The sequence below is a fragment of the Massilia sp. FBCC-B171 genome (genome assembly GCF_059134155.1).
The window spans coordinates 1,595,140-1,652,096 of record NZ_CP101443.1; the positions used below are offsets into that span (position 1 = coordinate 1,595,140).

At 64.0% G+C, this 56,957-nt stretch carries 48 protein-coding genes (2 of these 48 only partly in view); 33 read left to right on the forward strand and 15 right to left on the reverse strand.

All coding sequences use genetic code 11. The annotated features are described in order from the left end of the window. Positions 1-619 carry the 5' portion of an Hsp33 family molecular chaperone HslO gene (hslO, locus tag NMB41_RS07210; protein WP_494381792.1) on the reverse strand. The gene continues 338 nt to the left of window position 1, outside the view, so the window shows 619 of its 957 coding nt (coding positions 1-619); it begins with the start codon at positions 617-619; its stop codon lies off the left edge, out of view. A 3-nt stretch (positions 620-622) separates the two neighbouring features. Continuing rightward, a complete protein-coding gene (locus tag NMB41_RS07215; RefSeq protein ID WP_494381793.1) occupies positions 623-1,147 on the reverse strand; it encodes a gamma carbonic anhydrase family protein in 525 nt (174 codons plus the stop codon). Positions 1,148-1,310: 163 nt separating this feature from the next. Between NMB41_RS07215 and NMB41_RS07220 the strand changes: the two genes are divergently transcribed. The 8 genes from NMB41_RS07220 to bamC all read left to right on the forward strand — a co-directional run bounded on the left by NMB41_RS07220 (position 1,311) and on the right by bamC (position 8,442). After that, the gene (locus tag NMB41_RS07220) at positions 1,311-2,189 is read left to right on the forward strand and encodes an alpha/beta fold hydrolase (RefSeq protein WP_494381794.1); all 879 of its coding nucleotides are present in this window, start codon (positions 1,311-1,313) and stop codon (positions 2,187-2,189) included. 171 nt (positions 2,190-2,360) lie between these two features. Then, entirely contained in the window at positions 2,361-3,194 is an 834-nt protein-coding gene (locus tag NMB41_RS07225) for a 3',5'-nucleoside bisphosphate phosphatase (protein WP_494381795.1), read from the forward strand. A gap of 167 nt (positions 3,195-3,361) precedes the next feature. Further along, positions 3,362-4,249 carry a protease HtpX gene (gene htpX / locus NMB41_RS07230; protein ID WP_494381796.1) on the forward strand — a complete coding sequence of 296 codons (888 nt, stop codon included), beginning with the start codon at positions 3,362-3,364 and terminating at the stop codon, positions 4,247-4,249. Further along, positions 4,246-4,869 carry an L-threonylcarbamoyladenylate synthase gene (locus NMB41_RS07235; RefSeq protein ID WP_494381797.1) on the forward strand — a complete coding sequence of 208 codons (624 nt, stop codon included), beginning with the start codon at positions 4,246-4,248 and terminating at the stop codon, positions 4,867-4,869. Before htpX ends, NMB41_RS07235 begins: the two co-directional genes overlap by 4 nt. A gap of 206 nt (positions 4,870-5,075) precedes the next feature. Then, positions 5,076-5,729, forward strand: coding sequence for a site-2 protease family protein (locus NMB41_RS07240; RefSeq protein WP_494381798.1), 654 nt, complete (start codon positions 5,076-5,078; stop codon positions 5,727-5,729). Next, the gene (locus NMB41_RS07245) at positions 5,729-6,298 is read left to right on the forward strand and encodes a class I SAM-dependent methyltransferase (RefSeq protein WP_494381799.1); all 570 of its coding nucleotides are present in this window, start codon (positions 5,729-5,731) and stop codon (positions 6,296-6,298) included. Before NMB41_RS07240 ends, NMB41_RS07245 begins: the two co-directional genes overlap by 1 nt. A gap of 61 nt (positions 6,299-6,359) precedes the next feature. Further along, positions 6,360-7,244 (forward strand): 4-hydroxy-tetrahydrodipicolinate synthase, encoded by an 885-nt coding sequence (dapA, locus tag NMB41_RS07250; protein WP_494381800.1) that lies wholly within the window; start codon positions 6,360-6,362, stop codon positions 7,242-7,244. Positions 7,245-7,287: 43 nt separating this feature from the next. After that, entirely contained in the window at positions 7,288-8,442 is a 1,155-nt protein-coding gene (gene bamC, locus NMB41_RS07255) for an NlpB/DapX family lipoprotein (RefSeq protein WP_494381801.1), read from the forward strand. A 49-nt stretch (positions 8,443-8,491) separates the two neighbouring features. Here the strand turns inward: bamC and NMB41_RS07260 are convergent, their stop codons facing one another. From NMB41_RS07260 to NMB41_RS07270, 3 genes are all read right to left on the reverse strand, one after another. Next, positions 8,492-9,817: an IS4 family transposase gene (locus NMB41_RS07260; RefSeq protein ID WP_494378265.1), complete on the reverse strand. Its 1,326-nt coding sequence runs from the start codon at positions 9,815-9,817 to the stop codon at positions 8,492-8,494. 763 nt (positions 9,818-10,580) lie between these two features. Continuing rightward, a complete protein-coding gene (locus NMB41_RS07265) occupies positions 10,581-11,060 on the reverse strand; it encodes a DUF7931 domain-containing protein (RefSeq protein WP_494381802.1) in 480 nt (159 codons plus the stop codon). Positions 11,061-11,063: 3 nt separating this feature from the next. Further along, positions 11,064-12,185, reverse strand: coding sequence for a ribosomal protein uL16 3-hydroxylase (locus tag NMB41_RS07270; RefSeq protein ID WP_494381803.1), 1,122 nt, complete (start codon positions 12,183-12,185; stop codon positions 11,064-11,066). Positions 12,186-12,262: 77 nt separating this feature from the next. Here NMB41_RS07270 and NMB41_RS07275 point away from each other — a divergent pair, with 77 nt between their 5' ends. Continuing rightward, positions 12,263-12,805, forward strand: a complete 543-nt coding sequence (locus NMB41_RS07275; RefSeq protein ID WP_494381804.1) for an FKBP-type peptidyl-prolyl cis-trans isomerase — start codon at positions 12,263-12,265, stop codon at positions 12,803-12,805. 214 nt (positions 12,806-13,019) lie between these two features. Here NMB41_RS07275 and NMB41_RS07280 read toward each other — a convergent pair whose 3' ends face one another. From NMB41_RS07280 to NMB41_RS07290, 3 genes are all read right to left on the reverse strand, one after another. Next, on the reverse strand, positions 13,020-13,973 hold the full coding sequence (locus NMB41_RS07280; RefSeq protein WP_494381805.1) for a hypothetical protein: 954 nt from the start codon (positions 13,971-13,973) through the stop codon (positions 13,020-13,022). Then, positions 13,973-16,633, reverse strand: a complete 2,661-nt coding sequence (gene mutS, locus NMB41_RS07285) for a DNA mismatch repair protein MutS (RefSeq protein WP_494381806.1) — start codon at positions 16,631-16,633, stop codon at positions 13,973-13,975. The genes NMB41_RS07280 and mutS overlap by 1 nt, the downstream gene beginning before the upstream one ends. Before the next feature lie 82 nt (positions 16,634-16,715). Then, the gene (locus NMB41_RS07290) at positions 16,716-17,165 is read right to left on the reverse strand and encodes a response regulator (protein ID WP_494381807.1); all 450 of its coding nucleotides are present in this window, start codon (positions 17,163-17,165) and stop codon (positions 16,716-16,718) included. 204 nt (positions 17,166-17,369) lie between these two features. Between NMB41_RS07290 and NMB41_RS07295 the strand changes: the two genes are divergently transcribed. The 3 genes from NMB41_RS07295 (at position 17,370) to NMB41_RS07305 (ending at position 20,693) form a co-directional block, all read left to right on the forward strand. Further along, positions 17,370-17,747, forward strand: a complete 378-nt coding sequence (locus NMB41_RS07295) for a hypothetical protein (protein ID WP_494381808.1) — start codon at positions 17,370-17,372, stop codon at positions 17,745-17,747. Positions 17,748-17,873: 126 nt separating this feature from the next. Then, the gene (locus NMB41_RS07300; RefSeq protein WP_494381809.1) at positions 17,874-19,892 is read left to right on the forward strand and encodes a hybrid sensor histidine kinase/response regulator; all 2,019 of its coding nucleotides are present in this window, start codon (positions 17,874-17,876) and stop codon (positions 19,890-19,892) included. Between the two features lie 168 nt (positions 19,893-20,060). Beyond that, positions 20,061-20,693: a PEP-CTERM sorting domain-containing protein gene (locus NMB41_RS07305; RefSeq protein WP_494381810.1), complete on the forward strand. Its 633-nt coding sequence runs from the start codon at positions 20,061-20,063 to the stop codon at positions 20,691-20,693. 5 nt (positions 20,694-20,698) lie between these two features. On the opposite strand, the gene NMB41_RS07310 is transcribed toward NMB41_RS07305, so the two are convergent. From NMB41_RS07310 to NMB41_RS07320, 3 genes are all read right to left on the reverse strand, one after another. Beyond that, on the reverse strand, positions 20,699-21,325 hold the full coding sequence (locus NMB41_RS07310) for a LysE family translocator (protein WP_494381811.1): 627 nt from the start codon (positions 21,323-21,325) through the stop codon (positions 20,699-20,701). A gap of 58 nt (positions 21,326-21,383) precedes the next feature. Next, positions 21,384-23,969, reverse strand: coding sequence for a cyanophycin synthetase (cphA, locus tag NMB41_RS07315; protein WP_494381812.1), 2,586 nt, complete (start codon positions 23,967-23,969; stop codon positions 21,384-21,386). A 94-nt stretch (positions 23,970-24,063) separates the two neighbouring features. Then, entirely contained in the window at positions 24,064-26,235 is a 2,172-nt protein-coding gene (locus NMB41_RS07320; protein ID WP_494381813.1) for a cyanophycin synthetase, read from the reverse strand. Positions 26,236-26,530: 295 nt separating this feature from the next. Between NMB41_RS07320 and NMB41_RS07325 the strand changes: the two genes are divergently transcribed. The 9 genes from NMB41_RS07325 to NMB41_RS07365 all read left to right on the forward strand — a co-directional run bounded on the left by NMB41_RS07325 (position 26,531) and on the right by NMB41_RS07365 (position 34,803). After that, positions 26,531-28,816 (forward strand): cyanophycin metabolism-associated ABC transporter, encoded by a 2,286-nt coding sequence (locus NMB41_RS07325; RefSeq protein WP_494381814.1) that lies wholly within the window; start codon positions 26,531-26,533, stop codon positions 28,814-28,816. 1 nt (position 28,817) lies between these two features. Beyond that, positions 28,818-29,285, forward strand: coding sequence for a cyanophycin metabolism-associated DUF1854 family protein (locus NMB41_RS07330; protein ID WP_494381815.1), 468 nt, complete (start codon positions 28,818-28,820; stop codon positions 29,283-29,285). A gap of 225 nt (positions 29,286-29,510) precedes the next feature. Beyond that, positions 29,511-30,392 carry an alpha/beta hydrolase family protein gene (locus tag NMB41_RS07335; RefSeq protein WP_494381816.1) on the forward strand — a complete coding sequence of 294 codons (882 nt, stop codon included), beginning with the start codon at positions 29,511-29,513 and terminating at the stop codon, positions 30,390-30,392. Further along, on the forward strand, positions 30,389-30,835 hold the full coding sequence (locus NMB41_RS07340; RefSeq protein WP_494381817.1) for a MarR family winged helix-turn-helix transcriptional regulator: 447 nt from the start codon (positions 30,389-30,391) through the stop codon (positions 30,833-30,835). The genes NMB41_RS07335 and NMB41_RS07340 overlap by 4 nt, the downstream gene beginning before the upstream one ends. Before the next feature lie 70 nt (positions 30,836-30,905). Next, on the forward strand, positions 30,906-31,310 hold the full coding sequence (locus NMB41_RS07345) for a GFA family protein (RefSeq protein ID WP_494381818.1): 405 nt from the start codon (positions 30,906-30,908) through the stop codon (positions 31,308-31,310). 105 nt (positions 31,311-31,415) lie between these two features. Further along, positions 31,416-31,952, forward strand: a complete 537-nt coding sequence (locus NMB41_RS07350) for a pyridoxamine 5'-phosphate oxidase family protein (RefSeq protein WP_494381819.1) — start codon at positions 31,416-31,418, stop codon at positions 31,950-31,952. Positions 31,953-31,971: 19 nt separating this feature from the next. After that, positions 31,972-32,373 (forward strand): VOC family protein, encoded by a 402-nt coding sequence (locus NMB41_RS07355; RefSeq protein WP_494381820.1) that lies wholly within the window; start codon positions 31,972-31,974, stop codon positions 32,371-32,373. Positions 32,374-32,449: 76 nt separating this feature from the next. Then, the gene (locus tag NMB41_RS07360; RefSeq protein ID WP_494381821.1) at positions 32,450-33,517 is read left to right on the forward strand and encodes an SDR family oxidoreductase; all 1,068 of its coding nucleotides are present in this window, start codon (positions 32,450-32,452) and stop codon (positions 33,515-33,517) included. A gap of 17 nt (positions 33,518-33,534) precedes the next feature. Continuing rightward, on the forward strand, positions 33,535-34,803 hold the full coding sequence (locus NMB41_RS07365; protein ID WP_494381822.1) for a glycosyltransferase: 1,269 nt from the start codon (positions 33,535-33,537) through the stop codon (positions 34,801-34,803). Here the strand turns inward: NMB41_RS07365 and NMB41_RS07370 are convergent. Next, the gene (locus tag NMB41_RS07370; RefSeq protein WP_494381823.1) at positions 34,800-35,648 is read right to left on the reverse strand and encodes a CPBP family intramembrane glutamic endopeptidase; all 849 of its coding nucleotides are present in this window, start codon (positions 35,646-35,648) and stop codon (positions 34,800-34,802) included. The two genes, NMB41_RS07365 and NMB41_RS07370, sit on opposite strands and share 4 nt — an antisense overlap. Then, complete coding sequence (locus NMB41_RS07375) at positions 35,645-36,130, reverse strand: MarR family winged helix-turn-helix transcriptional regulator (protein WP_494381824.1); 486 nt, start codon at positions 36,128-36,130, stop codon at positions 35,645-35,647. The genes NMB41_RS07370 and NMB41_RS07375 overlap by 4 nt, the downstream gene beginning before the upstream one ends. 143 nt (positions 36,131-36,273) lie before the next feature. Here NMB41_RS07375 and uvrA point away from each other — a divergent pair, with 143 nt between their 5' ends. The 9 genes from uvrA (at position 36,274) to ahpF (ending at position 51,342) form a co-directional block, all read left to right on the forward strand. After that, positions 36,274-38,850: an excinuclease ABC subunit UvrA gene (gene uvrA, locus NMB41_RS07380; protein WP_494381825.1), complete on the forward strand. Its 2,577-nt coding sequence runs from the start codon at positions 36,274-36,276 to the stop codon at positions 38,848-38,850. Between the two features lie 89 nt (positions 38,851-38,939). Continuing rightward, positions 38,940-42,416 carry a response regulator gene (locus NMB41_RS07385; RefSeq protein ID WP_494381826.1) on the forward strand — a complete coding sequence of 1,159 codons (3,477 nt, stop codon included), beginning with the start codon at positions 38,940-38,942 and terminating at the stop codon, positions 42,414-42,416. Between the two features lie 35 nt (positions 42,417-42,451). Further along, a complete protein-coding gene (locus NMB41_RS07390; RefSeq protein WP_494382805.1) occupies positions 42,452-43,243 on the forward strand; it encodes a CheR family methyltransferase in 792 nt (263 codons plus the stop codon). Beyond that, positions 43,243-43,863, forward strand: coding sequence for a chemotaxis protein CheB (locus tag NMB41_RS07395; protein WP_494382806.1), 621 nt, complete (start codon positions 43,243-43,245; stop codon positions 43,861-43,863). Before NMB41_RS07390 ends, NMB41_RS07395 begins: the two co-directional genes overlap by 1 nt. Further along, positions 43,860-45,074 (forward strand): hybrid sensor histidine kinase/response regulator, encoded by a 1,215-nt coding sequence (locus NMB41_RS07400; RefSeq protein WP_494381827.1) that lies wholly within the window; start codon positions 43,860-43,862, stop codon positions 45,072-45,074. Before NMB41_RS07395 ends, NMB41_RS07400 begins: the two co-directional genes overlap by 4 nt. A 177-nt stretch (positions 45,075-45,251) precedes the next feature. Further along, complete coding sequence (locus NMB41_RS07405; protein WP_494381828.1) at positions 45,252-46,316, forward strand: PIN domain-containing protein; 1,065 nt, start codon at positions 45,252-45,254, stop codon at positions 46,314-46,316. 3 nt (positions 46,317-46,319) lie between these two features. Continuing rightward, positions 46,320-48,743: a hypothetical protein gene (locus NMB41_RS07410; RefSeq protein WP_494381829.1), complete on the forward strand. Its 2,424-nt coding sequence runs from the start codon at positions 46,320-46,322 to the stop codon at positions 48,741-48,743. A gap of 348 nt (positions 48,744-49,091) precedes the next feature. Continuing rightward, positions 49,092-49,655 carry an alkyl hydroperoxide reductase subunit C gene (gene ahpC, locus NMB41_RS07415; RefSeq protein WP_494381830.1) on the forward strand — a complete coding sequence of 188 codons (564 nt, stop codon included), beginning with the start codon at positions 49,092-49,094 and terminating at the stop codon, positions 49,653-49,655. A gap of 94 nt (positions 49,656-49,749) precedes the next feature. Then, entirely contained in the window at positions 49,750-51,342 is a 1,593-nt protein-coding gene (gene ahpF, locus NMB41_RS07420) for an alkyl hydroperoxide reductase subunit F (RefSeq protein WP_494381831.1), read from the forward strand. A gap of 256 nt (positions 51,343-51,598) precedes the next feature. On the opposite strand, the gene NMB41_RS07425 is transcribed toward ahpF, so the two are convergent. Continuing rightward, positions 51,599-51,796, reverse strand: a complete 198-nt coding sequence (locus tag NMB41_RS07425) for a hypothetical protein (RefSeq protein WP_494381832.1) — start codon at positions 51,794-51,796, stop codon at positions 51,599-51,601. A gap of 140 nt (positions 51,797-51,936) precedes the next feature. On the opposite strand from NMB41_RS07425, the gene NMB41_RS07430 reads away from it, so the two are divergent. Genes NMB41_RS07430 through NMB41_RS07440 form a run of 3 tightly spaced genes read left to right on the forward strand, consistent with a single transcriptional unit; the run spans position 51,937 to position 56,346 of the window. Beyond that, positions 51,937-53,643: a RecQ family ATP-dependent DNA helicase gene (locus NMB41_RS07430; protein WP_494381833.1), complete on the forward strand. Its 1,707-nt coding sequence runs from the start codon at positions 51,937-51,939 to the stop codon at positions 53,641-53,643. 11 nt (positions 53,644-53,654) lie between these two features. Next, the gene (locus NMB41_RS07435; RefSeq protein ID WP_494381834.1) at positions 53,655-54,713 is read left to right on the forward strand and encodes a ligase-associated DNA damage response exonuclease; all 1,059 of its coding nucleotides are present in this window, start codon (positions 53,655-53,657) and stop codon (positions 54,711-54,713) included. Further along, positions 54,706-56,346, forward strand: a complete 1,641-nt coding sequence (locus NMB41_RS07440; RefSeq protein ID WP_494381835.1) for an ATP-dependent DNA ligase — start codon at positions 54,706-54,708, stop codon at positions 56,344-56,346. Before NMB41_RS07435 ends, NMB41_RS07440 begins: the two co-directional genes overlap by 8 nt. 7 nt (positions 56,347-56,353) lie before the next feature. On the opposite strand, the gene NMB41_RS07445 is transcribed toward NMB41_RS07440, so the two are convergent. Then, positions 56,354-56,957: the 3' portion of a GGDEF domain-containing protein gene (locus NMB41_RS07445; RefSeq protein WP_494381836.1), read on the reverse strand. It continues 452 nt past the right edge of the window; only the last 604 of its 1,056 coding nucleotides appear in the window; the start codon falls outside the window, past its right edge — the gene reads right to left on this strand; the stop codon is at positions 56,354-56,356.

A 56,957-nucleotide genomic window follows, 5' to 3' on the forward strand; every position in this document is an offset into this window, starting at 1 on the left:
GGTTCCAGGTCTCGAGGTCTTCCTCTTCGCTGGCCTGCACGGTCTGGTCGTCCTTGCCGCTGTGGCGCGGCAGCTTTTGCAGCAGCATGCCGCGCGAGACCTTGTCGTCGGCCGCCAGCCACAGGCGCGTATCCAACTGCTCGGAACGCATCATGTAGTTTTCGATGACGGTCGCCACGTTCTCGCCGTCGAGCGGAACGATGCCCTGGTAGGGCTGCTGGCCCGGCATCTTTTCCAGCGGGTCGAGCGTGATCACGAAACGGCCCTTGCGGTTGACGTTGAGCAGGTCGGTGAGGGTGGCGTCGTCCGCCACTTCAGCGTCCGGCGCCAGTTTTGCCGTGGCGCGGATGCGCAGCTCGGCGTCGCACTCGACCACCAGCAGGCGCACCGGGCCGTCGCCGTGGATCTGCATCACGATCGAGCCGTTGAATTTCAGGTTGGCCGACAGCAGGGCGGAGGCCGCCACCATTTCGCCCAGCATGGCGCGCACGGCCTTCGGGTAGCCGTGGCGGGCCTGGATCTCGCGCCAGGTGTCGGATATCTCGACCAGCTCGCCGCGCACGGCGGCGTTGTCGAAGATGAATTTCTGCAGGGTGTCCTTGGTTTCTACTGTCGTCATTGTCTATCCGATGTGCTTGAGCTGCGCCTTGAACAACTGGCCACGCGCCACATAACTGGCGGCGTTGCCTTGCAGGCGCAGCAGGTCTTCTTCCGTGAGTGTCCGCACTACTTTCGCAGGCGAACCCAATATCAGCGAGTTATCCGGGAACTCCTTGCCTTCGGTTACCAGGGCGCCGGCGCCGACCAGGCAGCCCTTGCCGATCTTGGCGCCATTCAGGATCACGGCCTGGATACCGATGAGCGAACCGTCGCCCACCGTGCAGCCGTGCAGCATGGCCTGGTGGCCGATGGTGACGCCCTTGCCGATCACGAGCGGGTAGCCCATGTCGGTGTGCATCACCGTGCCTTCCTGGACATTGCTGTTTTCGCCGATCGTGATGCGCTCGTTGTCGCCGCGAATCGTGACCCCGAACCACACCGAGGCGTTGGCCTCAAGGGTGACCTTGCCGATCAGGCTGGCGGAATCGGCGACAAAGGCCGACGCATCGATCTCGGGCGCATGCTCGCCCAGCTGGTAAATCGCCATGGATGTGCTCGCAAAAGGTTGAAGTACTGCTATTTTACGCCCTCGCGTCCGCTCTGGTTGCACATCGCCGATTGCGGGCAAGTGGGGGTGATGGGCAGGAATTCAACTGCATGCGTATAATCGGCAGCTTCGATCCGAACGATCGTACTTTTTTTAGCCTGCCATGACTCCTTCCCGTTCCGAATTCCTCACCATCCGCGGCCTGCGCACCCATGTGCGCCACTGGGGCCGCGAGGGCGCCCCGATCCTGTTCATGTCGCATGGCTGGATGGACATGTCGGCCTCCTTTCAGTTCGTGGTCGACCACCTGCAAGGCGACTGGCACGTGATTGCGAACGACTGGCGCGGCTTCGGCCTGTCCGAACGTTCGCATTCGGATACCTACTGGTTCCCCGATTACGTGGCCGACCTCGACGCCTTGCTCGCGCACTATTCGCCCGACGCGCCGGTGAACCTGCTGGGTCACAGCATGGGCGGCAATGTGGTGAGCATGTATGCGGGCGTGCGGCCCGAGCGCGTGAAAAAGCTGATCAACCTCGAAGGCATCGGCCTGGTGGGGGCCAAGCCCGAGCAGGCGCCGAAACGCATGGCCAAGTGGCTCGACGAATTGCGCACGCCGCCTGTCATGCGCGCCTATGCCAGCCTGGACGAGGTGGCGGCGCGCCTGCAGAAGACCAATCCGCGCCTGCCCGGCGAACGTGCCACCTTCCTGGCCGAGCACTGGTCGGCGCGTAACGATGCGGGCGAATACGAGATCCTGGGCGACCCGGCGCACAAGATGCCGGGGCCGCTGTTGTATCACCTCGACGAGGTGATCGCGATGTGGAAACGCATCAGCGCGCCGGTGCTGTGGATCGAGGCGGCGCAGACGGAGATGTGGCGCTGGATGGGGCTGCAGGAAGAGATGCGCGCGGAAGTCGACCGGCGCCTGGCGCACATGGCCAGCGTCGAGCCGCATATCGTGGCGGATGCAGGGCACATGGTGCACCACGACCAGCCGCAAGTGCTGGCGCGCCTGATCGAGGCCTTCCTCGCCAAGTAAGACGCGTTCGGCCGGTAGCCGCAGGATGCAAAGAATATTTGCATCCGCGGCTCAAACTGCAAAGAATATTTGCACCAGCCACTGGCCCGTTGGCAGGCAATCGGACGGCTACACGCCGCCCCGCGCAATGCGGCGTACAATGTTTGCTCGTCCAGAAAAGCGGTCCGCACCATGCTGAAAGTCGATCTCCACTGCCATTCCAATGTCTCCGACGGGGTGCTTGCACCCGCGCCGCTGGCGGCCTATGCGCGCAAGTGCGGGGTCGACGTCTGGGCCCTGACCGACCATGACGAAGTGGGCGGCATCAAGCTGGCCCGTGCGGCGGCGCTGGAGCAGGGCATGCGCTTCGTGCCGGGCGTCGAAATTTCGGTGACCTGGGCCAACCAGACCGTCCACGTTGTGGGCCTGCAGATCGACGAAGACAACCCCGCGCTGCTGGCCGGCCTGGCCAAGACCCGCCAGGGGCGCGACGCACGCGGGCGCGAGATCGCCGCGCAACTGGAAGAAGCCGGCATCCCGGACGCCTATGAAGGCGCATTGAAATTCGTCGGCAACCCGGACCTGCTCTCGCGCACCCATTTCGCGCGCTACCTGGTCGAATGCGGCAAGTGCGATACGACGACCGAGGTCTTCCGGCGCTTTCTCACCGAAGGCAAACCCGGCTACGTGCCGCACCGCTGGGCTTCGCTGACGGAAGCGATGGGCTGGATCCGCAGCGCGGGCGGGACGGCGGTGATTGCGCACCCGGGCCGCTACAAATTTTCGCAGACGGCCGAAGATGCACTGTTCGACGAATTCCGCCAGCTGGGTGGGACTGCGATCGAGGTCGTGACCGGCAGCCATACGTCGGACCAGTACGCCACTTACGCCGAAGTGGCGCGGCGCTATGGCTTTCTTGCCTCGCGCGGGACGGATTTCCATGCGCCCGGCGAGTCGCGGGTCGAATTTGATGCCTTGCCGCCGCTGCCGGCGGGCGTGACGCCGGTCTGGCGCGACTGGTTCTGAGGCCGATGCATGCGTCAACGCGACGCATGCTTTCGCGTGGGCACGGAGTGCCCACCCTACCGACCCCGGCCCAGTTTAAGCCGGTCATAAGCCTCCGCCCTTGAATTTTCCCTCCGGCACCCTTATCTTGGCATCCTGTTAATGTCATTCTGCCCCGGAGGCACGCCATGAAGCGCATTGTGTTATTCCTCGCCACCAACCTTGCGGTTGTGCTGGTGCTGACTGTCGTCCTGAACCTGCTCGGGGTCGGGCGGGCGGTGAGCGCACAGGGGATCGATGTCGGCGCGCTGGCGGTCTTCTCGCTGGTGGTGGGCTTCACCGGCTCGATCATTTCTCTTCTGTTGAGCAAACCGATGGCCAAGTGGTCGACCGGTGCGCGCGTCATCGAACAGCCGCAAAATTCGACCGAGCTGTGGCTGGTGAACACCGTGCGCCAGCTCGCCGAGCGCGCAGGCATCGGCGTGCCGGAAGTGGCGGTCTACGACGGCGAACCGAACGCCTTCGCCACCGGCGCGTTCAAAAATTCGGCGCTGGTGGCTGTTTCCACGGGCCTGCTGCAAGGGATGAACCGCGACGAAGTCGAAGCGGTGCTCGGCCACGAAGTGGCGCACATCGCCAACGGCGACATGATCACGCTCACGCTCATCCAGGGCGTGGTCAACACCTTCGTCGTCTTCTTCGCGCGCGTGGTCGGCTTCTTTGTCGACAAGGTCCTGCTGCGCAACGAAGGCGGGCGCGGCATCGGCTACATGGCGGCCGTCTTCGTCTGCGAAATCCTGTTCGGCCTGCTGGCTTCGATCATCGTCGCCTGGTTCTCGCGCCAACGCGAATTCCGCGCCGACGCAGGCTCGGCCCAGCTGCTGGGCAGCACGGTGCCGATGCAGAATGCGCTGGCCCGTCTCGCCGGCTTCCAGCCCGGCATGCTGCCTTCGTCGATGAGCGCGTCGGGCATTTCCGGCAGTGGCGGCGGCTGGGGTGCGCTGTTCTCGACCCACCCGCCGATGGAAGAGCGGATCGCCGCACTCCAGGCCCTGCGCCAGGGCGGTGCCCGATGAGCCAATTCTTCCAGATCCATCCCGAGAATCCCCAGAAACGCCTGATCGCGCAGGCGGCGCAAATCATCCGCTCCGGCGGCGTGGTGGCGCTGCCGACCGACTCGGCCTATGCGCTGGTCTGCCAGCTCGACGACAAGGCGGCCGTCGAGAAACTGCGCCGCGTGCGCGGCATCGACGACAAGCACCACCTGACGATGCTGTGCCGCGACCTGTCGGAAATCTCGAAGTACGCGCGTGTCGACAATGCCCAGTACCGCATGCTGAAAGCGACCATGCCCGGCCCCTACACCGTGATCCTGGAAGCCACGCGCGACGTGCCGCGCCGCCTGTCGCACCCTTCGCGCAAGACGATCGGCCTGCGCGTGCCGGAAAACCTGATTACGCTGGCGCTGCTCGAGGAACTGGGCGAGCCGCTGATCGGCACGACCTTGCAGCTGCCTGGCGACGAGCACATGCTGTCCGACCCGGACGAGGTGCGCGAGCGCCTGGAAAAGCAGATCGAGCTGGTGATCGACGGCGGGGCCGGCATGCTGGAAGCGACGACGATCATCGACCTCACGGGCTCCGAGCCCGTCCTCGTGCGCGAAGGCCGGGGCAACCCCGCCGCCTTCGGCCTGTAGTGGGACCTCGATGAACCTACTGCGCGTCGAACTTTTGGCCTGCGATGCTCGCTGTACGCTTGTACAGCTGCGCTTCTCGGCCAAAATTTCTTCCGCTCGCTACGGTTCCTCGAGGCCCTGTTAGGCCGCTGGTTTTTATTACTCATTTCTAACCCATTTACGGGCTGCCTGGCTCTGAGGCCCGGCTCTGCTAGAATCGCTCCCCTATGGATGAAATCATTCGCAATATCGCAGTCTATGCGCTGCCCGTTCTGTTCGCGATTACCCTGCACGAAGCCGCCCACGCCTACGCCGCCCGTTATTTTGGCGACAATACGGCCTATGCGCAGGGTCGCATGACCTTGAATCCTATTTCGCATATCGACCTGTTCGGCACCATCATCATTCCGATCGCGCTCTACCTGACCTCGGGTTTCGTGTTCGGCTATGCCAAGCCGGTGCCGGTCCAGTTCGGCAACCTGCGCAATCCCAAGCGCGACATGGCCTGGGTGGCGCTGGCCGGGCCCCTGGCCAATCTCTTCATGGCCGTGATGTGGCTGATCTTCGCCGTGGTACTGACGGCGACCGGCGTCAGCGAGGATTTCCCGCACAAGGTCGCGCAGGCCGGCATCGTGACCAACCTGCTGATCTTCGCGTTCAACCTGTTCCCGCTGCCGCCGCTGGACGGTGGGCGCGTCCTGACCAGCATGCTGCCGCATGGCCTGGCCTTTAAATTTGCCAAGATCGAGCCCTACGGCTTCTTCATCCTGCTCGCGCTCCTGTACTTCAACGTGCTGGCCTTCTGGGTGCAGCCTGTGATGTGGCTGGGCGCGCAAGCGGTGAAATTCATCGCTTCGCCCTTCACCTTCTTCCTGACCTGATGCATACGCCAACGCTCGAGGCTTCCCCGTGGGTGAGCCGCTTCGCAGCAAGCGTGCCGGCCGGCGAAGTGCTGGACCTGGCCTGCGGCAGCGGGCGCCACGCGCGCCTGTTCGCCGCGCTCGGTCACCCGGTTGTGGCTGTCGACCGCGATCCCCAGGCCCTGGCGCTGGCCGCCGGCCCCGGCATCACGACGCTGGCCATCGACCTGGAAGAAGAGGGCGCGCGCTGGCCCTTCGAAGCTGGCCGCTTCAAGGGCATCGTGGTCACGAATTACCTGCACCGCCCCCTGCTGGCCGACCTGGTGAAGAGCCTGGCGCCGGACGGCATGCTGATCTATGAAACGTTTGCTCTCGGCAACGAAGCCTTTGGCAAGCCCTCGAATCCGGCTTTCCTGCTGCGTCCCGGCGAGCTGCTCGAGCTTGCCATGCAGGGCGGCTTGACCGTGCTGGCCTACGAGGACGGCGTGCTCACGCAGCCAAAGCCGGCGCGCGTGCAGCGCTTGTGCGCAGCTGGGCCGGGCCTGGTGCAAACCGAGGTAAAGCTCGACCATTTAGTTGGTCGGGAATGAACCATATTGGCGGACGATCCGCTACAATCAGATTTTTATTTTTCGGCACGTTCCACTGATTATGATTAAGGGCAGCATTGTAGCAATCGTCACGCCGATGTTCGAAGACGGCAGCCTCGACAAAGACGGCCTGCGCACATTGATCGACTGGCACGTGGACGAAGGTACCGACGGCATCGTCATCGTCGGCACCACCGGCGAATCGGCCACCGTGACGCCGGAAGAGCACGTCGAGCTGATCAAGCTGACGGTCGACCACGTGGCGGGTCGCATTCCCGTGATCGCCGGCAGCGGCGGCAATTCCACCGCGGAAGCCATTTCGCTCACGCGCGCCGCGAAGGAAGTCGGCGCCGACGCCTCGCTGCAGGTGGTGCCGTACTACAACCGTCCGACCCAGGAAGGCATGTACCGCCACTTCAAGGCCATCGCCGAAGCGGTCGACCTGCCGGTCATCCTGTACAACGTGCCGGGACGCACCGTTGCCGACATGAGCAACGAAACCATTGCGCGCCTGGCGCCGATCGACAATATCGTCGGCGTGAAAGATGCCACAGGCAATATCGGCCGCGGCATCGAACTGCTGCGCATGGTGGATAAATCGTTTGCCGTCTATTCGGGCGATGACCCGACCGCAATGGCCCTGATGTTCTGCGGCGGCGCCGGCAATATTTCCGTCACCGCCAACGTGGCCCCGCGCGCCATGCACGAGCTGTGCATGGCCGCCATGTCGGGCGACATCGCCCGCGCCATCGATATCAACAACCGCGTGCTCGAGCTGCATGCCAAGCTCTTCGTCGAGCCGAACCCGGTGCCGGTCAAGTGGGCACTGGCCGAGATGGGCAAGATGCCGTCCGGCCTGCGCCTGCCGCTCGCGCCCCTGTCGAGCCCATTCCACGATACCGTCCGCGCTGCCCTGCGTGCCGCGGGCCTCGTTCCGCAATCCTGACTCCCGCAAGGGTCTCCGTTTACAGAGTTGACACCGTAACGATATGACTAAAAGCAACAAGACTTCCGCGCCCGTGCGCGTGCTGGCCATTGGCGCCGTGGCGCTGTCCCTGGCGGCATGCACCACCGTTTTCGAATCCGACAAGGTGGACTACAAGTCGTCCAAGAAAGCCGCCGCGCTGGACGTGCCGCCGGACCTGACCCAGCTCCAGAAGGACAACCGCTACGCCGTGCCGGAAGGCCGCGGCGTCGCCACCGCGTCCGGCATGCAGCAGGGCCCTGCCGCCCAGCCGGGCATGGTGGCCATGCCTGCCGCGGGCGGTGCAACCGTCGGCCCGGTCGCCACCGAAGCCGTGCGCGTCGAGCGCGCCGGCGACCAGCGCTGGCTGGTGGTCAAGCAGTCGCCTGAACAGCTCTGGCCGCAGGTACGCCAGTTCTGGACCGACGCGGGCTTCACGATGGCCACCGAATCGGCCACGACCGGCATCATGGAAACCGAGTGGAACGAAAACCGCTCGAAGATCCCGCAGGACATCCTGCGCCGCACGCTCGGCCGCGTGTTCGACAGCGCCTATTCGACCGGCGAGCGCGACAAGTTCCGCACCCGCCTCGAGCGCCTGCCGGACGGCTCGACCGAGATCTACATCAGCCACCGCGGCGCCGAAGAAGTGCTGACCGGCCCGGCGAAGGAATCCACCGCCTGGACCGTGCGCCCGAACGATCCGGCCCTCGAAGCCCAGTTCCTGGCCCGCCTGGTCGCGCGCCTGACCGGCGCCACCGAGCCGGAGGCAGTCAAGACTGCCGAGACGACCGTCGCCAACGCGATCGTGGCGCCGCAGCACGCCAAGCTGCTGGGCGACCGCGTCGAAGTCGACGAAGGTTTCGACCGCGCCTGGCGCCGTGTCGGCCTGGCGCTCGACCGCGTCGGCTTCACCGTCGAAGACCGCGACCGCGTGCAGGGCGTGTATTTCGTGCGCTACGTCGATCCTGACGGCGCGCAGAAGGATGGCTTCGTCAAGCGCCTGTTCAGCTTTGGCGACTCCGACAAGGCCAAGGAAGCCCAGCGCTACCGCGTGCTGGTCAAGGCCGAGCCGAACGCCAGCGTCAGCAACGTGACCGTGCAGGACGGCACCGGCGCGCCGGATACCTCGCCGACCGGCAAGAAGATCCTGTCGCTGCTGAATGACGAGCTGAAATAATCGTCAGCGCTGCAATAAAAAACCGGCCCTTGTGGCTAATGCCGTTCAGTTAAGGTAGTTTTTTCACCTTACGTACAGCATAGCGCTTCGGCGTTGCCTTGATGGCCCGGTCGCATTTGCGACCGGGCCGTTCGTCTTTTAGAAGGCTAACCAGCCTTTCACGCAAGTGCTTCATCAATGCAGGTAACTTCCCATAGGACCTCGTCACGCCAGCCCAATGCAGTTCAAACTGGATTAGGTGGAAGGCGCGGATGAAACTGACCTCGGTTGGCTCGCACTTGACCGCCAGCGCAGCCTTGGCGATTTCAAGGCGGATGAGGTTGTAGGCGATCAGCGTGCCCCAGATTTCCTGGTAGACACCGTCCACGGTTTTCGACCGCAAGGTCAGCGCCATGCCCAGCATTGTCTGCTTAAGTTCTCGATAGCTGGTCTCGATTCCCCAGCGCTTGTCGTACAAGGCGGCGATGTCGGCCGGCTTGTAACGCTGACGGTCGCGCAGTGAAGTGAGCAAGACGCGTTTGCGCGCCTGGGCGTCGACAACAGTGATGGCGCGCGCTTCCCAGAATTCCGGCAGCTCCGGAGATTTCTTCCTTGCTTGCGGCGATACGCGCATGCGCACTACTTCATCGTTGTCGCTGCCATCGACCACTTCCCATTTGGTATTGGACTTGGCCGGGATAAGGAAATGCCGCTCAGCGCCACTGCCAGTCAGGCTGCACAAAATCTCGGCCGACAGGAAGCCCCGGTCGAAGACGGTAAGCGATTGTTCCGGAATCGCTTCGATCAGCTGCTTCGCGTAAAGCATTTCGTTGGTCGAATAAGGACCGAACGCGGCGCTGTACACCAAGTGTGTCGTCAGCGCAGTGAGCGTGACCCCGCGAACTTGCGGATAGCTCGCGACCGTGCCGCCGACATAGCCCTGTGCACCGAAATGCTCCCGGTTCTTCTCTGTATCGTGGGTACGCAAGGTTGTGCCGTCCATCGCGAACAGCTGCAGCCCCTTGAATAGATAGGCGCGCTTGTCTTGCGCCACCCAATTTCTGGCTGAATGATCGAACAGCCACTTCAACGGCTCGGCCCCGACACGCTGGCGCGCCTGCGCCGCTGCACTCTTGCTCACGAACGGCGTCTGCTCGCTCGGTATCGCCAGGCCGAGATCGTCGAGCACCTCGCCGATCGACTTGTGACGGTAGAGCGCCAGCGCCACCATTAGCCAAACCACCTGCTCGGCAGGCAGCCGTCGATGGCGGATACTGAGTGCATCCGTGCTCGCAAGGGCCTGCTCGATCCATTCAAAAGGAAGATGATCTCCCAGCCTTGCCCAATCGGGAGCTTCTAGGTGATTTGCGAGAAAATGTAGGGTATCGTCGAACATGGCGACGAAGGTTAACAGCGATTCGTCGCGTTTACAACGACGAAAAAAAATGCCGCTCAGTCTTAACTGAACGGCATTAGGCCCTTGTGGCCGGTTTTTTTTATGCCCATCGTTGGCAGCCGCGCGCTCTACCAACCCCGAACGTACAGACGAAAAAAAACCGGCCCGCAGGCCGGTTTTTCCATCAGCGAGTAGCTGATTACTTCTTTGCAGCGTCAGCAGCGACGTCAGCAGCGGTCGAAGCGGCCGAAGCAGCGTCAGCAGCAGCAGCCGAAGCGGTTGCAGCAGCAGCAGCAGCGTCAGCAGCTGGGGTAGCAGCAGCGTCGGTGGTGGTGGTGGTGGTCGTCGTTGCTGGAGCAGCAGCGTCGGTGGTGGTCGTTGCAGCAGGTGCTTCAACAGCAGCTGGGGTGGTGGTGGTGGTGGTGGTCTCTTCTTTTTTCGAGCAAGCAGCCAGAGCAACAGCCATCAGGGAAACGATCAGCAGGGATTTTTTCATGGTTTTTCCTTAATTAAGTTAGAACTTTTGTTGCGATTAATAATTACCGGTAATTATCGCTCTTTTGGAATTCTCGTGGCTTTCATACTGGTAACAGTGCCTGATAGACAACGGAACCTTCCTAACCCGATATTATAGCCAAATTTACTGCTTCGCAATAGAAAACACATGCCAAAATGGAAGTATTTTGTGTCTTGATAAGCTTCATTTTGTTACAAGATGCTACAAAGGTCAAGATTCGTCTTTACATGTTGATTTACAGACAATTTACAGTCCCGTGACAGTCGGTGGGAGAGTTGGACCGGACTCTTCCCAAAGCGCCTCGAAACGGTATGCCGGCAACTCGACAGCCGCCGGGTTATCGAAGGCCGCTTCGCCCCGCATGTGGTCACAGTGAAAACGCCGCACCACATGCAGGCCATCGGCCAGTGTAAACGAGTCGGACAGGTGCCGCAACGAACGCGGACTGCGGCGGCATTCGACCCGTTCACTGTAATAACGCACGATACCCAGAAACCGTGGACAAGCGCGCTCGATATAAATTGTGTCGTGCAGCGCCAGGCGCAATATGCCGCCATTGCGCAGGAAAGCGCGCAGCGTTGCTTCGACATCCGGCGCGTCCAGCGGATAGACGGAAAAGTCGGGATCGAACAGCTCCAGCCGGTGCGTGGCCCTGCCGAGCAGCGCCCGCCACTGCGCCTGCAGGGCCAGGCGGGTGTCGAAGGGGATGGGCGCCGGCGCGGTCATCGTTTAGCCCAGCTCGACCCAGCCGTCGCAATACCAGGTGTAGAGCGCTTCCAGCACGTCGTCCGAGGCCTGGGCCAGCGCTTCGCCCGACAGCCTGCGTTCGTTGGCCAGCACGTCGAGGACAATTTTGTCCGTACGGCTCACGGCAAACGATTCGCCGTTGATGAAGACGTGCTTGCCGCGGTAGAGCATCAGCGACTTCGGCGACAGTTTCAGGCCGCGTTTTGCCGCCGTCTCCATGAAGCGCCCGACAACGAGGGGCTTGGCGGGCGGCGTGAAGAACACGTTGTGCTTCGGCTCGGACATGTACTCGCCGAAGAAGACCGTGACGTCTTCCTCGTCGAAACGCACCTTGTTCAGTTCTTCGGTCACGCTGGCGAGCATCTCGCGCGGGATCTCGGCCGGGTTCCTGGCCGGCTGCAGGCCAGGGTCGGCATAGCGGCCCGGCAGGTCGATCGAATCGGCCATGAACTGCAGGAAGGCTTCGCCCAGTTCCTGGAACGAGGGCGCACGGAAACCGATCGAATAGGTCATGCATTCGCCCTCGGCCACGCCGTCGTGCGCGTAGTGCGGGGGCAGGTAGAGCATGTCGCCCGGCTCCAGCACGAATTCCTCATCAGGCGTAAAGTTCGACAGGATCTTGAGCGGCATGCCTTCGACCAGCGACAGGTCCTGCTGGGCGCTGATCTTCCAGCGGCGCTTGCCGTGCGCCTGCAGCAGGAACACGTCGTAGGAATCGAAATGCGGGCCGACGCCGCCGCCATCGGTGGCGAAGCTCACCATCAGGTCGTCCAGGCGCGCGTCGGGCAGGAAGCGGAACTCGCGCAGGAGCGCGTCGGCGCGTTCGTCGATCAGGTTCACGCCCTGCACGAGCAGCGTCCATTCACGCTGGGTACGCGGCGGCAGTTTGGGCAGGGGACCATACTGCATGTCCCACTGGCCGTCGACATTCGTCACCAGGCGCGACTCGACGTGGTTTTGGCTAGCTGCCTCGGCGAGCTTGTCGAACTTGAGCAGCGGCTTGAAACCGGGGATGGCATTGCGGATCAACAGCGGCTTCTTGTGCCAGTAATCGCGCAGGAACTGGGCGGGGGTAATGTTCCCCAGGAGCTGTAATTTTTTCATGCGCCATTATAACCAGCGCCGCTACAGGAGGCGGCGAGGGAAGTTATAATCCGCTCCTTACAACGAAAGGAAACGCGATGAAGATTGCCAAGAATACGGTCGTGACGGTCAACTACAAGCTGTCGGACGCACAGAACAACCTGATCGAAGAAGGCTCGCAGCCGATGGTCTATCTGCATGGTGGTTACGAAAACACCCTGCCGAAGATCGAAGAAGAACTCGACGGCAAGGAAGTCGGCTATGCGTCGACCCTGCAGGTCGAGCCGGACGACGCCTTCGGCGACTACGATGCCGAGCTGGTCAAGGTCGAAGACCGCAAGCTGCTGCCTGAGCCGCTGGAAGTCGGCATGCAGTTCGAAGGCATGGCCGATGGCGGCGACGACGAGCCGATGATCTTCACCGTCACCGAAATCGCCGACGACAAGGTCGTCCTCGACGGTAACCACCCGCTGGCCGGCATGGCCCTGCGCTTCGAGCTGTCGGTCGTCGACGTGCGCGCCGCGACCGATGAAGAGATCGCCCACGGCCACGTGCACGGCGCCCACGGTCACCACCACGGTGAAGACGGCGACGACGACGGCGAAGAGGGTGACCACTTCCGTAGCCAGCCGCTGCACTGATTGAATTGTTCGATGACCGGGGGCGAAAGTCCCCGGTTGTACGTTGTGGGGGGCTGCCGTTGCCGGCACTGGCCTTGCCAACAGGATGCATGCATCCGCGTGGGCACGGAGTGCCCACCCTACAACGGCGGTGCATCGTAGGGTGGGCACTCCGTGCCCACGCGGAACGTCGCACAACGTTAGCCGGCTTTCACCCCGCGTTCGCGCGCACCCGTCACTCCCCCGCATCCTTCAGGCTGAACAAGGCCTTCGCGCCCGGCGTCACCTTCACTTCAATCGCTTCGCCTCCCACCGACACATGCCCGACGTTGCCGCGCCACTCGATCGCCGGCTTCGCCTTCTTTGGCAGCGCGGCACTGTCGACCAGCAGCACCTTGCCCTCGAATTTCTGCGCCAGCAGCTGCACCTGGTTGCGGGTCGCCGCGAAACCGTCGCGCGTGACCGGCGCGCGGCGCAGCAGGCTGCGCAGGCCAGTCTGCTCGGCCAGCGGTTTCAGGTCGCCTTCGGAGAACAGAACGATCGCATCGACCTTGTCGCGCCGCGCCAGCGTGAACAGGCGGTTGAGCCAGAAGCGCGTCGCCACCGCGCGGTCCTCGTATTCGCTGTTGCGCCCGGCCGCGGCAAGGTAGTGGTTGTTGTTTGCGGGGAGATTGACGGTGGCGTACAGCACCGAGTCGACGCTCCAGTGCGCGTTCTCGGCATAGCTGCGAAAGCGCGGGCTCATCGACAGGCGCGTCAAGGGCAGCTTCTTTGCGCCCAGCGACTGCTGCTCGCCATGAAACAGTTCGCGCATCCGGTTCAGGCGCTCGACCGCGTTGGTGCGGCCGGCCGAGTTGCGGCAATCGGTCCAGTCGCTGCCGGCCGGCAGCACGATGACGGGGCGCCTGGCCTTGTCGATCAGGTCGTGCCGCTCCTGGTACAGCTTGTCCCCGCAAGGCTCGCCGGCGGCCTTGATGCCGGTGACGACAACGAAGGCCAGCGACTTCTCGCTCGTCTCCGCCAGCGCCTTCTTGAAGTGCTCGTCGCCCGGCCTGGTGAAGCTGTGGCCGATGACGCCGAAGCGGTGCGCTTCCGGCACGCCAGTCCCGCCATCGCGCGCGCCGGCGTGCGGCCCCGGCAGGGCCGTCAACAGCGCGGCGGCGAGCAGGGCGGGGCGTAAAAACGGCATCAGGCGGCCAGGCGCTTGAGTTCGTACAGCCGCTCGAGGGCTTCGCGCGGGGTGAGCGCATCCGGATCGAGTTCGTCCAGGGCGGCCAGCAGGGCCGGCGCCACGGCGGGCACCGCGGCCTGCGGTGCTTCATCCTCCAGCGCGTCGTCGCAAGGCAGGGCGAACAGGTCGAGCTGCGGCGTGGTGCCGACGGCCTGCGATTCGAGCCGCGCCAGGTGCTTGCGCGCGGCCTTGATGACCGCCGGCGGCACGCCGGCCAGCTGCGCCACCTGCAAGCCATAGCTCTGCGAAGCCGGGCCGTCCTGCACCGCGTGCAGGAACACGATCGTGTCCTTGTGCTCGACCGCCGACAGGTGCACGTTGGCCGCGCTCGGGTGGCTCTCGGGCAGCTGGGTCAGTTCGAAATAGTGGGTCGCGAACAGGGTGAAGCTGCGGCTGATGTCGATCAGGTGGCGCGCGATCGCCCAGGCCAGCGCCAGGCCGTCGAAGGTGGAGGTGCCGCGCCCGACTTCGTCCATCAGCACCAGCGAATGTTCGGTAGCGCCGTTCAGGATCGCGGCCGATTCGGTCATCTCGACCATGAAGGTCGAGCGGCCGCCGGCCAGGTCGTCGTTGGCGCCGATGCGGGTGAAGATGCGGTCGATCGGTCCGATCGTGGCGCTCGTCGCCGGCACATAGCTGCCCACATAGGCCAGCAGCACGATCAGTGCTGTCTGGCGCATGAAGGTCGATTTACCGCCCATGTTGGGGCCGGTAATCAATAACAGGCGCCGCTCGTTGGAGAGCTTGCAGTCGTTGGCGATGAAGCGCTCGATCTGTTTTTCCACCACCGGATGGCGGCCCTCGACGATGTTCAAGCAGGGCGCGTCGACCAGTTGCGGGGCGCACCAGTTGTGGCGCAGCGCATGGCTGGTGAGGGCAACCAGGGTGTCGATCTGGGCCAGGCCCCGGGCGACGCGCTGCAGGTCGCCGATGTGTGGGGCGAGACAGCTCAAGAGCTCGTCGTACAGCGCCTTTTCGCGCACCAGGGCCTTGTCCTGGGCCGACAGCGCCTTGTCCTCGAAGGCCTTCAGTTCCGGCGTGATGTAGCGCTCGCAGTTCTTCAGCGTCTGGCGGCGGCGGTAGTCGTCCGGCACCTTGTCGGCCTGGCCGTTGGTGACCTCGATATAAAAGCCGTGCACCCGGTTGTATTCGACGCGCAGGTTGGCGATGCCCGTGCGGGCGCGCTCGCGCGTCTCGAGGTCGACCAGGAACTGGCCGGCGTTCTGCGACAGTGCGCGCAGTTCGTCCAGTTCGGCGTCGAAGCCGGCCGCAAACACCCCGCCGTCGCGCACCATCGCCGCCGGCTCTTCGGCCACGGCGCGTGCCAGCAGGTCGAGGCAGGGCAAAGGGGTATCGATGGCTTCGTGCAGTGCGCGCAAGAGGCAGGAGTCGCCCGGGATGAAGCAGCGCGCGACCTGCTCGCGCAAGGCCGGCAGCTGCTTCAGGCCGTCGCGCAGGCTGGCCAGGTCGCGCGGGCGCACCGACAGCAGCGCGATGCGCGTCGTGATGCGCTCGATGTCGGGCACTTCGTTGAGGGTGCTCGACAGGGCGCCGGTGGCATCGCCCTGGGCCAGCGCCTCGATCGCTTCATGGCGCGAACGCGCGACCGCCTGGTCGCGTTTGGCGTGGTGCAGCCAATGGCGCAGCATGCGCGAACCCATCGCGGTGCGGCAGCCGTCGAGCAGGGAAAACAGCGTCGGCGACTCCTGGCCGCGGATGGTCTCGGTCAGTTCCAGGTTGCGCCGGGTGGCCGCGTCCAGGCCGATGAATTCGTTTTCGCTTTCGACCGCCAGGCTCTTAACGTGCTGCAGGCCGCGGCCCTGGGTCGCCTGCGCATAGCGCAAGAGCGCGCCGGCCGCGCCGAACGCGGCGCCCAGCCCATCGGCGCCGAAGCCGGTGAGGGTGGCCACGCCGAGCTGCTCGGTCAGCGCCTTGTGGCCCTTGACCACATCGAAATGCCACTCCGGCACGCGCTGGGTGTGGGCGAACGGGTTTTCCTCGAACATGTCGCCGTCGTCGGCGCGCAGGATTTCGGCCGGCGCGATGCGTTCGAGCTCCTGCGCCAGGCGCGCCGCTACCGTACGCTCGTCGCCGGAGAACTCCGTCAGGCGCAGGCCGCCGCTGGCCAGCGACAGCCAGGCCAGGCCCACCGTGGCCGACTTGCGCTGCGAGAGCGTGCAGATGGCCAGCAGCGAACGCTCGGCCTTTTCGGGTAGCAGGTCGGAATCGGTCAGGGTGCCCGGCGTGACCACGCGCACCACCTTGCGTTCGACCGGACCTTTGCTCGTCGCCGGGTCGCCGATCTGCTCGCAGATCGCGCAGGATTCGCCCAGTTTCACCAGCTTGGCCAGATAGCCGTCGAGCGAGTGGAAGGGCACGCCGCACATCTTGATCGGATTGCCGTTGGAGGCGCCGCGCGCGGTCAGGGTGATGCCGAGGATGCGTGCGGCTTTCTCCGCGTCTTCGTGGAACAGCTCGTAGAAGTCGCCCATGCGGTAGAAGACCAGCATGGTCGGATAATCGGCCTTGATGCCCAGGTACTGCTGCATCATCGGTGTGACTTTTTCCGACGTTGCGCGGGCGGCAGCGGCGTTGATTTCGGTAGGGACGGTGGTCATGTCGGTCGTGTTCGGTAAGGCGGGGCAATTGCCCGGCCAGGGACCGTCATTTTACAGGCATTGGCTGGGCAGCAGGATGGGCTCAGCTGCGCAGCAGCGCCAGGATCGTATCGATCCGGTAGGGCTTGGTGGTGAACAGATAGCTGCGCTCGCGGCCGGCCAGCATGGACGGCTGGGTGTAGCCGGAGGTCAGGACGATCTTGATGCGGGGGAAGAATTCGTTGACGGCGTCCGCCAGTTGCAAGCCGTTCATGCCAGGCATCATGACATCGGAAAAGACGGCGTCGATGCCGCTGTCCTGTTCGAGAATGCGCAGCGCCTGCATGGCCGAATTGGCGACGACGACCTCGAAGCCGCGGCTGGTCAGCAAGGCTGCGGCCATGTCGGCCAGGTCCGCTTCGTCGTCGACGACCAGGACCTTGCGCACCAGGCCGGCCGCGTTGCCGGTTTCCTGCTCGTCAGGCTGGGGCGCACCGGCGAAACCGGGCGGAACAGCTTTCGAACACCAGCGGACATTTGTCGTACCGTACACAGCCACTCCCAGGACAGATCGCGGGCCGCCCGGGCGGGGCAGCAGATAAGCAAAAGACAAGTATGAATCAATTCCGGCTGAGGGTGCAAACTATTGCTGTTTGTATATAACAGTGCGAGGGATAAAGCGTGCCCAGAGGAATGCTATAAAAATAAACTATCGATATAGGCTTGATTTTGCCGGAATCGGCATAACCCCTTAAGCATGGCATCTCAACGCAAAACAATACTCGTGATACATCCCTCGACCCGCGATCCGGCCGATATCCGCCGTCTGCTCGCCAACATGGGCCACATTGCCGTCACCGCCGCCGGTCGGCGTGCCGCCATCAAGGCGCTTGGCACGGTGCGCTTCGACATCATCTTCACCAGCGTCGGCGGCGTCCAGCCCGGCAGCGACCGCAGTTTCGTCCAGGAGTTGCGGTCAGTCGCGCCGGGGAGCGCCGTCGTCGGCTTCGAGCGCGGCCTCGACGCCGCCAACGAAGCATGGATGGGCGAATGCGACGCGACGATCCAGGCGCCGATGTCGCCCTCCCGCGTGGAATGGGCGCTCGACTTCGACCTGCGTTATTTCGGCAGTTGAGGGCAGGGCGCCGGCGCCCGCGCGCGCGGCCTGTCACTTCCGCGCCGCGCAAATCCGATGGGAAACTGCTATCGTTCAGCCTGCGCAACGTTTTGGCTGCACAAGTAATTTCCAGGAAACAAACCCGTGTCTGATCTCCGCCCGTCTCTTGACGCCCATACCGCCATGTTTCGCGCTTTTTTCGAGCAGGGCAGCAGCTTCGCGGCACTGCTCAAGCTCGACGGCAGCATCGTCGAGATGAACCGCGTCTCGCTGGCGCTGGGCGGCTATGCGCGCGAGGACGTCATCGGCCGCCCATTCTGGGAATGCCGCTGGTGGACGCACATGCCCGGTCTAATGGAAGGGGTGCGTGCGGCCACGCTGGCCGCGGCCGGAGGCGAGACCGTGCAGCGCCTGTCGGCCTACCGCGCCGCCGACGGCAGCGAACGTTACGCCGACCTCACGGTTACGCCGGTCAGCGGGGAGGATGGCCGCATCGCCTTCCTCGCCGCGACCGGCGTCGACGTCACGGAACGGCGCATGGTGGCGCAGCGCCTGCGCCTGCTCGACGAGATCGGCGAAGCGACCCGCATCGCGCACGATCCGAAGGCGATCATGCGCGAGGCGACGCGCCTCCTGGGTGAGCACCTGGGCGTGACGCGCGTGGCCTATGCCGACCTCGAGCCGGACAACGACCGCTTCACGATCCGCCACGACTGGCGCGTCGAGGGTGTGATGAGCACCGTCGGCACCTATTCGCTCGACCTGTTCGGCTCGCGCGCGACCTCGAACCTGCGCATGGGACGAACGCTGCTGGTGGCCGACGTCGACCGCGAGCTGGCCGCTGTCGACGGCGCCGACATGTTCAACGCGATCGGCATCAAGGCCATCATCTGCTGCCCGCTGGTCAAGGCCGGGCGCCTGGTGGCGATGATGGCCGTGCACCAGCGCGAGCCGCGCTCCTGGACCGAGGCCGAGGTGGCGCTGGTCGACGCGGTCGTCGAGCGCTGCTGGGCCCACATCGAACGCGTGCGCGGGGCCGAGGCGCTGGTCGAAGCGGACCGGCGCAAGTCCGAGTTCCTGGCCACGCTCGCGCACGAACTGCGCAACCCGCTGGCGCCGATCCGCAACGGCCTCGAATTGCTGCGCCTGGCCGATGCCAAGCCGGCGCTGCAGGCCAGCGTGCGCGCGATGATGGAGCGCCAGGTCGGGCACATGGTCCACCTGATCAACGATTTGCTCGACATCGCGCGCGTCTCCAGCGGCAAGGTGGTGCTGCAGGCCGAACCCCTGGCCTTGCAGGACGTGGTCGCCAGCGCGGTCGAAACGAGCCTGCCGCTAATCGAGGCAAATGGGCACGCCTTGGCGATCGAACTGCCCGCCGAGCCCTTGCCGCTCGATGCCGATGCGGTGCGCCTGAACCAGGTGCTCGCCAACCTGCTCTCGAACGCGGCCAAGTACACGCCTCGGGGCGGGCGCATCACGGTGGCGGCGCGGCGCGAGGACGGCGAGGTCGTCATCGAAGTCGGCGACACCGGCATCGGCATCGCCGCCGAATCGCTGCCCGAGGTATTCGAGATGTTCACCCAGGTCGCGCGCAGCATCGACCGTGCGAAAGGGGGCCTCGGAATTGGTCTCGCGCTGGTGCGTCACCTGGTGCAGCTGCACGGCGGCAGCGTCGGTGCGGCCAGCGCCGGCATCAACCAGGGCAGTACCTTTACGGTACGCCTGCCGCTCGGTGCGCGGGCCCGGCCCGCAGCGGCAGCGCCGTCCGCAGCGTCGAGCGCCCCGGCGTCACGCGCGCTGCGCGTGCTGGTCGCCGACGACAATATCGACGCCGCCAACAGCCTGTGCGCGCTGCTCCAGCTGGCCGGGCACATTACCAGCGTCGCGCATGACGGCGAAGAAGCGGTGCGCCTGGCCCGCGAACTGCGGCCGCAGGTGGCCTTCCTCGATATCGGCATGCCGCGCCTGGACGGTTATGGCGCCGCGCGCGCGATCCGCGCCTTGCCGGACCTGGATGCGGTGCGCCTGGTCGCGCTGACGGGCTGGGGCGCGGCCGACGACCGGCGCCGCTCGCGCGAAGCCGGGTTCGATGTCCACCTGTTGAAACCGGCGGCACCGGAAGAAGTGCAGGCCCAGCTCGCGCGCGAAGGGCGCGATTGACCCGCTGTCCTATCCTCGCCGCATACCCTACCCAGCCTGGATGTCGGTGCAATTGACAGCGTCCGCCTGCTGCCGCGGACGGCGGGCAGTAAGTGCTTGATAAAGTGCATCTTTTACATCGTGGAACGAAAATTGCTTTTATGTACACATCAACAATAAGGAGAATCCATGCGTAGCATCCACCGTCTTGCCGTCTTCATCATCACCGCCTTCGCTTGCGTCAGCGCCTCGGCCACCGTCGTTGCCACCAACACGAGCTACGGCGTCATCGATGGCAGCCAGGCGACACGCGCATTGAACGTCGACGTGCGCGGCACGATCTCCGATGTGAACCTCACGGTCGAATTCTCGAAGTGCGACAATCCGCCGATCGGACCGAATGGCAGCGCCTGCACCGGCAGCGGTTCGCCGTTCGAGAATGAGTTCACGCTGGTCCTGGTGGGGCCGAACGGCCAGCAAGTCACCCTGGTCGAGCCGTACTCGACCTACAGCGTAGGCTTGCGCGGCGGCGCTGGCCGCGTCAGCGTGACCTTCGACGACGAGGCCTTGCGCTCGCTCGGTCCGCGCGTGGAGGCCGGCAGCTTCCGTCCTGATGAGTCATTGTCGCTGTTCGACGGCATGAGCCTGTACGGCAGCTGGACCCTTTACCTGCAAGACTTCTTCCCGGCCGATCCGCTCGAATTCTTCTCGGCTTCGCTCGACATCACCTACGACCCGGCGCCCGTGCCGGAACCGGCCACGCTGGCGATGCTGGGACTGGGCCTGGGCCTGATGGGCATGCGCGCCAGGCGCAAGCGTTGAATAGCTCAGCGTGAGACGATCAGTTTCACGCCCAGCGCGATGAAGACGGTGCCGGCCAGGCGATCGAGCCACTTGCCGGCGCCGGGTTTGCGTTCCAGCCAGGCGCCCACGGCGCCGGCAAAATAACCCAGCAGGCCGAACAGGATCGCCGCCTGCAGGGTGAAGGTCAGGCCCAGCGCCAGCATCTGCCCCGGCACATTGCCGTTCGCGGCCACCACGAACTGCGGCAGCAGCGACAGGAAGAACAGCACCACCTTCGGGTTGATGGCGTTCGCCAGCAGCCCTTTCATGAACAGGCTTTTCAGCGACTGCGCCGGCGCGCCGTCCGCCGCCGCCGACTGCCCGCCCGTGCTGCGCAGCGCACCGATCCCCAGCCACACCAGGTACAGCCCACCCCCGATGCGCAGCGCCGTGAAGGCGGTGGGGGAGGCGGCGATGATGGCGCTCACGCCGATCACGGCCAGGAAGGTGTGGCTCAGGCAGCCGAGCGCGCAGCCCAGGCCGAAGACCATGCCTTGCTTGCGGCCCTTGGACATGCCCAGGCCAAGCACCATCAGGTTGTCGGGGCCGGGGGAAGCGGTGAGCAGGATGGCGGCGAGCAGGAAGCCGAAAAATTGTTCGGGTGCGAGCATTATTTTTATTTGAGAAAAGGACGTTGGGTGGGCGTGAAACCGGCCCACCCAACGGGTATTACTTTGAGTCCGCGACCCGCTGGGTGATATGCGCCAGCGCCGCATCGACCTGGTCGATCAGGATCAGGCACAGATCGCCCTCGTTCAAGCGCGCCAGCGCGCGGTCGATCGCGACGAATTCGCCGTTGATTTCCTCGACATGGCTGGTGCGCGTGGCGCCGTTCAGGCCCTGGCGCAGCAGCGCGACGACTTCGCCGTCGGGACGCCCGCGCTGGCACTGGTCCTGGTAGAGCAGCACGTCGTCAAAGGCCTTGCCCAGGATTTCGGTTTGCTGGGTGATGTCCTGGTCGCGCCGGTCGCCGGCGCCGCTAATGACGACAAGGCGGCGCTTGGCCGGCATGTTCTCGACCGCCGACACCAGGGCCGCGATCGCGTCCGGGTTGTGGCCGTAGTCGGCGATCAGGGTCGCGCCTTTGTAGTCGAAGACGTTGAAGCGGCCGGGCGCATTGTCGCTCTCGCCGACAAAGGTCTTCAGGCCGAGGCGGATCTTGTCCCAGTCGAGATTCACGGCCCAGGCGGCAGCAACGGAGGCCATGACGTTCTCGACCTGGAAGCCGATGACGCCGCCGCGCGTGATCGGCACCTCCGCCAGCGCGATCCGGGTTTCCTGCTTGCCCTGGGCGCAGACGAGCGAGGCGCCGTCCACGTAGACGACGCGCCGGCCCTGGGCGCGGTGCATGGCCATCAGGGGATGGCCGCCGTCCTGGGCGAAGAAAGTGACGTCGCCTTTGGTGTTCTCGGCCATGGCGGCGACGACCGGATCGGCCGCGTTCAGTACCGCCATGCCGCCGACCTTCACGTTCTGCACGATGACGCGTTTGAGCACCGCCAGGTCTTCCAGCGTGGTGATGTAGTTCAGGCCGAGGTGGTCCCCGGCGCCGATGTTGGTCACCACCGCCACTTCGCAGCGGTCGAAGGCCAGGCCTTCGCGCAGCAGGCCGCCGCGCGCGGTTTCGAACACGGCCGCGTCGACGTCCGGGTGCAGCAGCACGTTGCGCGCGCTGCGCGGGCCGCTGCAGTCGCCGCTGTCGATGCGGCGCCCTTCGATATAGACACCGTCGGTGTTCGTCATGCCGGTGCGCAGGCCGGAGGCAGTGAGCAAATGCGCGATCAGGCGCACGGTGGTGGTCTTGCCGTTGGTGCCGGTGACGGCCACCACCGGAATGCGGCCGTCGTCGCCATCCTTGAACAGGGTCTGCATGATGGCTTCGCCGACGTCGCGGCCCTTGCCGAACGAGGGCGAGAGGTGCATGCGCAGGCCGGGCGCGGCATTGACTTCGACGATGCCGCCGCCTTGCTCTTCGATCGGTTTGAGGACCGAATCGCACACCAGGTCGACGCCGCAGATGTCCAGGCCCACCATGTGGGCGGCGGCAATCGCGCGCGCGGCCACTTCCGGATGGACGTCGTCGGTGACGTCGGTGGCCGAGCCGCCGGTCGACAGGTTGGCGTTATTGCGCAGCACGACGCGGCGGCCCTTTTCAGCCACCGAGTCGGCTTCCAGGCCTTGCTTGGCCAGGCTGCCCAGCGCGATGTCGTCGAAACGGATCTTGGTCAGCGAGGTCGAGTGCCCGTTGCCGCGGCGAGGGTCGAGGTTGACCTGGTCGACCAGCTGGCGCACCGTGTGCACGCCGTCGCCGACCACGATCGGCGGATCGCGGCGCGCGGCGGCGACCAGCTTGTCGCCGATGACGAGCAGGCGGTAATCGTGGCCAGGCAGGTAGCGCTCGACCAGGATATCGTCGCGGAACTCCGAGGCCGAATGGAAGCCGGCGGCGATCTGTTCCCGGGTCGTGATGTTGACCGTCACGCCCTTGCCCTGATTGCCGTCCTTCGGCTTGATCACGACCGGCAGGCCGATCTCTTGCGCGGCGACCCAGGCGTCGTCCGCATCGAGCACGACGCGCCCGAGCGGCACCGGCACGCCGGCGGCGTCCAGCAGGCGCTTGGTCAGCTCCTTGTCCTGGGCGATGGTCTCGGCGATCGCGCCGGTGGCGTCGATCTCGGCGGCCTGGATGCGGCGCTGCTTGCTGCCCCAGCCGAACATCACGAGGCTGCCTTCGGTCAGGCGGCGGAACGGAATGTTACGTTCGACGGCGGCCTGCACGATCGACCCGGTCGACGGGCCGAGGCGCACGTCCTCGTCGACGTCGCGCAGTTGCAGGAGGGCCGCGTCCAGATCGAAAGGCGCGTCCGCAACGGCCGCTTCGATCAGCTGCTGCGCCAGGCTCAGGGCCAGGCGGCCGACGTCTTCTTCGGAATACTCGACCACGACCTGGTAGATGCCGGGTTCGAGGGTGGCGGTGGTGCGGCTGAAGGTCACCGGGCAGCCGGCTTCGGCCTGCAGGGCCAGCGCCACGATTTCCAGCACTTCGGCCATCGGCACCGGGTCCGTGACGTCTTCTTCATGGCCGAAAGGCTGCAATTGGCCGAGCTGGGGAAAGCGCGAACGCAGGCGCGACTCGAAGCCAGCCAGGGTGGCGATCGATTCCTCCTCCGGAGTGCAGGCGACGATCGCCTCGACCGAGGTGTGGTGGCTCCAGAGGTTAGGGCCGCGCAAGGCCCGTACGCGAGATACTTCCATAAACCTTCATTCCTTTAATATGGGTCGCGCCTGCCGCCGTGCTGTTGCAACTGCGGCGGCAAGCTCCCTGGCTCCGGCGAACCGGCCCTGCTGTTCAATAAGTCGTTTTTTTGGTGGCGTCGAAAGCGCGCAGCCCGCCGCAGATCAGGTCGTGCTCGAGGCCCAGCGCCCAGGCGGCGGCAGTGGCGGCGAGCACGCTGGCCGGGTGCTTGACGGTGGCCGGCTGGATCTTCGCCAGGTCGAGCAGCACGTGTTCGTGTACGCCGTCGCCCAGCACGATGCGGTTGTCGCGCGCGAACACGACGCGTTCGCCGCTGGCGCGGTGCTGGAGCATCACTGGATTGGACTCGTCCATCGCATAAAAGATCACGCGCCCGTCCGACAGCTCGGCCAGTTTCACCACTTCCGGGTCGGCCGCGTTCAGGACGGCCGTGCCTTCGGAGAGGATCACGTCGACCTGGCTGCGCACCACATTGGCCAGCGCTTCGTCGTCGGCAATGTGGAATTCGGCCACGTCGGCCAGCTGGCCCATGTCGGTCACGATGCCCACCGAGCAGCGGTCGTAGGGCAGGCCGCCGGCCAGGATGCTGCGCGCGTTCGATTCGAACACGGCCGCTTCCACGTTGCGGTTAATGAGCAGGCGCTCGCCGAAGGCGAAGCCGGTGCAGTCGCCTTTCTGGACCTGGCGCCCGTCGAGATACAGGCCTTCGCCATTGGCGACCCCGGCATGCTTGCCGGCGGCATTGAGCAGGCAGCCGAGCAGCTTCGCGATCAGGCTGGTGCCGAGCGTGCCGGTGACGCCCACGACCGGAATGCGGCCGCTCTCGCCTTCGGCGAACAGGTGCCTGACGATGGCTTCGCCGACATTGCGTGGCTGGCCGCTGGCCGGCTTGATGTGGGCCAGCAGGCCCGGGCTCGAATTGACTTCGATGATGGCGCCGCGCTGCTCCGCGAGCGGCTTCGAGATGTCTTCGCAGACCAGGTCGATGCCGGCGATGTCGAGGCCCACGATGCGCGCGGCCAGGCTTGCCGCGTGCGCCACGTCCGGGTGGATCAGGTCGGTGACGTCGTCCGAGACGTTGCCGTTCGGCTGGATCAGGACCTTCTGGCCTTCCTGCGGCACGGAGTCGGGGTTCATGCCCTGGCGCTTCAGGTCGAGCAGGATTTCGCCGTCCTGCACGTTGACGGTGCCCAGCGGGTGTTCTTCGGTCTCGCCGCGGCGCGGGTCGGTGTTGATCTGGCTGGCGACGAGCGCGCCGACGGTGGAGATGCCGTCGCCCGTCACCCACAGCGATTCGCCGCGCGCGACGGCCACGACCTGGCGGCCGACGACCAGCAGGCGGTGCTCGTTGCCGGGGATGAAGCGCTCGACCAGCACGGCAGTGCTGTCGCCGGCTTCGGAGGCGATCGCGTAGGCGGTGCGCACTTCCGATTCGCTCATCAGGTTCAGGGTCACGCCGCGGCCATGGTTGCCGTCAACCGGTTTGACGACCACCGGCAGGCCGATGTCCTGGGCTTCGTCCCAGGCGGCGTCGGCGCTCCTCACCAGGGCGCCTTCCGGCACCGGCACGCCGCAAGAGGCGAGCAGGCTTTTCGTCAAATCCTTGTCGCTGGCGATGCTCTCGCCGATGGCGCTGGTGCGGTCGGTTTCGGCGGTCCAGATGCGGCGCTGGGCGGCGCCATGGCCGAGCTGCACCAGGTTGCCTTCGGTCAGGCGGATCGAAGGAATGCGGCGCTCGGTCGCGGCATCGACGATGTTCGCGGTCGACGGGCCGAGGCAGTAGCGGTCGACCAGGTCGGTCAGGCGGGCGACCGTTCCCTGCATGTCGAAGGCTTCGTCGTTGATCGCTGCCATCAGCAGGGCGTGGCCGGCTTCCAGGGCGGCGCGGCCGACGATGGCGTCGCGCGTGCGGAAGGCCATCTTGTAGACGCCGGTCTCGCCCGTGGAGCGGGTTTTGCCGAAACCGGTCTTCATGCCGGCCATGTTCTGCAGCTCGAGCACGACGTGTTCGAGGATGTGGCCGGCCCAGGTACCCAGTTCGAGGCGCTCGAGGAAGCCGCCGCGCTCGCCGACGCCGCAGCGGTGCTCGATCAGGCCGGGCAGGAAACCGGTCAGGCGTTCGTTGAAGCCGGGGAGTTTGTTCGACGGGAAGTCTTCCAGCTCGCCTATGTCGAGCCAGACCTCGATTACCGGACGGTAGGTCCAGATATTCGGGCCGCGCAGGTGAGATACACGGAGAAACTTGATGTCATTCTTCTTTGTCATGTAATGATGTCTTGCCCCACGGTGTCCTCTTGTGCACCATGATGGCGTTGCCTATGTTTGCCTGCCTGTGCGCCACCGCACCCAAACGCGGTCATGCGGCGTACATGCGCGCTTGTTATATACTACTTGCCGGCCCGAAGCTTACAGCGCCGTACCGATTTATGCCAAATGAGCGACCTCAGCGCGTCGCTCCCGGTCCACAGTGGAAATTATTCCGCTAATCCATGTAAACCGCTGAGCCGGTCACCGCGTTACCCCTCTATTCAGAACATGCCTGTCACGGGCGGCACCATTAATGACAACTCAACAACTAGCTCTTCCGACATCAATGGCGGGCGCCGCCGGCTTCCTGCCTGACGGTTGGGACAATGACGTCCGGAAACAGCTTGCACCAGGGGAAAACGTTCTAACTGGCGTGGAGGTTGACCTCGACACGAAATTACGTTTCACGAAGGGTGTTCTTGTGGTCACCAGCCGCCGTTTGCTGTCGCGCGCGCCGGGCGACACCGTCTGGCGCGACTGGGCGTTCAAGCCCGGCCTGGTGCTGCGCCACCACGACCATGCCGGCGTCGGCCACCTCGAACTGGTCGATCCGAACGGCCTGCTGGCCTCCTGGCGCTTCACGCTGGGCCAGAACCTGCACGCGATCCGCGTTGCCGACGCCTTCGCCGACCAGGTAAGAAGTGTGGAAACGGGCCAGCCCGTGCTCGCCCCTGAACAGCACACCTGCCCGAGCTGCAAGGCGCCGCTCGAGCCGGACCAGGAAGAGTGCCCGATCTGCACCAAGGTGCTGCACACGCCGCCCTCCACCTGGACCCTGCTGCGCCTGTGGCGCTTCGCCCGGCCCTACAAGGGCCAGCTGCTGGTGGGTTTCCTGCTGATGCTGGGGTCGACGGCGGCGCACATGATTCCGCCTTATCTCACCAAGCCGTTGATGGACAACGTACTGATCCCGTACCAGAACGGCCAGACCATCGACGAGTCGCTCGTCTATCTGTACATGGGGGGGCTGTTCGGCGCCTCGATGCTGGCCTGGGCCCTGGGCTGGGGCAAGACCTATGTGCTGGCCCTCGCGTCCGAGCGCATCAGCGCCGACCTGCGCTCGACCACCTACGAACACCTGCTCAAGCTGTCGCTGGAATACTTCGGCGGCAAGCGCACCGGCGACTTGATGAGCCGCATCGGCAGCGGATCCGACCGGATCAGCGTCTTCCTGTCGCTGCACTTGCTCGACTTCCTGTCGGACGTACTGTTGATCATCATGACCGGCGTGATCCTGTTCAGCATGAACCCGTGGCTGGCGCTGGTGACCCTGGTGCCGCTGCCCTTCATCGCCTGGATGATCCACATCGTGCGCGACAGGCTGCGCACCGGTTTCGAGAAGATCGACCGGGTCTGGGGCGAAGTCACCAATGTCCTGGCCGATACCATCCCCGGCATTCGCGTGGTCAAAGCCTTTGCACAGGAAAAGCGCGAAGCGGCGCGTTTTCGCGAGGCGAACAAGCATAACCTGGCCGTCAACGACAAGCTGAACCGGGTCTGGTCGCTGTTCTCGCCGACGGTGTCGCTGCTGACCGAACTGGGTTTGCTGGTGATCTGGATCTTCGGCATCTGGCAGGTATCGCAGGGCGAGATCACGGTCGGTACCCTGACCGCCTTCATCGCCTATAGCGGCCGCTTCTACGTGAAGCTCGATTCGATGAGCCGCATCGTCTCGGTCACGCAAAAGTCCGCCTCGGCCGCCAAGCGCATCTTCGACATTCTCGACCACGTCTCGAGCGTGCCGGACCCGGTCAACCCGGTCAAGGTGCCTGAGGTGCAGGGCAATATCGAACTGCGCGAAGTCGGTTTCCGCTACGGTAACCGGGCTGTCAACCGCGGTATCTCGCTCAACATCAAGGCCGGCGAGATGGTTGGTTTGGTCGGCCACAGCGGCTCGGGCAAGAGCACGCTGGTCAACCTGATCTGCCGCTTCTACGACGTGGCCGAAGGCGCGATCCTGCTGGACGGCGTCGACATCCGCAGCTTTGCGGTCGCCGACTACCGCCGCAACATCGGCCTGGTGCTGCAGGAGCCCTTCCTGTTCTTCGGCACCATCGCCGAGAACATCGCCTACGGCAAACCGGATGCGACGCGCGAAGAAATCATCGCCGCAGCGCGCGCCGCCCACGCCCACGAATTCATCCTGCGCCTGGCGCAGGGCTACGATTCGATGGTCGGCGAGCGCGGCCAGGGCCTGTCGGGCGGCGAGCGCCAGCGCATCTCGATCGCGCGCGCACTGCTGATCGACCCGCCGATCCTGATCATGGACGAAGCGACGTCCTCGGTGGACTCGGAAACCGAGAAAGAAATCCAGAAGGCGCTCGACAACCTGGTGCAGGGCCGTACCACGATCGCGATCGCGCACCGCCTGTCCACGCTGCACCGCGCCGACCGCCTGATCGTGCTGGACCGCGGCGTGGTGGTGGAAGAGGGCAGCCACGACGACCTGATGGCGCGCGAGGGTGCTTACCACCGCCTCTACGAAGCGCAGGCGCGCAACGTGGACGGCGACCTGGACGATGCGGACAAGGACAACTGAGATGAGTAATGCATTCCAACTGCGCCGCGACAGCTTCGGCAAACTGGTGTTCACGGGCGAAGACGGGGTCGACGTCCATGGCGTGATTCCGGTGCGCGCCTTTCCGATCCAGGCGCCTACGCGCGGCATCTCGCTGGTGCGCGACGGCGGCAAGGAAGTGGCCTGGATCGACGACCTGGCCACCGCGCCGGCCGATATCCGCGCGCTCGTTTCCGAGGAACTCGAAGGCCGCGAATTCATCCCCGAAATCGCCCACATCGCCAGCGTCTCGAGCTTCGCCACGCCCTGCACCTGGTACGTGACCACCGACCGCGGCGACACCGCCTTCGTGCTCAAGGTCGACGAAGACATCCGGCGCGTGGGCGAGGCCTCGCTGCTGATTTCCGACAGCCATGGCATCAATTTCCTGGTGCGGGACATGTTCAAGATCGACAAGCACAGCCGCAAGATCCTCGACCGGTTCTTGTAAGCCTGGCCGGACACGTAGGGTGGGCTCTCGAGCCTACCGGGACCCGGCATGCAGGTCGAATCTTGTTTAATGATCGGCGGCTCAACCGCTGTACCGCGTGGGCTCAAGAGCCCACCCTACATCTGCGGCCTTTCGAATACCTCCTCTAATAAATCCGCCAATTCCAGCCATCGCCCCAAACCGGTGCTAATGTCGTTAACACGTTAACGATAAAACCCACCCGCGATGACTCCTGAACTTCTCACCATCCCCACCGCCAACGGCGCCCATCTCGCTGCCACCCTCTGGCCCGCCTCCGCGCCAAAGGCCCTGGTCCTGATCCACCCCGCCACGGCCGTCACGCAAGCCTTCTACGAAGCCTTCGCCCGCTACCTCGCCGGCCAGGGTTTGAGCGCGCTGACCTACGACTACCGCGGCACCGGGCGCTCGCGCGGCGCCAGCCTGCGCGGCGAGACGGTGACGATGGCCGACTGGATGTTCGAGGACGTCCCGGCCGTCACGCGCTGGGCCGCCGCCCATGCGCCGGGCCTGCCGCTGCTGGCCGTCGGCCACAGCGTCGGCGGCCATGCGCTTGCCTTGTCGGGTGGCGAGCACGCAGTGCGGGCGGGCGTGCTGGTCGCTTCGCACGCGGGCATCACGCGCACCATCCGCGGCCGGGCCGAGGCGGCGCGGGTCTGGCTGCTCATGCGCGTGCTCGGGCCGGTCCTGTGCGCGGTCAACGGCTACATGCCGGGGCGGCGCGTCGGCCTGGGCGAAGACCTGCCGAAGAGCGTCATGCTGCAGTGGAGCCGCTGGACCACGCTGCCGCGCTACTTCTATGACGATCCTGCGCTCGATGCCGCGCGCCGCGCCGCCGGCGTGCGCATGCCGCTGCTGGCGCTCGGCTTCGACGACGATCCCTGGGCCAATCCGCACGCAATGGGCATCCTGCTCGCGGGCGTGACGGGTGCGCCGATCGAGCGGCGCCAGATCGATCCGCGTGCGGTCGGCCTGCCGGGCATCGGCCACATGGGTTTCTTCCGCAAGCGCAGCGCGCAGGCGCTCTGGCCGCAGGTCGGCAGCTGGCTCCTGGCGCAGGCCGCTGTGCCGGCGCGGGAACAGGCATGACGGCGCCGGTCAAGCCGCCGCGCTTTGTCTTGCTCGTGAACCGCGCCCAGCGCGCGATGATGCGCTGGATCGAGGGCCGGCCCCAGGCCTGGGAGGGGGCGAGTGCTGCTCAGGCCGCACTGCTGTTCCTGCTGGCCGGGCGCGACGCGGCCTCGGTCGGCGAGATCGCTGCGGCGCTCGAGGTGGCGCCGGCAGCCGTCACCAACCTGTCGAAACGGATGCAGGCGGCCGGCCTGGTCGAACGCGTCGCCGACGAGCACGACGCGCGCCTGACGCGCCTGCGTTTGACGGGCGCGGGCATGGCGGCCGGCGCGCAGGCCAAGCAGGTACTGGCGCAACTCAATGCCAGCCTGTGCCAGGGTTTCACGCCTGAAGAGCTCCAGACCGTGGCACGCTGGCTCGACCATGCGGCGGTCTCGCTGAAGGCACAGGACGATTCCTAATTCGTGCTGTGCTTGAAGCGCGGCGCAGGCTGGCATATGCTGGTTCCATCCGTGGATACCGGGAGCGAGCATGTTGCAAGGAGGCTGTTTTTGCGGCGCAGTGCGCTACGTCGTCGAGGGCGAGGTCTTCAACGGCACGCTTTGCCATTGCAGCGACTGCCGGCGCATTGCCGGGGCGCCGGCGGTGGCCTGGTTCAGCGTGCGCAAAGCCGCCATGCGCTTTACCAAAGGCAATCCCGCGACCTTCTGCTCGAGCGAGCATGTGCTGCGCGGCTTTTGCGGCGCCTGCGGCACGACCCTGACTTACCAGCACGACCGCACTCTTGATGACATCGACATCGCCACGGCCAGCCTCGACGACCCGGAAGCGGTGCCGCCGCGCGACCATACCTTTGCCAAGGAACGGCTGAGCTGGATGGAGGGGATGGACGCCTTGCCGGCCTACCCGCGCACGCGCTCTGGCGGGGCGGCTTGACCCTGGTTTGACCCGCGCTTGGCGGCGCGAGCGTGAAGCCGCCCACAGACGGGCCGGCGCAGCCTCCGTAATGTGGTCCCATTGCCACCTAAAAGGAACACCGACATGGATTCGATCAACCGTAACCAGCCTGAAGAAAACCACCGCGACCTGACCGGCCTCGAAGCCCGGAAACTCATCAAGGAGATGGCTGAAGAAGTGGAAACCTGCTTCTTCTGCACCACCGGCGGCACGGGACAGAGCCGCGGCGTACGCCCGATGAGCGTGCAGGAAGCCGACGACGCCGGCCACCTGTGGTTCCTCAGCGCCACCGACAGCCACACGAATGCGGAACTGGCGCACGACCCGGCCGTCAAACTGTTCTTCCAGCGTAGCGCCCACGCAGGCTTCATGGAGCTCGACGGCATCGCCACCGTGTCGCAGGACCGCGCCAAGATCAAGCAATTGTGGAAGCCGATCCTGAAGACCTGGTTCACCGAAGGCGAGGACGACCCGCGCATTTCCGTCATCCAGGTCGTGCCGCGTGAAGGCTATTACTGGGACAACAAGCACGGCCAGGTCGTGGCCGGCGCCAAGATGCTCATCGGTGCGGCGATCGGCAAGACGCTGGACGATTCGATCGAGGGCAAGCTGACGCCCTAAGCTGACGGGGGAGGAAGGAATGATCGAACTCGATCATGTGATCGTGTCGGCGCGCGACCGGGTTGCCTCGGCCCGGCTGCTCGCCAGCCTTCTCGACGTGCCCTGGGACGAGACGGCGCTTGGCATCTTTTCCGCCGTCTACGTCAATCCTGGGCTCACGCTCGACTTTATCGGCACCGACGAGGCCTTTCCGGTCGAGCATTTTTGCTTTCGCGTCAGCGATGCCGAGTTCGACGCCATCCTGAACCGGCTCGGGAGAGCGGGCATCGGCTACCGCGCCGAGGTGCGCGGCGCGAACGACAACAGCATCGGCACTGCCTACGGCGGCCGGAATATCTATTGGGACGCGCCCGACAATCACCGTTGGGAAATCCTCACCAGCAGTTATGCGCGCCAGCGCCAGGCCCCCGCGCACGATTGACCGCTTTTCGCCCCCTGCGTACGCCGTTTTCGACCCGCAGTTAGAATGGGTTTCATTGAAAACGCAGGGGAATCACATGCAACGAACGGCTTTGGTAGTGGGCATCACCGGCATCGGCGGCAACCATGTCGCGCGCGAATTATTGGCCGGCGGATGGAATGTGGTCGGCCTGTCGCGCCGCGCGCCGAAGGACTTGCCCGCTGTGCGCCACGTCGCGGCCGACCTGCTCGACCCGGCGGCATTGACGGCGGCGCTTGCCGACGTATCTCCGACCCATGTCTTCATCACCACCTGGATGCGTCAGGACACCGAAACCGAGAACATCCGCGTCAACGCCGCGCTCGTGCGCAACCTGCTGGACGCGCTGGCGCTGAAGAAGAGCGTGCGCCACGTCGCGCTCGTCACGGGCCTGAAGCACTATCTCGGACCTTTCGAGGCCTATGCCAAGTCGGGCACGCTGCCCGACACGCCGCTGCGCGAGAGCCAGCCACGCCTGCCGCTGGACAACTTTTATTATGCGCAGGAAGACGAAGTCTACGCCGCCGCCGAGCGCGATCGCTTCACCTGGAGCGTGCACCGCCCGCACACCATCATCGGCCAGGCCGTCGGCAATGCGATGAACCTCGGCACCACGCTGGCCGTCTACGCGACGCTCTGCAAGGAAACCGGGCGTCCCTTCCAGTTCCCCGGTTCGGCGGCGCAGTGGAACGGCCTGTCCGACGTGACCGATGCCCGCATGCTGGCCAAGCAACTGGTGTGGGCGGCCGATACCGATGCGGCGAAGAACGAAGCGTTTAACATCGTCAATGGCGACGTCTTCCGCTGGAGCTGGCTGTGGCCGAAACTGGCCAACTGGTTCGGCGTGCATGCGGCGGGCTTCAGCGGCCAGATCCAGCCTCTCGAAGCGGCGATGGCGCAGGACGCGCCCCTGTGGCGCGAGATCGCCATGCGCCACGGCCTGGCCGAGCCCGATCTTGACCGCCTGGCTTCGGCCTGGCACACCGACCTCGACCTGGGCCGTCCGCTGGAAGTGATGACCGACATGGCCAACAGCCGCCGTCTCGGCTTTGCCGCCTACCAGGCCACCGACGCCTCGTTCTTCGAGCTGTTCGAACGCCTGCGCGCCGAACGCCTGATTCCCTGAGGCATCCGGCTACCGGTATGACCAGCATGGAAGCGCGGCCTCAGCCCCTTCATTTCGTGCTGGTCACGATTGGCTCGGCCGGCGACCTGTTTCCCTTCATGCGCCTGGCGCTGGCGCTGCGCGAGGCCGGGCACCGGATCAGCTTTCTGGGGCCCAGCCAGCATGAGCCCTTCGTGCGCGCCGCCGACCTGCCGTTTCACGGCTTGCCGGCAGACCCCGCCGTGCTCGACCATCCCGACCTGTGGCACCCGACGCGCGGCTTCGGCGTGGTATGGGAAGCCACGCGCCCGGCCATGGCCGCCGTGCCGGCCTTCATGGCGTCCTTGCCCCAAGACGAAAAATGCACCATGTTGGTGCATCCGCTGGCCTTGCCGGAGGCGGAACTCTGCCGCGCCGCGCGTCCCGGGCTGCGCATAGTCGCCGCCTTCCTCGCACCGTCGAACCTGCCCACCGTCCACGATCCGCTGATGCTCGGCCCCTGGCGCGTGCCGCGCTGGGTGCCCCATGGCGTCCGCAAGCGCCTGTGGCGCACGCTGGCCGCGCGCTTCGTCGACCCCATCGCGCTGCCCGACGTGAACGCGGCGCGCAGCACGGCCGGCCTGGCGCCGGTGCGCTCGCTGCTCGACACCATCGTCGCCATTCCCGACCTGTCGGTCGCGCTGTTCCCGCACTGGTTCGCGCCGACCCAGCCGGACTGGCCGCGCCCGGTGGTGCGCACTGGCTTTCCCCTGTTCGATCCGAACCCGCAGGCGGCCCTGTCGCCCGCGCTGCAGCAGTTCCTGGGGCAGGGCGGCCGCCCGCTCGTGTTCACGCCCGGCACCGGCAACCGCCAGGCGCGGGCCTATTTCCACCACGCGATCGAAGCATCGCGCCTGCTGGGCGAACGCGCGCTCTTCCTGACGCCGCACCGCGACCAGCTTCCCGCCGAGCTGCCGCGCCATGTGCTGTGGCAGGACTACGTCCCGCTGCGCGCCTTGCTGCCGCAGGTGGCGGTGCTGGTGCACCACGGCGGCATCGGCACCACGGCCGAAGCGCTGCACGCCGGCACCGCCCAGCTGGTGGTGCCGCTTGCGCACGACCAGTTCGACAACGGGGCGCGGGTGGAGAGCCTGGGCGTTGGTTTGTCGCTGCCGGCCACGCGCCTGAATACCCGGCGCCTGGTGGCGGGGCTCGAGGCCCTGCTCGACGACGAAGGCTTGATCGGGCGCTGCCGGGCGGTGGCGGCCAAGTTCGCAGGGGATGGCAGGATGGAGGAGGTGGTGAGGGCCCTGGAAGATCTGCGCTAAGCCTTCGCCACCCACTGTCCCCGCCGCCGCGCAATCGTCATCAAGACGATTCCCGCAACGCTCCACGCCACCAGCGTCACCAGCGACGCTTCGATCCCGTACGCCCCGCCACTGAGCCACTCCGGCCCATTGACACTGACCTGCACCCACCCGCGCGGCGTATGCCCCGACACTGGAATCGCCATCCCCGCGTCCAGCAGGTAATTCCAGCCGAAGTGCAGCCCGACCGGCAGCCACAGGCGCCGCGTGACGAGCCAGGCAAAGGTGAACACCAGCGAGGCCACCCCCGTCATTAGTGCCGCCAGCACGCTGAACCCTGCATTCGGCATATGGCCGACCATGAACAGCAGGGTCGAGGCGACCAGCGCGGTGCGCAGTCCCCAGGATTTTTCCAGCAGCCGGAAGATCACCGCACGAAACAGGATCTCCTCGAACAAGGCGACCATGACCTGCTCCGGCACGGGCTTGAGCATTACCCCGGGTGCGGCCAGGCCCGTGACCGAATACACGCCGCTCGCCAGCAGCACCCCGGTGCAGGCCAGCACCAGCAGCGCGCCCAGTCCCAGCCCGCTGCCCAGTTCTCGCCCCGCGCCCGCCAGCGACAATTCGGTGACGGCGCGCCCTTCGACCCGGCGCACGTAGAACACATAGCCCGCCACGACGCCGGCCGCGGCCAGCAGCAAGGCCCAGGCCTTCCATGGCTTGGGTACGGCATTGGTCAGCCAGATCGCCAACGCGAAGGGCAGCAGCACGCACAGCAGGGCCAGCAGCGCGCGGATGGAGGGCCGCGCGAGCAGGCGCCTGTGCAGGCGTGGGGAGGGATCGGTAAGCGAGGCGGTCATCATGATGGCTCCTTGTCGTCGAGGTAAATTTCCGCCCGCGCGGCGCGGATACGTTCGCCGAAGGGACGTTGTTCGAGCGCCGCGATGGCCTGCGCCAGCGTGCCGGAAAGGGGATGCGCCAGGTCCGCGTCGAGACTGGCGGCGGCCGCGCTGGTGGCGCTCCAGCAGCGCTGCAGGCGCGGCAGCAGGGCCTGGCCCTGGTGCGACAAGACCACCAGCTTCTGGCGCGCATCCAGGGGCGAGGCCGTGGCGGTGACCAATCCATGCTTGATCATCAGGGCCACCGTCTGGGTCGCGGCCGGCTGGGTGATGCCCGCGGCGTGGGCGATCTGGCCGACGCTGCACGGCGTGCCGGCTTCGAGCGCGCGCATCACCGGCGTGTAGCGCGGGCGGTAATCGATGCCTTCCTCTTCGTAGGCGGCAGCGACGGCGCCGTCGAGCAATTCGATCAGGTGGCGCAATTGGGTTCCGAGTCCTTGTTTCATGTGGGAATATTACCCCAATTTACATAAGTGCTTATATATTTTTTGATGCATATGCCGGCAGGCGTCCTGGGTGTGTGAACGCACCGTCAACTTCCCCTCATCGCGATGTAATGCAGCCATGACCAGCGAAGGGTAGACAGGCAATGCGACGCAAAACCGAAGACAAGGAAGCCGCAGGCGGCAAGACCGGCAATGCGGCCGGCGGCCAGGGCCGCCCCGGCTATGTGCGGGTGCGCGGGGCGCGCGAACACAACCTGAAAAACGTCAGCCTCGACATTCCGCGCGACGCCCTCGTCGTGTTCACGGGCGTGTCCGGCTCGGGCAAATCCTCGCTCGCCTTCGGCACCCTGTACGCGGAAGCCCAGCGGCGCTACCTGGAATCGGTCTCGCCCTATGCGCGCCGCCTGTTCCACCAGATGCCGGTGCCGGAAGTCGACGAGATCGACGGCCTGCCGCCGGCGGTGGCCCTGCAGCAGCAGCGCGGTTCGCCCACCACCCGCTCTTCGGTAGGCAGCGTCAGCACCCTGTCGAACTCCCTGCGCATGCTGTACTCGCGCGCCGGCGACTATCCGAAAGGGCAGGAGCTGCTGTATGCCGAATCGTTTTCACCGAACACGCCGGAAGGCGCCTGCCCCGAATGCTCGGGCCTGGGCCGCGTGTATGAAGTGACGGAAAAGTCGCTGGTGCCGGACGATACGCTCACCATCCGCGAGCGGGCGGTCGCCGCCTGGCCGCCGGCCTGGCATGGCCAGAACCTGCGCGACATCCTGGTGACGATGGGTTATGACGTCGACACGCCCTGGCGCCAGCTGCCGAAAAAGGACCGCGACTGGATCCTGTATACCGACGAGTCGCCGACCGTGCCCGTGTACGCGGGCCTGAGCCCTGAGGAAACGAAGCGCGCGCTGAAGCGCAAGGACACGCCGAGCTACCAGGGCACGTTCACTGGCGCGCGCCGCTACGTGCTGCAGACCTTCGCCACGACCGAAAGCGCCTCGATGAAAAAGCGCGTGGCGCGCTACATGGTCAGTACCGAGTGTCCCCTGTGCCGCGGCAAGCGCCTGCGCCAGGAAGCCTTGTCGGTGACCTTTGGCGGCGTCGATATTGCGGACATCTCGCGCATGCCGCTGGCGCGCCTGCACGACATGCTCGAACCCTACGCGAGCGGCAAAGCGATCGCGGACAAGCAGCGCGCCAAACTCCATCCCGAACAGCTGATCGTCACCCAGCGCATCGCCGAAGACCTGGTTGCGCGCCTGGACGTGCTGCTGGCGCTGGGCCTCGGTTATCTCGCGCTGGAGCGCAGCACGCCAACGCTCAGCCCCGGCGAACTCCAGCGCCTGCGCCTGGCGACGCAAGTGCGTTCGAACCTGTTCGGCGTCGTCTACGTGCTCGACGAACCCTCGGCCGGCCTGCACCCGGCCGATACCGAAGCCTTGCTCACCGCGCTCGACCAGCTGAAGGCCTCGGGCAATTCGCTGTTCGTGGTCGAGCATGCGCTGGACGTGATCCGCTGCGCCGACTGGATCGTCGACGTGGGGCCTGCCGCCGGCGAAAAGGGCGGCGAAGTGCTCTACAGCGGCCCGCCGGAGGGGCTGAAGAAAATCGAGGCCTCGCAGACCCGCCGCTACCTGTTCGACGATGCAAAGATCGAAACCCCCACCAGGCGCGAACCGGCCGGCTGGCTGCGTTTAGAGGGCGTCACCCGCAACAACCTGAACAAACTCAGCGCCGAATTCCCGCTCGGCGTGCTCACCGCCGTCTGCGGCGTCTCGGGCTCGGGCAAATCGAGCCTGGTCAGCCAGGTGCTGGTCGACCTGGTCGCGCGCGAACTGGGGCAGGGCGCCATGGCGCTCGAGATGGAGGAAGCCGACGACCTGGAGCAGGAAGCGGCCATGCCGCTCGAAGGCCATATCGTCTCGGGCATGGAAACGATCCGGCGCATGGTGCGGGTCGACCAGAAGCCGATCGGCCGCACCCCGCGCTCGAACCTTGCCACCTATACCGGCCTGTTCGACCAGGTGCGCAAACTGTTCGCCGCTACAAAAACAGCCAAGGCGCGCAAGTACGATGCCGGGCGCTTTTCGTTCAACGTCGCCAAGGGCCGCTGCGAGAACTGCGCGGGCGAGGGCTCGGTCATGGTCGAACTGCTCTTCCTGCCGAGCGTGTATGCGCCATGCCCGGTCTGCGCCGGGGCGCGCTACAACGCGAAAACGCTGGAAGTCACTTATAAGGATAAAAATATCGCCGACGTGCTGGGCCTGACGGTCGATGCGGCCTTTGAATTCTTCGAAGGCGAAGCGCTGGTCGCGCGTTCGCTGGACGTGCTGCGCGAAGTGGGCCTCGGCTACCTGCGCCTGGGCCAGCCGGCCACCGAGCTCTCGGGCGGCGAAGCGCAGCGAATCAAGCTGGCGACCGAACTGCAGCGTACCGGGCGCGGCAACACCCTGTATATCCTGGACGAGCCGACCACCGGCCTGCATCCCTCCGACGTCGACCGCCTGATCCTCCAGCTCGAACGCCTGGTCGATGCCGGCAACACGGTGGTCGTGGTCGAGCACACCATGCGCGTGGTGGCCGCCTGCGACTGGGTGATCGACATCGGGCCGGGCGCCGGCGACGAAGGCGGCACGGTGGTGGCTGCCGGGCCGCCGGAAACGGTGGCGGCTTCGAAGAAAAGCCGCAGCGCCCGGTATCTGCGGCCTTGCCTCGCGGCGTAAATACAGGGCGGGCAGCGCACGGTTGAAGCGCCGGAATCATGTTGTATGAGTTACACTTAAGAACTTTTTTCTTAAGATAATCGCAAGACATGACCGGCACCTCGCTCGATAACACCCAGTTTCGCCGCATCCTGACGCGCAACGTCGCCCTCCCGCTCGGCCTCTCCGTGCTGACGGCCGCGGTTTTCGTGGCCGTCGTCTCCTACCTGGTCAGCGTCCTGAACTGGGTCGAGCATTCGCAGGAAGTGATAGGCAAGGGTAACGAGGTCAGCAAACTGGTCTCCGACATGGAAGCGGGCATGCGCGGCTACCTCATTTCGGGTGACGAAAGCTTCCTTGCACCCTATACCGTTGCCAAGCCGAAGGTCGACGTCCAGCTGGATAACCTGACGGCACTGGTGTCGGATAACGAGGCCCAGACCGAACGCCTGAGCCGCGTGCGGGCAGCGCATACGGAGTGGCTGAAATTTACGTCGGAAGCCATCGAAAGGCGCCGCACTGGGCGGGATGTCGTCGAGCTGGTCAGCAGCGGGCGCGGCAAGGTCCTGACCGATGACATGCGAAACCAGTTCGCTGCCTTCATCATCAGCGAGCGAGAGCTGCTGCGCGAGCGCAACGACTCGGCGCGTTCCGTGATTACCTGGTCGGTTTCCGCCTTCCTGTTATTTGCACTTGTCGTCGGGGGCCTTCTGGCTGCCTTCGGCCGGCGCGAACTGCTGCGCTTGTCCAAGTCCTACAGCGACGTGCTCGAGCATGAAAACCAGCACAATGCCGAACTGCGCCACCTGAGCTGGCTGCGCAGCGGCCAGACCGAGCTGGCGGCCAAGAGCGTTGGCATCAATTCCCTGGAAGCCCTGGCCGATGCGGTGCTCGACCACGTGGTGCGCTACCTGGGCGGCTCGGTGGCAGCCATGTATTTCCGTAACGAAGAGGGCGTGCTGCGCCGCATCGGCGCCTACGGCTTCTCGAACGACGACGAGCGCGCGAAAATAATTGAACCGGGCGCTTCGCTGGCCAGCCAGGCCGCCAACGAAAACCGCGTGGTGCGCGTGAAGGAACTGCCGGCCGATTACCTCAAGGTCACCTCCAGCCTGGGCGAAGCGGCGCCGCGCGAAATCGTGATTGCGCCGTTCAACAACTTCGGCAAGGTCAAGGGCGTGCTCGAGATCGGCTTCCTGCATCCGGTGCGCGAGCGCGACATCGAATTTTTGAAACTGGTCGGCGACGCCGTCGGCGCCTCGGTCGGCGCGGTGGTGTACCGCCAGCGCCTGCAGGACGCGCTCTCCGAAAGCCAGGCCCTGAACGAAGAACTGCAGGTACAGCAGGAAGAGTTGCGCACCGCCAACGAAGAACTCGAAGAACAATCGCGCGCGCTCGAAGAATCGCAGAGCAGCCTGGAAAACCAGCAGGCCGAACTCGAGCAGACCAACGACCAGCTGGCCGAACAGGCCCTGAACCTGGACATGAAGAACGCGGCCCTGACCGAAGCCCAGGAACAGCTGCGCGCCCGCGCGCTCGACCTGGAACGCGCCAGCCGCTACAAGTCGGAATTCCTCGCCAACATGTCGCACGAGCTGCGCACGCCGCTCAACAGCTCGCTGATCCTGGCCAAGCTGCTGTCCGATAACGTGCCGGGCAACCTGAACGACGAGCAGGTGCGCTTCGCCCAGACGATTTATTCGGCCGGCAACGACCTGCTGCACCTGATCAACGACATCCTCGACATCTCGAAGGTCGAAGCCGGCAAGCTCGAACTGATGCCGGAAGAGCTGCCGATCCGCCGCACGGTGGAAGGCCTGGGCCGCACCTTCGAGCCGCTGGCCAAGCAGAAAGCCTTGCGCTTCACCGTCGCGGTCGAGCCGAACGTGCCGCCGACCCTGCACACCGACCGCCAGCGCCTGGAACAGGTGCTGAAGAACCTGCTGTCGAATGCGGTCAAGTTCACGGAAGCAGGCGACGTCAGCCTGACCGTCAGCGCGACCGACGAAGGCTGGGTCCAGTTCACCGTCGTCGATTCGGGCATCGGCATCGCCCAGGACCAGCAGGAACGCATTTTCGAGGCCTTCCACCAGGCCGACGGCACCGCCAACCGCCGCTTCGGCGGCACGGGCCTGGGCCTGTCGATTTCGCGCGACCTGACCAGCCTGCTGGGCGGGACCCTGGTCGTCTCCAGCGTCCCTGGACAAGGCAGCACCTTCACCCTGAGCATGCCGAGGAACGGCATGGTGTCCGCTGCGCCGCCGGCGCCGCGTGCCGCCGCCCCGGCCATGGCGCCACGCCGCGCCACGCCGGTGCCGGCCCCGGCCCCGGTCGAGCTCGCAGACGAGGCGCCGGCCGCCAGGACCTCTTTCCCGGACGACCGCGCCAGCGACGCCCAGGGCAAGCGCACCGTGCTCGTGATCGAGGACGAGCCGGAATTCGCCCGCATCCTGTTCGATCTGGCGCACGATCTCGACTACCGCTGCCTGGTGGGCCTGACCGCCGGCGAAGGCCTGGAACTGGCCGCGGCCCAGGGGCCGGACGCGATCCTGCTCGACATCCGCCTGCCCGACGGCTCGGGCCTGTCGGTGCTGCAGCAGCTGAAAGACAATCCGGCCACCCGCCATATCCCGGTGCACGTGGTCTCGAGCATGGACAATGCCGGCGAGGCCCTGCACCTGGGCGCGATCGGCTATGCCTTGAAGCCGACCAGCCGCGAGCAGCTGGAGGACGTGTTCCGCAAGCTCCAGCAAAAGAGTTCGCAGCAGATCAAGCGCGTGCTGCTGGTCGAGGACGACGAACGCCAGCGCGACAGCGTGGTGAGCCTGATTGCCGACGCCGACGTGAAGATCGACGCGGTCGGCTCGGGCGAGGAAGCGCTGGCCCTCTTGCGCACCGAGATTTTCGACTGCATGATTATCGATCTCAAGCTCCCGGACATGCAGGGCAAGGAATTGCTGGAACAGATGTCGCACGAAGACCTGTTCTCCTTCCCGCCGGTGATCGTCTACACGGGCCGCAACCTGACGCGCGACGAGGAGGCCGAACTGATGAAGTATTCGCGCTCGATCATCATCAAGGGCGCGCGTTCCCCGGAGCGCCTGCTCGACGAAGTCACGCTCTTCCTGCATAAGGTGGAGTCGCAGCTCTCGACCGAGCGCCAGACCATGCTCAAAACCGTGCGCGGGCGTGACCGCGTGTTCGAAGGCCGCACCATCCTGCTGGTCGACGACGACGTGAGGAATGTCTTCGCCCTGACGGCGGCGCTCGAGCAGCGCGGCGCGAATGTGGAAGTGGGCCGTAATGGCTTCGAGGCCATCGCCAAGCTCGACGAAGTGCCGGGCATCGACCTGGTGCTGATGGACGTCATGATGCCGGGCATGGACGGGCTGGAAGCGACGCGCCGCATCCGCGCCGACGGCCGCTTCAACCGCCTGCCCATCATTGCGATTACCGCCAAGGCGATGAAGGACGACCAGGAGCAGTGCCTGGCCGCCGGGGCGAACGACTACCTGGCCAAGCCGATCGACCTGGCGCGCCTGTATTCCCTGCTGCGCGTCTGGATGCCGACCATGGAGCGCGTGTGAAACACCCCGTAGAGGACATCGACATCGAGCTGCGCATGCTCGTCGAGGCGGTCTACCTCAAGTACAACTACGACTTTCGCGACTACACGGGCGCCTCGCAGAAGCGGCGCGTGCTGGTGGCCTTGCGCGAGATGGAGTGTGCGACCGTCTCCGAGTTGCAGGCCAAGGTGATGCACCAGCCGGAGGCGTTTGCCCGGCTGCTGCAGTTCCTGACCATTCCCGTCACGGAGATGTTCCGCGACCCGGAATACCATGCGGCGCTGCGCAGCCAGGTCGTGCCGCACCTGTCGACCTACCCGTCGCTGAAACTCTGGGTGGCCGGCTGCAGCACCGGCGAAGAAGTCTATTCGCTGGCGATCCTGCTGCACGAGGAAGGCCTGCTCGAGCGCAGCCTGATCTATGCGACCGACATCAACCCGGCGTCGCTCGAAGCGGCGCGGCGCGGCGTCTTCCCGCTGGACCGGATGCGCCTGTACACCGAGAACTACCAGAAGGCCGGCGGCAAGCGCGCGTTTTCGGATTACTACACGGCGGCTTATGGCGGGGCGCTGTTCGAACGCTTTTTGATGGAGAACGTGACCTTTGCCGACCACAGCCTGGCGACCGACAGCGTGTTTTCGGAGACCCATTTCATCAGCTGCCGCAACGTCATGATCTACTTTAACCGGCGCCTGCAGAACCGCGTGCTGGGCCTGTTCCACGAGTCGCTCTGCCACCGCGGTTTCATGGCGCTGGGCACCAAGGAAAGCATCGATTTTTCGACCCATGCGAACCGTTTCGATTCGGTCGCGCGGCGCGAGCGGATCTTCCGCAAGGTCGCGCAATGATGCCTGGCTCGGAAACGCTGGCGCAGCTGGTCGATGCCGTGCTTTCAGGGCGCAGCATCGAGGCGATCGTGATCGGCGCCTCGGCCGGCGGCGTCGATGCGCTGGTCGAGCTGCTGCCGGCGCTGCCGCCCGGCTTCGGCGCGGCCACCGTCTGCATCCTGCACGTGCCGGCCGACCGCGAAAGCCGCCTGGCCGAGCTGTTCGCGGCGCGCCTGGCGCTGCCGGTGCTGGAAGCGGTCGACAAGGCGCCGGTGGAGGCGGGCACGGTGTACTTCGCAGGCAGCGGGTATCATCTGTCGATCGAACACGATCGCGTTTTTTCCATCAGCTGCGAGCCGCCGGTACACTATGCGCGTCCGGCCATCGACCTTTTGATGGAGTCGGCCGCCGACGCCTATGGCGCGGCGCTTGCCGGAATTTTGCTGACCGGCGCGAATATCGATGGCGCCGCAGGCATGCACAGGATCAGGCAGCGCGGCGGCCTGACAGTCGTGCAGGACCCGAAGGAAGCGCAGGCTCCCGCCATGCCGGAAGGGGCGATCCGCCTGTGCGAACCGCACCTGGTCCTGCCGCTGGCCGGGATCCGCGCGCTGCTGCCAAAGCTGGAGACAAGAATATGAGCGTCCTGAACCCAAGCAAACTCCTGATCGTCGACGATCTGCCCGACAACCTGCGCGCCCTCGACGCCCTGATCCGCGACGAGCAGCGCCTGGTGTTCCATGCCCACTCGGGCGACGAAGCCCTGGCGCTGCTGCTCGAACACGAGTTCGCCCTGGCCATCCTCGATGTCCAGATGCCGGAAATGGACGGTTTTGAATTGGCCGAGCTGATGCGCGGCACCGAGCGCACCCGGAATATCCCGATCGTGTTCGTCTCGGCCGCCGGGCGCGAGCTGAACTACGCCTTCAAAGGCTACGAGACCGGGGCGGTCGATTTCCTGTACAAGCCGCTCGATCCGGACGCGGTGCGCGGCAAGGTCAATGTGTTCGTGGCCCTCGACCAGCAGCGGCGCGAGACGCGGCGCCAGATGGACGCGCTGGAAAAGAGCCGGCGCGAGCAGGAAGTGCTGCTGCAGGAACTCAACGCCACCCAGGCCGAACTGCAGCGTTCCCTGCGCATGCGCGACGAATTCATGTCGCTCGTGGCGCACGAACTGCGCACGCCCCTGAATACGCTCTTCCTGGAAACCCAGATGCGCACGCTGCACCTGAAACGCGGCAACCTGCAGGCCTTCGCCGGGGAGCAGATGGGCGCCATGATCAAGCGCGACGAGCGCCAGATCAAGGCCATGATCCGCCTGATCGACGACATGCTGGACGTCACGCGCATGCGCAACGGCACCCTGTCGGTGCGCCCGGCCCAGGTCGAACTGATCGGCATGTTGGAACGCGTGGTGAGCGATCTGTCGCTGCAGGCCGCCGCCAGCGGCTGCGCCATTGCGCTGGTGCCGCACCCGCCCGTCAGCGGCTACTGGGACGAGTTCCGCATCGAGCAGGTCGTTGTCAACCTGCTCACCAATGCGCTGCGCTACGGCGGCGGCTGCAATGTCGAGGTGCGGGTGGTCGTGGAGGGCAAGTGCGCCCGCATCGACGTCATCGACAAGGGCAAGGGGATTTCTCCGGACGACGTCGAGCGCATCTTCCAGCCCTTCGAACGCGGCGCGCGCAATGGCGAGCCGAAGGGTCTCGGCCTGGGCCTGTACATTTCGCGCCAGCTGGCCACTGCCCACGGCGGCGAGCTGACCGTCATCAGTACGCCGGGGCAGGGCTCGACGTTCAGCCTGGCGCTGCCCTGCGACGTGGTTGTTTCCTGCGCGGCGGTCTCGGTGTAAGTACGTCAAGCGACGCTAATCGGAACATAGACACCAAATCCGTTACTCCCCACTAACGATGGCTGCGGCGAGCTGTATTCAACTGCTTGCGTGAATATCGGCTCGCCTGATAGGCGCCAGTACTTAGGGGACCGCACAGTGACTTCTAGATTGACGTTTGTGAAATGAAAGTCAGCTATGACAGTGAATAAACAACTTTACGTCTTGTGTGATACCAACGCTGCAGTTCGCGACGCGCATCTCTTCCGAAAGAGGGGCGGTCCGCTCCTTATCGCGATGCTGCGCGCTAAGAAGGCCAAGCTGTTGGTGCCTGAAGTGCTTCGCATGGAATACATCACCCAGTTCGGCCAAGCTGGAGATGACGCTCTCCAAAAGGCATCGAAGGGACTGGACAAGCTGAAGACCTTCTGTGGATTTGACATGGGCGGAATTCTCCCAAGGTCTCAATTTGGTGAAGCTCAAGCGTTGGAAATCCTGGCAAAGCTGGAGGATGTCATCCATAGTATCCCGACCACACCTGAGCTCAAAGTAGCAGCGGCGGACAGGTCTATCGGCGGCATCCGGCCGACTTCTAAAACCGACCATGGGTACAAGGACTGCCTTATCTGGGAGAGTGTGCTGACCTTACCGGAAGGTTCCGAGGTGATGCTGCTGTCCCGGGACGACGCCGCCTTCTTCGATAACGGGGTCCTGGCGCCCAGTCTCAAGGACGAAGCTGAATCAAGGGGCCTGTTATTAACGGCGTACAACACTACAAAGAATCCAACTCTAACACCATTAGTCGACGCATTAAAGGGACGATTCGCTGACCTGACGGCCTTAGCTGCAGCAGAGCTGCCCCTTGATGACCATCCTTTCATCCGGGCATACATGCAAGCAGAACCGATCGCCCCGGTTCTGCCAAGGGACATTGGTGCAGATGTGCGTCAGCCAGCCGACGCAGGAGCAGGCGAACTTGAGGCGCTGTATGAGGCGCAAACAAGGCCTTATGCGCGGGCCGACATCAAGGCGTTAGGGTTTGTCAGTTACCTGAAGAGTGCGGGAAAGCAAACAGTCATTGATTTGCTTGTACAGTCCACCATTGCTCCAGAAGCGGCAAGAAACGCGCTTGAGCGATTGGCAATGGCGGGACTGATCAAAGATACTGGCCACTACTATCTTGCTGTAGACGGGCGCCTCGCCGACGTCGCAGCGCAGTTCATAGAGCCAGAAATGATCAAGCTCACTGGGTTGGGGGACTGACATATGGACACTGCGACCCGCATAAACGTTTTGAGCCGCTTAGCCCAGTCAAGCACGCCGGCTGCCGCCGAGGCTGTCGGTCGCGCGTGCGATAAGGCATGTGCAACTCTGGCCGAAAAAAATGAATATGAAGCACTTGAGTTCAGTATCCAGGTATTAGCCACGATAGGATTTCGGCGGAGTAAGGAAGTAGTGTCTGCCATAGACAGCTTCCTTCGCTCGGTCGAATTTCGAAATTTAGTAAATTCGAATGAGCATGGTGCTCTAGCGGAAATATGGGCTAAGTATCGAAATTCATATACTTTGATGTCCAAAGGTATTGAGGTGTTGTCGTCATTACGTTACCTGGAAACGCCTGCTGTCGTTGAAACCTTACTCTGGGCATCGTCGCATTCTAAAGAATCTGTGCGCAAAGATGCTATGTCGGCGCTGAGCGACTTGGCAACCTACAACCTTTCAGTCTTCTATGGTCAAGAAGCTGCGGAGGGTCGGGGAGTTGGAGCAACGCCTCAGCTATTAGTCATCAACGTTCTAGAGGCCAAAAGCGATCCGGAAATGAAATCCCAAATCGAAGGGATTCTCACACTCCTAAAGGGATTCATATCAACATCAATGGAATCAGCTAGGTGGTCGTCCAACGAGGTAATTTTTTCTCGATCTGTGACACCCGCGGATGGAGGTGTCCCGTCTGTTCGGAAAAAAAGTATTGGCCTATTAAAGCGATTATATGGCCTCGCTGCAACCAAATCAGAAAAGCAAATCATCATTGGGGTTTTAACCGCTGCTACTCGTATGGAACGGATGCCGGCTGTTGACAATGTATATGCTGAAATGATCGCGGAAAATGCTCGGGAGGTGTTGAGCTTCTTTTCTCAAATTGTCAAGGATGAGAACCTGCAGATAGTCCAAAAGATCGAACACGACAGCTATTGGATCCATTATCACAGTTCATCTGAAGAAGTGAGGTCAGCAGCGCTTAAGGTGAAAGGCATCATTGACGCCAGCGATGAATACGGAATCTATAAGACTCTCGTTGGATTCGAGGGCATTTTCGGAGACTGGTCGACGTCTAAGAGTGAGGAGTCGTTCGCTCTGGGCTCCCAGGACTTCAGAATAAAGAAAGCGCGTGACATTGCGTCTGCCATTAGAGATGACGGCTTTGCGATATGGCGGCGACGAATTCTTGCGTTTGCCGATACTGAGTCGAACGACTTGGCGACCTTTCCAGTCTTTTACGAGTTCCTCGCGGAGGTGGCAGTCTTGTACCCAGACTTCGCGTTGAACTTACTCACCCATGATTCCAGGGCACTATCAAAATTTCTTATACCGATTCTTCGTGGTCTTTGGCAAAGTGAGAAGCATGATGAACTATTGGCACTCATACAGGAATCGGTGCGAAACGCGCGCCGAGAAGAAACTACGTTCCTTTATGCGTGCGTCAAGCTATTCTTGTCGACTGAAGATGTCGATATTCAGCTCTTGAGGCAAATACTCGAAAAGGCGACAGAACTTAAGGATGTCTTTGTCCTGCGCCAAGTTGCCTCCGTTGCCATTGCTAGATTTAAAACAGAAGAGCTGCGAATTGAGTTAAAAGAACTTTTCTTACGGTCTTTGTTTCATCTGACCGAATTCGGAGACGCGAATTGGATTAGGGGGGTATGGTTCCAAAGGGATGCGAAGGAGATGGTCGCGAGTCTCTCGCGGATTGAGGTCAGTGAAGTGTTAATGAATCTGCGCTTCCTCTCGCAAATCGACTATCAAGCCGAGGACGTAATAGCCGTAATTGCGGAGCACAATCCGGAAGAGGTCGTTGATTTTCTTTGCGCACGGCTTTACGAGTACAATGGGAAGGCGAAGTCACTGGCCGAAAGTGTAGGGGCGCTATACGAGGAGCTGCCTTTCCAATTAAACGCGCTCGAAAAACCGCTGTCGGGTAACCCCACGATGGTGATCCAAAAGGTTCTGGACTGCTATCGCAAGGACTCCTCACTATTTGAATTCAGAGGGGGAAAGCTACTCCAAATAATTTTCCCGCAGTTCTCAGATCCTTTTGAGAAGTCATTAGTGCAGTTGATTAGAGAGGGTGGCGATACAGAGCTAGAATTTGTGGCAGGTCTCATGCGCGCTTACAACGGAGAGACGTTCATTCATCCAGTCGCCAGAGAAATTATTAGACGCGTGCCACCGGGTAGCGCACTTCTCACTAAAGTTGAGATGGCGCTTCAAAGCACAGGGGTTGTATCAGGAGAGTATGGGATAGCCGAAGCATTCGAGCGAAAACGTATTGAGGTACTCGAATGGATTGGAGATCCGGATGAACGGATTCGTGCTTTTGCTGCGCAATATGTATCCGAACTTGAGATCATGAGAGACAACGAAAGGGCCCGTGTTGAAGAATCAATTGCTCTGCGAAAGTTCAATCGCTAAAAGGCTATCGCCGGAATTGACGGTGTTTTTACTAGAGATACCATGACTTACAGATTATCGGTGAGCAACTTTACGGTTTGTTAGCTGTACGCGTGCTTTGGGAACTAGGGTTTGTCAGGATTAGCTCAGGATCTCGTAGGCAAGTGCGCGGTTGCAAAGACCGCGCGTTTCCCTCACACTGACCGGTCTTTTGCGAGACCGACAGCCCTGCCTGATAGCTATGGCCGGCCTTGTTTCCTCCTCGTGATAGTTAAAGTTAATGGATCTCATCTGATCAATTAATTTTACAGGCGACCCCAAGCGCTTTACACTTGCTTCATCAACTTTTGACACACAACAGGAGTCTTCATGTCCCTTATCAATACCGAAATCAAGCCATTCAAAGCCACCGCCTACCACGCCGGCAAATTCATCGACCTGACCGAAGAAAACTTCAAAGGCACCTGGTCGGTGCTCATGTTCTACCCAGCCGACTTCACCTTCGTCTGCCCGACCGAACTGGAAGACCTGGCTGCATTCCAGCCGCAATTCGCCGACATGGGCGTCAAGGTCTACGGCGTGTCGACCGACAGCCACTTCGCCCACAAGGCATGGCACGACACCTCGGACGCGATCAAGAAGGTCAACTACCCGCTGATCGGCGACCCAACCGGCATCCTGGCCCGTAACTTCGAAGTCATGATCGAAGAAGAAGGCATGGCACTGCGCGGCACCTTCCTGATCAATCCAGAAGGCCAGATCAAGATCATGGAAGTGCACGACAACGGCATCGGCCGCGACGCATCGGAACTGATGCGCAAAGTCAAAGCTGCCCAGTACGTCGCTTCGCACCCAGGCGAAGTCTGCCCAGCCAAGTGGACCGAAGGCGCAGAAACCCTGACCCCATCGCTCGATCTGGTCGGCAAGATCTAAGTAGTTAGTAGTTAGTAGTCAGTAGTTGGCAGTACCGGGATGCCGGCCAGCAGGACGCCGGCATCCACATTCACCGAATAAAAAAGGAAGAAACATGCTCGAAGCAACCCTCAAAAAGCAATTACAAGCCTATTTGGAAAAAGTGGTGCAGCCGATTGAGATCGTTGCATCGCTCGACGCCTCGCCGAAGGCGCGCGAAATGGAAGAGCTGCTCCAGGAAATTACCTCGTTGAGCACCAAGATTTCGTACCGCGTCAGCGACGACGCCAGCGTGCGCGCCCCGTCGTTTGCGATCAACCGCATCGGCACCGACATCGGCGTGCGCTTCGCCGGCATTCCGCTCGGCCACGAATTCACCTCGCTCGTGCTGGCCCTGCTGCAAGTGGGTGGCCACCCGATCAAGTTCGACGACGCGGTCATCGAACAAATTAAAAACCTCGATGGCGACTACGTCTTCGAAGCCTTCATTTCGCTGTCCTGCCATAACTGCCCGGAAGTCGTGCAGGCACTGAACTCGATGTCGATCATCAACCCGCGCATCAAGGTCACGACCATCGATGGCGGCCTGTTCAAGGATGAAGTCGAGTCGCGCCAGATCCTGGCGGTGCCGATGATGTTCCTGAACGGCGAGCACTTCGGCCAGGGCCGCATGAGCGCCGAGGAAATCCTCGCCAAGCTCGACACCGGCGCCGGCAAGCGCAAGGCCGCCGAATTGAGCAAGAAAGAAGCCTTCGACGTGCTGATCGTCGGCGGCGGTCCTGCCGGCGCGGCCGCGGCGATCTATGCCGCCCGTAAAGGCATCCGCACCGGCGTCGTCGCCGACCGCTTCGGCGGCCAGGTGCTCGACACGCTGTCGATCGAGAATTTTGTTTCGATCAAGGAAACCGAAGGCCCGCGCTTTGCCGTGTCGCTGGAAGAGCACGTCAAGCAGTACGAGGTCGACATCATGAATCTGCAGCGCGCCTCGAAACTCGAGCGCGTCGGTAACCTGTTCGAAGTGCAGACCGAAGACGGCGCCGTATTGAAGAGCAAGTCGGTCATCATCTCGACCGGCGCCCGCTGGCGCGAAATCAACGTGCCGGGCGAAAAAGAGTACAAGAACCACGGCGTGGCCTACTGCCCGCACTGCGACGGCCCGCTGTTCAAGGGCAAGCGCGTGTCGGTGATCGGCGGCGGCAACTCGGGTGTCGAAGCGGCCATCGACCTGGCCGGCATCGTCGAGCACGTGACCTTGATCGAGTTCGGCAATGAGTTGCGCGCCGATGCAGTCTTGCAGCGCAAACTCTACAGCCTGAAAAACGTGAATGTAATCAAGGGTGCGCAGACGACCGAAGTCTTGGGCGACGGCAAGAAAGTCACCGGCCTGACCTACAAGGACCGCGCCAGCGGCCAATTGCATACCGTGGAACTGGCGGGTGTGTTCGTGCAGATCGGCCTGATTCCGAATGCCGAATGGCTCAAGGGGACGCTCGAGCTGACCCCGCATGGCGAAATCGAAGTCGACGCACGCGGCGAAACCTCGATTCCTGGTGTGTTTGCCGCCGGCGACGTCACCACGGTGCCGTTCAAGCAGATCGTGATCGCCGTGGGCGAGGGCGCCAAGGCCTCGCTGGCAGCTTTCGATTACATGATGCGCTTGCCGACCGAAGAGACCGATGCGGTGGAGATGCCTGCCAAGGCTGCCTGACAGCTCGTGCAGTAAGTAAAAACGCCATTCCGGTGCAAATCGGGATGGCGTTTTTTTAATACCAACAAAAAAGCGCCATCCGGTCCAAGCGGATGGCGCTGTCTTTTTGTCAATTGCCGGTACTGATGGAGTACCGGTCTTAAACCTGTATTGCCTAGCGTTATCGTGCGCCGATGAGCCAGATGTTTTGCGACAATGATTTCGTCAAGACATAATCATGTTCGCGACTACCGGCCACGCCTGTGGCGGAATTCTTTTAGTGAAACATCAACACAGCTGCGCTCTGCAGGGTGTTCGTTTCATACACCAGCCAGGCTGCGGCGCTGGCGAGGGCAACTTGAAGTGCGGTCAGGGTAGTTGGGATCGAGCGCATCATGATTGTTTCTCCGATTTTGGTGTGCGTGTTTTCGCTAGGTATGGTGCCATTCTGAGGCTTGGCGATCTTGCGCGGCATCGGCGCTGATACCGCCATCCTGTAGGAAAAGTGCTTGCGGGACTGTCTCAGCGGCAGGAAGTAGCGCTTGGCGCGGCTCCTACGCGGCTCTTGCCTGTGCTCCTATAGTCGTGTTCGTGGCTGCAAATTATATTTATTGCATGACCCGACACGATACCCAACTCCTCAACCGTGGCCTGCTTGCAGCGCGCCGCCACGCCATCAACAACATGTTGCGTTCCGTGTTCGGCATTGATCGCTTGCGCGACGGCCAGCAGCGCGTCATCGACAGCGTCCTCGACGGCAAGGACACGCTGGCCATCATGCCCACCGGCGGCGGCAAGTCGCTCTGTTACCAGATTCCCGCCCATATGTTGGACGGCATCACGGTGGTCGTGTCGCCGCTGATTTCGCTCATGAAAGACCAGCTCGGCAAGCTCGAGGAACTCGGCGTGAGCGCCTGCCAGGTCAACAGCAGCCTCAACGCGGAGGACGAGCACGCGGCAATCGATGCCATCGCCGCCGGCACCTGCAAGATCGTGTTCTGCACGCCCGAGCGCCTGACTTCGCCCGCGTTCCTCGCTGTACTCAAACGAACCAAGGTGGCGCTGGTGGCGATCGACGAAGCCCATTGCATTTCGCAATGGGGGCATGATTTCAGGCCGGCATATATCGAGATGGCCGCCGCCATCGCCGCCCTCGGCCAGCCAAGCGTGCTTGCGCTGACCGCCACCGCCACCGACGAAGTGATGGAAGACATCGGGCGCCAGCTGAACCGGCCGCGCATGAATGTCATCAACACCGGCATCTACCGGCCCAACCTGCACTACAGCGTGGTGCAGGTGACCAATACCGACCAGAAGTTTGCCGAAGCGCGCCGCCTGGTGGCGGAGTCCGAAGGCGTCGGCATCGTCTACGCGGCCACCGTCAAGGCGGCCGAGGAGATGCACCGCATCCTGGAAGAAGCCGGCGAATCGGTCACCATCTACCATGGCAAATTGCCGAGTGGGGAACGCAAGGCCAACCAGGACTTGTTCATGAACGACGAGCGGCGCATCATGGTCGCGACCAACGCCTTCGGCATGGGCATCGACAAGAGCGATACCCGCTTCGTCATCCACCTGCAGATTCCGGCCAACCTCGAATCGTATTACCAGGAGTCGGGCCGGGCAGGGCGCGACGGCAAGGATGCGAGCTGCACGCTGCTCTTCCTGCAGGACGACAAGCGCCTGCAGCAATTCTTCCTGGTGAAGCACTACCCGGACGCCGCCGAGATCCGCTCGGTCTACAACGCCGCCTGCGACTTGGCCGACAGCGGGCCGATCACGACCGAGCGGATCGAAGAGCACCTGGCCGACCTGAACGAGGCCAAGATCAAGATCTGCCTCAAGCTGCTCAAGGACGGCAAGCTGGTGCGCCAGAACCGCAAGCTGGAATTCGTCGTCACCGCGATGGAACCGAAAGCGGCCCATTTCGAATCCCTGGCCGCCGTCTATGTGCAGAAGCAGGACCATGACCGCGAATCGCTGGAAAAGATGGTCGGTTATGCAGTGAGCGGCTTTTGCCGCTGGAAGCTGATGCTCGACTATTTCGCCGACGAGGTCGATGGCTTCGAGAAGTGCTGCCGCTGCGATAACTGCAAGAACCCGCCGTCGATGGCCCTCGACGACATCGAAATCCGCGACGACGAATTCGACCATACGCCGGAGCCGGAAGCCGCGGGTCCGCAGTTCGAGGCCGGCATGCAAGTGACGGTGCCGAAGTATGGACAAGGCGTCGTCGTCTCGGTCGCGGGCGACCAGATCGGCATCGACTTTCCGGACGGCGAACATCGCAGCTTCATGGCAGACTTTGTCCAACCAGCCTGATAAAGGATCGCATGGGAGATATGGTCGTAGTACGCAAGGAGGGGCTGTTCTGCGTCCCTGGCGGGTTTTATATCGACCCCTGGCGCCCCGTGGAGCGCGCCGTGATCACGCATGCCCACGGCGACCATGCGCGTGTCGGCCATGGCAAATACCTGACCGCCGCCAGCGGCGTGCACGTGCTGCGTTCGCGCCTGGGCGAGATCTCGGTCGACGGCCTGGAATATGGCGAGACCGTGGTGCACAACGGCGTCACCATCTCCCTGCATCCGGCAGGGCACGTGCTGGGTTCGGCCCAGGTGCGCATGGAATACCAGGGCGAAGTCTGGGTCGCGTCCGGCGACTACAAGATCGAACCGGATAAAACCTGCGCACCCTTCGAGCCCGTGCGCTGCGATACCTTCATCACCGAGTCCACGTTTGGTTTGCCGATCTACCGCTGGGATCCCGAGCAGTCGATTTTCGACGACATCAACCGCTGGTGGAAAAAGAATGCCGACGAGGGACGCTGCAGCGTCATCTTCGGCTATTCCTTCGGCAAGGCCCAGCGCATCCTGTCCGGGCTCGACCCCTCGATCGGGCCGATCGTCTGCCACGGCGCGGTCGAACCCCTTAACCGCGTCTACCGCGAAGGCGGCATCGACCTGCCGCCGACCCTGCTGGTAAGCGACATCGACAAGGCGGGGCTCAAGCAATCCATCGTGGTTGCGCCACCCTCGGCGGGCGGGTCAAGCTGGATGAAGCGCTTCGGTGACTACAGCGACGCCTTTGCCAGCGGCTGGATGCAGCTGCGCGGCGCACGCCGGCGGCGCGGCGTCGACCGCGGGTTTGTCCTGTCGGACCACGCCGACTGGCCGGGATTGATGTCGGCCATCGCCGCCACCGGCGCCCAGCGCATCATCGTCACCCACGGCTCGATTCCGGTCATGGTGCGCTGGCTCTGCCAGCAAGGCCTGGACGCGGCCGGCTTCGACACCGAATACGGCGACGACGATGACGACGTCGGCATCGCGCCGCAGCCGGCCGAAAGCGCGGAAGCGGCGGCCGTCGCCAAGGAATCGAACGATGCGTGAGTTTGCCCGCCTGTTCGCCGAACTCGACGAAACCACCGCCACCAACCGCAAGCTCGAAGCCCTGCAGCAGTATTTTTCCACTGCCGCGCCCGAAAACGCCGCCTGGGCCGTCTATTTCCTCGCCGGCGGCAAGCCGCGCCAGGCGGTGCCGACCAAGCTGCTGCGCCAGTTCGCGATCGAGTACGCGGTGCTCGACGAGTGGCTGTTCGACGAGTCCTACCACGCGGTCGGCGACCTGGCCGAGACCATCGCCCACATCCTGCCGCCGGCCGAACATCACAGCGACGTCGGCCTGGCCGAATGGATGACGGAGCGGATCGGGCCCCTGCGCGGCGCCGATCCAGCCGTGATCCGCGAAGCCTTGTTCAGCTACTGGAACGAGCTGACCACGCCCGAGCGCTTCCTGTTCTCCAAACTGATCGGCGGGGGCTTCCGGGTCGGCGTGTCGAAGCTGCTGGTGACGCGCGCGCTGGCCGCGATTGCGGCCGTCGACAGCAAACTGGTCGCCCAGCGCCTGATGGGCTGGACCGACGGCAGCGTGCGCCCGACCGCCGCCAAATTCCTGCAGCTGATCGCGGCGCAGTCGGATGAAGAGCACAAGCTGCGCGGCGGCCAGCCCTATCCCTTCTTCCTCGCGCACCAGCTGCAGGGCGACCCGCAAGCGCTGGGCGAATTGAACGACTGGCAGGTCGAGTGGAAGTACGACGGCATCCGCGCCCAGCTGGTGCGGCGCGGCGCACTGAATTACCTGTGGTCGCGCGGCGAGGATTTGATCAGCGACCGCTTCCCCGAGCTGTGCAGCGTGCGCCTGCCCGAGGGCACGGTGGTCGATGGCGAGGTGCTGGTCTGGGACCACGCGAACGACGTGCCGGCGCCCTTCGCCGAACTGCAGCGCCGGATCGGCCGCAAGACTTTATCGGCCAAGCTACTCGCTGAACTGCCGGCGGTGCTGGTCTGCTACGACTTGCTGGAACTGGACGGCGTCGACCTGCGCGCGCTGCCCCAGCACGAACGGCGCGCGCTGCTGGAGACGCAAGTGGCCGCCATCGACCAGCCGCAGCTGAAGATTTCGCCGCTGATCCACGCCGAGAGCTGGGAAGCGCTGGCTTTGCTGCGCACGGAGTCGCGCAACCGCGGCGTCGAGGGCATGATGGTCAAGGCGAAAAGCGCCCAGTATGGCGTCGGGCGCACCAAGGATGTCGGCACCTGGTGGAAGTGGAAGGTCGATCCCTACTCGATCGATGCTGTGCTGATCTACGCCCAGGCCGGGCACGGCCGGCGCGCCTCGCTCTACACCGACTACACCTTTGCGGTCTGGGACGACGACGAAGGCCACGGCGAGCGCAAGCTGGTGCCCTTCGCGAAAGCCTATTCCGGCCTGACGGATGCCGAGATCGCCCAGGTCGACAATGCGATCCGCAAGACGACGGTCGAAAAATTCGGGCCGGTGCGCTCCGTCAAACCGACGATGGTGTTCGAGATCGGCTTCGAGGGCATCGCGCTGTCTTCGCGCCACAAGGCCGGCATTGCCGTGCGCTTCCCGCGCATCCTGCGCCGGCGCGACGACAAGACGGTTGAGGATGCCGATACGCTCGACACATTGAAAGGCTTGCTGGCGGCTGCCGCAGCCTGAGACGCCGCTAGGGCCGGCAGCGTTTCTGGACATACATCTGCTCGTCCGCCAGCAGCACATAGTCCGACAGGCTCTGTGCGCCGCAGGGATCGCACTGCACCAGTCCTGCGCTCATCGACAGGACATAAGGCCGCTGCGCCTGCAGGTTGATAGCATGCACCCTGGCCCGTATGCGTTCGAGAATCACAGCGGGCTGCTCGTCGTCGAGGGTGTAGGCGACAAACTCGTCGCCACCCAGGCGCGCGACGACGTCTGCCTGGCGGAAGGACTGGCGAAGCACCATGCCTGCGTCTCGAATCAGGCCATCGCCGGCGTCGTGGCCGAGGTCGTCGTTCACGCGCTTGAGGCCATCGACGTCGGCGAAGATGACGGCGCTTTTCGCGCGCTTGCGGCGCGCCACCTTGAACAGACGCTCTGCCTGCAGGAAGAAGCCGCGCCGGTTGTACAGCCCGGTCAGCACGTCGGTCAGCGACAGCATGCGCATTTCGGACGTCACTTCGTCGCGTTGCGCCAGTTCCGCAGCGTGCGTCATGGTGGTGGTCGCGATCTGCGCGGACTGGTCCGACACGAGGCGTTCGAGCGAGCTTCGCGACTCGATCTTGCCCAGCGCG

Excerpts from the sequence above, each read along its gene's own strand:
- NMB41_RS07215 (WP_494381793.1), bottom strand. The coding sequence starts at position 1,147 with ATGGCGATTTACCAGCTGGGCGAGCATGCGCCCGAGATCGATGCGTCG.
- NMB41_RS07220 (WP_494381794.1), top strand. The coding sequence starts at position 1,311 with ATGACTCCTTCCCGTTCCGAATTCCTCACCATCCGCGGCCTGCGCACC.
- NMB41_RS07225 (WP_494381795.1), top strand. The coding sequence starts at position 2,361 with ATGCTGAAAGTCGATCTCCACTGCCATTCCAATGTCTCCGACGGGGTG.
- htpX (WP_494381796.1), top strand. The coding sequence starts at position 3,362 with ATGAAGCGCATTGTGTTATTCCTCGCCACCAACCTTGCGGTTGTGCTG.
- NMB41_RS07235 (WP_494381797.1), top strand. The coding sequence starts at position 4,246 with ATGAGCCAATTCTTCCAGATCCATCCCGAGAATCCCCAGAAACGCCTG.
- NMB41_RS07240 (WP_494381798.1), top strand. The coding sequence starts at position 5,076 with ATGGATGAAATCATTCGCAATATCGCAGTCTATGCGCTGCCCGTTCTG.
- NMB41_RS07245 (WP_494381799.1), top strand. The coding sequence starts at position 5,729 with ATGCATACGCCAACGCTCGAGGCTTCCCCGTGGGTGAGCCGCTTCGCA.
- dapA (WP_494381800.1), top strand. The coding sequence starts at position 6,360 with ATGATTAAGGGCAGCATTGTAGCAATCGTCACGCCGATGTTCGAAGAC.
- bamC (WP_494381801.1), top strand. The coding sequence starts at position 7,288 with ATGACTAAAAGCAACAAGACTTCCGCGCCCGTGCGCGTGCTGGCCATT.
- NMB41_RS07260 (WP_494378265.1), bottom strand. The coding sequence starts at position 9,817 with ATGTTCGACGATACCCTACATTTTCTCGCAAATCACCTAGAAGCTCCC.
- NMB41_RS07265 (WP_494381802.1), bottom strand. The coding sequence starts at position 11,060 with ATGACCGCGCCGGCGCCCATCCCCTTCGACACCCGCCTGGCCCTGCAG.
- NMB41_RS07270 (WP_494381803.1), bottom strand. The coding sequence starts at position 12,185 with ATGAAAAAATTACAGCTCCTGGGGAACATTACCCCCGCCCAGTTCCTG.
- NMB41_RS07275 (WP_494381804.1), top strand. The coding sequence starts at position 12,263 with ATGAAGATTGCCAAGAATACGGTCGTGACGGTCAACTACAAGCTGTCG.
- NMB41_RS07280 (WP_494381805.1), bottom strand. The coding sequence starts at position 13,973 with ATGCCGTTTTTACGCCCCGCCCTGCTCGCCGCCGCGCTGTTGACGGCC.
- mutS (WP_494381806.1), bottom strand. The coding sequence starts at position 16,633 with ATGACCACCGTCCCTACCGAAATCAACGCCGCTGCCGCCCGCGCAACG.
- NMB41_RS07295 (WP_494381808.1), top strand. The coding sequence starts at position 17,370 with ATGGCATCTCAACGCAAAACAATACTCGTGATACATCCCTCGACCCGC.
- NMB41_RS07305 (WP_494381810.1), top strand. The coding sequence starts at position 20,061 with ATGCGTAGCATCCACCGTCTTGCCGTCTTCATCATCACCGCCTTCGCT.
- NMB41_RS07310 (WP_494381811.1), bottom strand. The coding sequence starts at position 21,325 with ATGCTCGCACCCGAACAATTTTTCGGCTTCCTGCTCGCCGCCATCCTG.
- cphA (WP_494381812.1), bottom strand. The coding sequence starts at position 23,969 with ATGGAAGTATCTCGCGTACGGGCCTTGCGCGGCCCTAACCTCTGGAGC.
- NMB41_RS07320 (WP_494381813.1), bottom strand. The coding sequence starts at position 26,235 with ATGACAAAGAAGAATGACATCAAGTTTCTCCGTGTATCTCACCTGCGC.
- NMB41_RS07325 (WP_494381814.1), top strand. The coding sequence starts at position 26,531 with ATGACAACTCAACAACTAGCTCTTCCGACATCAATGGCGGGCGCCGCC.
- NMB41_RS07330 (WP_494381815.1), top strand. The coding sequence starts at position 28,818 with ATGAGTAATGCATTCCAACTGCGCCGCGACAGCTTCGGCAAACTGGTG.
- NMB41_RS07335 (WP_494381816.1), top strand. The coding sequence starts at position 29,511 with ATGACTCCTGAACTTCTCACCATCCCCACCGCCAACGGCGCCCATCTC.
- NMB41_RS07340 (WP_494381817.1), top strand. The coding sequence starts at position 30,389 with ATGACGGCGCCGGTCAAGCCGCCGCGCTTTGTCTTGCTCGTGAACCGC.
- NMB41_RS07345 (WP_494381818.1), top strand. The coding sequence starts at position 30,906 with ATGTTGCAAGGAGGCTGTTTTTGCGGCGCAGTGCGCTACGTCGTCGAG.
- NMB41_RS07350 (WP_494381819.1), top strand. The coding sequence starts at position 31,416 with ATGGATTCGATCAACCGTAACCAGCCTGAAGAAAACCACCGCGACCTG.
- NMB41_RS07355 (WP_494381820.1), top strand. The coding sequence starts at position 31,972 with ATGATCGAACTCGATCATGTGATCGTGTCGGCGCGCGACCGGGTTGCC.
- NMB41_RS07360 (WP_494381821.1), top strand. The coding sequence starts at position 32,450 with ATGCAACGAACGGCTTTGGTAGTGGGCATCACCGGCATCGGCGGCAAC.
- NMB41_RS07365 (WP_494381822.1), top strand. The coding sequence starts at position 33,535 with ATGACCAGCATGGAAGCGCGGCCTCAGCCCCTTCATTTCGTGCTGGTC.
- NMB41_RS07370 (WP_494381823.1), bottom strand. The coding sequence starts at position 35,648 with ATGATGACCGCCTCGCTTACCGATCCCTCCCCACGCCTGCACAGGCGC.
- NMB41_RS07375 (WP_494381824.1), bottom strand. The coding sequence starts at position 36,130 with ATGAAACAAGGACTCGGAACCCAATTGCGCCACCTGATCGAATTGCTC.
- uvrA (WP_494381825.1), top strand. The coding sequence starts at position 36,274 with ATGCGACGCAAAACCGAAGACAAGGAAGCCGCAGGCGGCAAGACCGGC.
- NMB41_RS07385 (WP_494381826.1), top strand. The coding sequence starts at position 38,940 with ATGACCGGCACCTCGCTCGATAACACCCAGTTTCGCCGCATCCTGACG.
- NMB41_RS07390 (WP_494382805.1), top strand. The coding sequence starts at position 42,452 with ATGCTCGTCGAGGCGGTCTACCTCAAGTACAACTACGACTTTCGCGAC.
- NMB41_RS07395 (WP_494382806.1), top strand. The coding sequence starts at position 43,243 with ATGCCTGGCTCGGAAACGCTGGCGCAGCTGGTCGATGCCGTGCTTTCA.
- NMB41_RS07400 (WP_494381827.1), top strand. The coding sequence starts at position 43,860 with ATGAGCGTCCTGAACCCAAGCAAACTCCTGATCGTCGACGATCTGCCC.
- NMB41_RS07405 (WP_494381828.1), top strand. The coding sequence starts at position 45,252 with ATGACAGTGAATAAACAACTTTACGTCTTGTGTGATACCAACGCTGCA.
- NMB41_RS07410 (WP_494381829.1), top strand. The coding sequence starts at position 46,320 with ATGGACACTGCGACCCGCATAAACGTTTTGAGCCGCTTAGCCCAGTCA.
- ahpC (WP_494381830.1), top strand. The coding sequence starts at position 49,092 with ATGTCCCTTATCAATACCGAAATCAAGCCATTCAAAGCCACCGCCTAC.
- ahpF (WP_494381831.1), top strand. The coding sequence starts at position 49,750 with ATGCTCGAAGCAACCCTCAAAAAGCAATTACAAGCCTATTTGGAAAAA.
- NMB41_RS07425 (WP_494381832.1), bottom strand. The coding sequence starts at position 51,796 with ATGCCGCGCAAGATCGCCAAGCCTCAGAATGGCACCATACCTAGCGAA.
- NMB41_RS07430 (WP_494381833.1), top strand. The coding sequence starts at position 51,937 with ATGACCCGACACGATACCCAACTCCTCAACCGTGGCCTGCTTGCAGCG.
- NMB41_RS07435 (WP_494381834.1), top strand. The coding sequence starts at position 53,655 with ATGGGAGATATGGTCGTAGTACGCAAGGAGGGGCTGTTCTGCGTCCCT.
- NMB41_RS07440 (WP_494381835.1), top strand. The coding sequence starts at position 54,706 with ATGCGTGAGTTTGCCCGCCTGTTCGCCGAACTCGACGAAACCACCGCC.